Below are 57,671 nucleotides of genomic sequence, written 5' to 3' on the forward strand. Positions count from 1 at the left end.
ATGGACGCTGTTGTGGAAATGGCGAAGGCCGCTGCCGGTACCATGGACCTTGATATCGTGTACAGGGTGGATTACTACTACTTTTGCATGATCGGAATTGCTGCTGATTCAGGCGACAGAGAGCTTGTAGCCGGCATGTTTGACAGGGAGGAGGAGTTCCTTGATGCCTTCGGGATCAGGAAGGCGGCAAGATCAGGCAGGGGCAATCCTCCTCACTTCTTCCCGGTGGATCTAAGATACGATTCTCTTGAAGAGCTGAAGAGGAAAGTTGATGCAAGGACCTGCTGGTCCGAGCTGTTTGTAACTCCCGCTGAACCTGCAGAGATCTTTCCGCTGCAGGAGAATATAGAAGGAGTGTTTGGAGATATAGATGGTAATGCGGTGATATCCTCCTATCAGTGCCCCTTCTGCAGGCTGAGAATGTACAAGATGGTATTTTCGGAGGGTAACGATCCTGATCTCTATCTTGGAAGAGACAGGAAATATATTTTGAATCCCGCCAGGGTTTTCCTGTGCCCGGGAGGACATATGTATGCGGTGAGTAAAGGACACAGACTTACGGATTATCCTGTGTTCATGGCAAGTCCCGTGGTTGATAAGGACAGCCGGCTTGGACGCGGGACTTTTTGACATGTGGTGGAAGTACTTTGATTCCATAGCGGATATAAATGCCCGCAGGAAGGAATAGGGAAAAGAGTCCATAAGGATGATACTTTTAAATGGGGGAGGACAATCGTTGTATGAATGCAGATCAGAAAAAAGATGCGTATTATGAGAGCAGTACAGTCATTTTTCCGCTTCAGATAAATAAAAAGGGTGAAGACCTGTGGAATAATATGGAGGAACTGAATGACGGAATAAAAGAAGCATTATCATCATTTACAATGGACCGGGAGTTTACCTGGAAAAAGAATTGTAGATGATAATGATAAAGCACTTAAGAATTCGAATCACCATGCAATTGCCAGGTCCAATGCGTTTGAAAATAAATTAAATTTAGAATCCTATGACGAGGCTTTTACACCGGAAGTGGTTGATGCGTTTATATAGCAGTAATAATACAGTTTTGCATTATATAGCGCAGTGTGGAGAAACAACTGCTATAGACAGAAATGTATTGGGTATAGCAAAAGTTGGTAACAGGCTGAGAATATTGCCCTGTTCCGGAAAGGAAGAAATTTTATTCGAAGTAAGGAAGATTCGTCTGGCTTGCTACCATTTTTGGCACCTGTTTGATGATACTGGAACTGCATCAAAATAACAGTGAGAAGAATATAGATATAAATGAAGATTATTGGGATATAGGGGCTATATGCGAATCACTGGGTGTTATTAAAATCAAATAAAAAAATGCGCGTGCTGTATCCGACAAAATGTCATTCCTATATGGCCTGGTTTAGTATGGAGAAACGACATTACTACGCCCCTGATGGAAATTCGGGAGAACAAGCATACGAAAAACAGTGCCGCTCTGCAGGCCGGGAAATGATGAATAAAAGATATTGAACGTTTTTTTGGAAAAACATTCGAGTGCTTTTGGATAGGGAATTCTTCAAAAGACAGTGGCAATGTACATTTCTTCATGGGCGGGTTCAAAGAAGGTATCAAAACCGTGAATTTAACAGCGTATATGAGGCTTATGTAACATTTGACAATCAGGTTAATTTCCTGGAGGTTTCATTCAATGCTGAAATTCAGCAGGAATACGAGGCCATAAAGGGCAATATGAGTATTGAAGATACTGTTGAGAAACTGATAAGACAGATAGATGCTCTTCATTCAATTAATTTAAATAAGCAGGATGAAAAGAGAAATATTATTTTGGCATTTATTACAGTGCTGAGTTTGGTCACAGGATGCATGCAAGTTACGGAATCCTTTGGACCCACTCCCAATATTGCAGCCAATATCATTGCGGGCGCCGCTTCATTGATCATAGGATTAGTGCTCTTTTTTCTGTTTTGTGAAATAGAAGAATATGAACAGAAAGGATATAAATTATGGATAAGAATTATTTGTATAAAAAAGCAGGGGAATTCGATTCGGATAATAATAAAACAGAAAGAACTGGCCACATTTTTAAGGATGTATATTAGCGAATTCGCACAGAAGAAATTACCTGTGATTGCCTTAAAACAAAGTATAGAGGGACTGAGCGATTATTTTATCAAAATTGAACTGATGCGTAGGGAAAATGAAAATCCAGATTATTAAGGATTTTGTTTTAATAGAGAAATTCTATTGGTCCATAGATTTGATTCATGAAAAAAGTCCCCGGTATAGATATAGCGCAGCTTGATAGTTATGTTAAGATCCTTGATTGCATGGAAAGTAATCAATTGCTTGAGCGTATTGTCAGATACACAAAGTATGAAAGATATCGCATTTCTTCGGAAATGGATTTGATGAAATACGAGCATTTCTCTGTTCCTAAATACAAGAAAACTGAAGTTGAAGAAGTAAAAACCATTGAGGACATCGTGATGGTGACAATGGCCAAACTTTCCCTGTGCCTATTGGAATATAATAGAAACCCCCGAAAGAAAAGAGGATATAAAAAGGACCACTTTCGAATATGCAGATTTAGTGAATGATCTGCTTCACGAAAAGATATAAAGGCAGTGATTTGAATGAATACCTTGTTGGTGGTTGATAGTGCTGTGCAGAACAGGAAGTATGCTGAAATATCTGCTGTGATATATTCGCCTGAGAGTATCTTTGTGATCATGAATAATTACCGTATGGCGAAGGAAGATGATAAGGATACTGCCAGAACTTTATTGCTGAAAAATCTCATATCTGCAAAGTGAATTTATATTTGGAAAGAAAAGCCGTTCCAATCTGAGTGATACAATTGACGAAGATGATTATTGCGAGGGTATTTGTCAAACCCTGGATAATTATATAGATAGTCTGGGTTCTGAAAGAACGGTAATTCCTGCAATTCCTTTTTATAATCTTAGTTACTTTTGCAAGCAGGGTTGGAAAGGATGACAGAGACGAAGCGAGGCTTATTGTCGGCATAGACCATATCAATGATGTTGCATTGTACGGCAAAAGTGATGCTGGCTTTGATCTGTTCGTTGATGAAGTGCTGGCTTCTGTTGCAGAAAACCGTCTAAATGAAGGGAAGTCAATTAATTCGGAATATGACACAGATGTATATGCGGCTGTTCAACAGATTCTTGGGCTGGAGTTATCCGGATGGTGTTGCACAGTTCATGAATGAATATAGAAACAACGAAGACTCAAGATATGAGGAAATAAGTTGTACGGTGAAATACTATCTTCTGGGAATCTATCTAAGAACACTCTATATGCTTGCAGATTCCATAGAAGGACATGATGGAGCGTACCCGTTTAGAGTATATAGAGATAGAATCCAAAGTTTAATATTTAATAATCGATCCTACGGTAAAGCAAGCAGCATCTTCTCTCGGTACAGCTTTGAAAATATGAATATGGTAGAAGAAAAAGCCTATTCTAATCTTAAGAATGAAATGCTGATGACTTTAGATGCAGCGTTGGAGAATATTGAATCATATGATGAAGTGATCAATCTGGATTTCAAGAGTAGTTTTACTGAATATTTCCTGTGGCTTGGAAGCGATGATTATTTTTTGAACATGGTAGAAACGGTGTATCAAAAAATAAGAAAAAGTATTGAACTGTTTGTCAGACCTGAGCCTCGATATAGGGATTTATTTAATGATCTGATCAAGCAATATGATGACCAAATGAAAAAGGTTGAGATAAAGGTCAATACCTACATGAGAGATGATTCACTGCAGGTTTTGGAGAAAGTCAAAAAATCCATATCCGGTATTGCAACCGGCGAATTCCTGTATCAGCGATATATTGTCAGGGATGATATTCCTCAGATGGATTACAGTTGTATAGCGTTAGAGTATTACACGGCATTGGAACTGCTTGTAAATACTATCTTTTATGCCCCCTATCGCCAGATGGTATTAAAACCAAAATGCGATTCGATCAGTGGGGACAATTTAGATGATGAATTAAGGGGCTATATCGGTAGCTCTAAAGCAGCGTATATTACCGGACGGGGAAAAGAACCAAAAGAGAGCCTGGAACTTGGTACGATTTCAAATCTGTATATTAATCTGTTAAGGAAAAATGGCAGTGTTGATCCTAAAGCTGCTGAACTGGCGTATTATTTAGACGCTTTGGGGCTGGATAAAGTCCTGGTGCGCGAAATATTTAAGGAAATAAACAAGATAAAAGATCTGCGAAATGAGGCTGCACATGGTGGCGAAATACTGCCATATGAAAAAGCAAAAAAGGCTCAAGACGTAGTGTATATCCATTCTCCGAATCCTGATCCGACAATTGATATTGATGCTAAATCTCTGGCAGCAGCATGTCATAATATGGTAGGAAAAATATACAATCTGTTTTAAGAGAAAGAGTTTTTGTAACGTAGTAATCTAGCTTTTAGGGAGTTTTATATCTATGGATTTCAAACTTCACTCAGAATACAAACCTACAGGCGATCAGCCCAAGGCAATACAGGACCTCGTGGAGGGCTTCAAAGCGGGAAACCAGTTTGAGACTCTGCTGGGTGTTACCGGCTCAGGTAAGACCTTTACCATGGCCAATGTAATTCAGGCCCTCAATAAGCCCACCCTGATCATCAGCCACAACAAAACTCTGGCAGGTCAGCTCTACGGAGAGATGAAGGAGTTCTTTCCTGAAAACGCCGTGGAATACTTTGTGTCATATTACGATTACTATCAGCCAGAGGCCTATGTACCCCAGACTGATACCTACATCGCCAAGGATTCGTCCATAAACGATGAGATAGATAAACTCCGGCTTTCAGCCACAGCCTCTTTGGCGGAGCGCAATGATGTCATTGTTGTGGCTTCGGTTTCCTGCATCTACGGTCTGGGCAGCCCGGACGAATTCAAGGGAATGTCCATATCCCTTCGTCCCGGCATGGAGAAGGACAGGGATCAGCTGATAAAAGAGCTGGTGGCTATCCAGTACGACAGAAACGATATGGAGCTTGGCAGATGTAACTTCAGGGTTCGTGGAGACACTGTGGAGGTATTCCCTGCCAACGCAGATGACTACCTCATAAGGGTGGAATTCTTCGGAGATGAGATAGACAGGATAACCCAGATAGAGCCTGTTACAGCCAAGGTTAAATCTGAGCTTACCCATGTAATGATATACCCGGCCTCCCACTATGTTGTTCCACAGGAGAAGATAAATCTTGCCTGCGACAATATAGAAAAAGAGCTGGAGGAGCAGATCAAGTTCTTCAAGGGAGAGGACAGGCTTATAGAGGCCCAGAGGATATCCGAGCGTACCAACTTTGATGTTGAGATGATGAGAGAGACCGGCTTCTGCTCAGGAATTGAGAATTACTCAAGACACCTGAACTTTTCAAAGCCCGGTGAGCCGCCGCTGACTCTTTTGGACTTCTTTGACAGGGATTTCCTTATTATAGTAGACGAGTCCCATATGACCATCCCTCAGATAGGCGCCATGTACCACGGCGACAGGAACAGAAAGCTGACCCTTGTTGACTACGGGTTCAGACTGCCTTCCGCCCTGGACAACAGGCCCCTTAACTTTGAGGAGTTTGAGAATCACATAGATCAGATGCTGTTCTGTTCCGCAACTCCCGGCAAGTACGAGGAGGAGCATGAACTTTTAAGAACAGAGCAGGTTATAAGGCCGACAGGCCTTTTGGATCCGGAAGTGGACGTAAGGCCGGTTGAGGGACAGATCGATGACCTCATTGCTGAGATCCGCAAGGAAGTGGACAAGAAGAACAAGGTTCTTGTCACCACCCTTACCAAGAGGATGGCAGAGGATCTGACCCAGTATCTGGCTGAGTCCGGCATCAGAGTCAAGTACCTTCACTCGGATATTGATACTCTGGAGAGGTCAGAGATCATCAGGGATATGAGACTAGATGTGTTTGACGTGCTGGTTGGTATCAACCTTCTAAGAGAGGGTCTGGACATTCCCGAGATCTCTCTGGTGGCCATTATCGATGCGGACAAGGAGGGCTTCCTTCGTTCCGAGACATCCCTTATCCAGACCATCGGAAGAGCCGCACGAAATGCTGAAGGCCGTGTTATAATGTATGCCGACAATATGACGGATTCCATGAAAAAAGCCATCGATGAGACCAAACGTCGTCGCAGCATTCAGGAGAAGTACAACGAGGAGCACGGCATAACTCCTCAGACCATCAAGAAGGCTGTAAGAGATCTTATTGCGGTGACCAAGGCCATCGCCAAGGAAGAAGTCAAGTTTGAGAAGGATCCTGAGTCCATGAGTGCAGAAGAACTTGAGAAACTCATCGGCCAGGTTCAGAAGAAGATGAAAAGAGCTGCTGCGGAGCTGGATTTCGAGAATGCCGCCATGCTTCGTGACCAGTTGATAGACCTTAAGAAGATATACAATGATTTGACCTCCGGTAAATAAAAATGGCGGGATGGGTGATATTTCTTTTGCCCAAAGGAGAATGAGAATGGCTGATAACAGCAGAATGACCAAGAAGAACACCACCACAAAGAGGATACTTCCTTCTGATATACATGACTATATCAGGGTGCGAGGTGCCAACGAACACAACCTCAAGAATGTTAAGGTGAAGATTCCCAGGGAGACACTTACCGTATTTACCGGTCTGTCCGGCTCCGGCAAATCTTCCCTTGCTTTCGATACCATTTTTGCAGAGGGACAGAGAAGGTATATGGAATCTCTTTCCTCCTATGCAAGAATGTTCCTGGGACAGATGGACAAGCCCAATGTGGAGGCCATTGAGGGACTTTCCCCAACGATCTCCATAGATCAGAAGTTCACCAACAAAAACCCCAGGTCCACAGTGGGAACCGTGACGGAGATCTATGACCACTTCAGGCTTCTTTATGCCAGGATCGGTATTCCTCATTGCCCCAACTGCGGCAGGGAGATCAGAAGACAGACCGTTGACGAGATGTGCGATCAGATCATGGCTCTTGGCGACGGCACCAAGCTGCAGATTCTTGCGCCTGTTGTCCGCGGCAAAAAGGGTGAGCATCAGAAAACCCTGGACAGAGCTAAGCGCGCAGGCTATGTGAGGGCCAGGATTGACGGAAGCCAGTACGAGATCACCGAAGAGGAGATCAAGCTGGACAAGAACATCAAGCACAGCATCGAGATCATCGTAGACAGAATCGTAGTTCGCGACGACAACGAGAACCTCAGGAGAAGACTTACGGATTCCATAGAGAATGCCCTTCAGCTGGCTGATGGCCTGCTCCTTGTTGACGTTGTCGATGGAAAAGAGCTGAGTTTTTCCCAGAACTTCGCCTGCCCCGATTGCGGAATAAGTATCCCTGAGATCGAGCCCAGAAGCTTCTCCTTCAATAACCCCTTCGGAGCCTGCCCGGATTGTCTGGGTCTTGGCTACAAGATGGAGTTTGACGATGAGCTTATGATCCCTGACAGGAGCCTTTCCATAAATGACGGTTGTATCGTGGTTATGGGCTGGCAGTCAGCCAACAAGGACTCGAGCTTCAGTAATGCTGTTTTAAGAGCCCTTGCTAAAGAGTATAAATTCAGCCTGGATACACCCTTTGAGGAACTGCCTCAGAAGGTACAGGATGTTCTTATCCACGGCGCTGACAGAACAGTAAATGTGCATTATAAGGGACAGCGCGGTGAGGGTGACTACCCCATCAAATTTGACGGTCTTATCAAGAACGTTGAGCAGCGCTACCGTGAGACCTTCTCGGAGACAGCCAAGGCCGAGTATGAGGAGTACATGAGGATCACTCCCTGTGCTCTTTGCGGCGGACAGAGGCTTAAGAAGGAATCACTGGCTGTTACCGTAGACAATAAGAATATATATGAGATCACCTCAATGTCCATAGATGAGCTCCAGACCTATCTGGAGAACTTAAAGCTCACTGAGCAGCAGGAGCTTATCGGTGCTCAGGTCCTTAAGGAGATCCGTGCAAGGGTGGGATTCCTTGTGGATGTGGGACTGGATTATCTGTCTCTTTCCCGTGCCACCGGAACTCTGTCGGGCGGCGAGGCTCAGCGAATCAGGCTTGCAACCCAGATCGGTTCAGGCCTTTGCGGAGTGTGCTATATCCTTGATGAGCCCAGTATCGGCCTGCATCAGAGGGACAACGACAAGCTTCTCAATACACTGAAGAACTTAAGAGACCTCGGTAATACTCTTATCGTGGTTGAGCACGACGAGGATACCATGAGGGCTGCGGACTATATCGTTGATGTCGGCCCCGGCGCCGGATCCCACGGCGGCAAGATCGTGGCCTGCGGAACCGCAGAAGACATCATGAAGGTAAAAGAGTCTGTGACAGGGCAGTACCTTTCCGGCAAGCTCAAGATACCGGTACCTGCCACAAGAAGGCAGCCCAAGGGATGGCTTAAGATCCTGGGAGCTCAGGAAAACAACCTCAAGAATATAGATATTGATGTGCCTATCGGAGTTATGACCATTGTCACAGGTGTGTCCGGCTCCGGAAAGAGCTCTTTTGTCAACGAGATACTTTACAAGCATCTGGCAAGAGATCTCAACAGGGCAAGATGCATCCCCGGCAAGCACAAGGGAATTGAGGGACTTGACCAGGTGGATAAGGTAATCGCCATTGACCAGTCACCGATTGGAAGAACACCCCGTTCAAACCCTGCGACTTACACCGGTGTGTTTGACATGATAAGAGACCTGTTTGCGGGAACCCCCGATGCCAAGGCCAGAGGCTACAAGAAGGGCAGATTCTCCTTTAACGTTAAGGGCGGACGCTGTGAAGCCTGCGGCGGTGACGGAATCATCAAGATCGAGATGCACTTCCTGCCCGATGTTTATGTGCCCTGCGAAGTCTGCCACGGTATGCGTTACAATCACGAGACACTGGAAGTCAAGTATAAGGGCAAGAGCATTTACGATGTCCTTGATATGACTGTGGAAGAGGCGCTGAAGTTCTTTGAGAACGTTAAGACCATCAAGCGCAAGATACAGACTCTCTACGATGTGGGCCTAGGCTATGTGAAACTGGGTCAGCCCAGTACAGAGCTCTCCGGCGGTGAGGCGCAGCGTATCAAGCTGGCTACCGAGCTTTCAAAGGTCGGTACCGGACGTACCGTTTACATTCTGGATGAACCCACAACCGGACTTCACTTTGCGGATGTGCAGAAACTGGTTACCATCATGCATTCACTGGTTGACCAGGGCAACACCGTAGTAGTTATTGAGCACAATCTGGACGTTATCAAGACCGGAGATTATATCATCGACATGGGCCCGGAGGGCGGCTCCAAGGGCGGTACCGTAGTGGTGGCCGGAACTCCCGAGGAAGTGGCCAAGTGCAAGAAGTCCTACACCGGAGCCTACATCAAGCGCATGCTGAAATAAAAGGTCATCCGCGGGTGGGGCGGCTACGTGTATGTCCGCCATCTTGGCACGCTTGCGCTCGATGATATCTGGCAGCGGTACTACGCGGCTAAAGGACAGCCGCGAGTGCCGGCCGATATCAACGGCCTGCGAGTGGCGGACATACACTTTGCCGGACCCACCCGCGGATTACACAGTGGCTATATCTCGGTTTAACTGTGCTTAAAAAACGAATCATGGTAAAATGGCATATAGTAATTTAGAAGAGCAGTACGGCTGGGAGGAGCAGTATGTCAAAAAGCAGTTTTGACACAAGGGAAATAGATTTGAGACGTCTGTGGAGGCAGTTTCTACGCAGGTTCTGGATCGTGATTGTGGCCACGGTTGTGGGTGCAGTTGCGGGATTTGGTATATATGTGCTCTACAGTAATGTGAAGAGCGGCAATACTGTGTATCGCATCCGGAACGACTATTATATGACTTTCAATCTGGAGGAGTTTCCTAACGGCGTTGATTATTATAACGCATACACTTGGGATGGAATTCTGAGGGACGATCCTATTGTGAACAAGGCTCTGGAGACGGATTCTTCACTGACCAAGCAGGAGATTTTGGACAGTGTTACCGGGGAGATTCTTGGGGATTACAGGATTCTTACTGTTGTGGTAACAGGAACGGATAAGGAACTGGTGCAGAGAATTTCCGATGCTTACAAGGTGGCTCTGCCTGCCTTTGCTGATATCATCGATATGCTGAAGTCAATTGATTTATGGACTGATGCAGAGATCGAGGTTTACGATGCTTACACGAGAGAGTCCAATGCCGCTTTCCTTGGTGGACTCATAGGTCTTCTTGTGAGTCTTTTTGCTGTGCTTATGTACGGCATCTTTGATGATGCGATCTACACCGAGCGTGACTGGCGCATCAGATATCCTCAGATCCCCTACCTCGGGAAAAGAGATACCGACGAATACAACACCAACAGGTCCCATCTTCTCAGATACGACGGCAACTATATTGAGCTGTCTTCTGATCAGTTCAGATACGACCTGGATGAGTTTGACAAAATGAGAGCCGCCGACGGAGTTATCCTTAAGCTCCGCCCCGGCAGGGATATGACGGAAGCCATGGATAAGGTGGTTTATACCCTGGAGAAGCAGGGCATCAATGTTGTGGGAGTGATGGAGTAAATGATACTGTATTCGCTGATCGCTGCCATTACCATTCTTCTGGCATGCAGGGTGAAGACAAGTGAATATGACAGCGTCCCGGTAAATACTGCAGAAAAAGGCGGCATTCTTATGGGATATACCACAAGGCAGAAGGCGCTAAACGCCCTGTGCCTTGTTTCTGTGTTCATTATTCTTACGCTTCTTGCAGCTCTTCGCCACGAAGTTGGAAATGACTACGGCACCTATGTTGTGACCTGTCATGAGATTTTCCAGAGGGGCTATGTTGTGACGGAACCCGGATATAATCTGGTGGTCCGAATCCTCTATACCCTCTCCGGCAAGGAAGACTATCTGCTGATGTTTGCGGTTTTCGGAGCTGCCATAGTGGCAATCTTCCTGAAGGTACTAAAGGACCAGAGCGACAGCTTCGCAATTGCCTTCTTCGTGTTCATGACCATGGGCTTCTACTTCAGAAGCTTTAACACCGTCAGGTATTACTTTGCTCTGGCTATAGCAACTTTTGCTTTAAGGTATCTCGTTGACCTTAAACCCCAGGGGCTTATCAAGTTCTTTTTCCTGATATTGTTTGCAGCTACCTTCCACAAAAGTGTGCTGGTGGTCATCCCCATGTACTTTATCGCAAGGATTCCCTGGAAGAGATGGGGGCTGATACCCCTTGCTATATTGTCACTGGTGGCGGGACTATTGCACAATCAGATAATGACAATAGCAGTGAAGCTTTATCCTTCCTATGCCAACACCGTTTATCTTGAAGAGACCCACACCATCCTGGAGAATGCCGCACCAATACTGGGCTGCGTCTTTGTAATCGCCCTTTGCGTCATCTGTTATAAGGATGCCATAAAGGATAGGATCGACAACCGCATGTACTTTAACATGAATCTGATGGCAGTGGCTCTATACCTTAGCTGCTATTGGCTCCCTCTGGTGACCCGGTTTGCTTACTATCTGACCACGGCGCAGATACTTCTTTTGCCCAATATAATCTGCAGCATCAAGGATGAGAAAAAGAAACAGTGGGTAACAGCAGCCGTTGTGATATTCTGCATACTGTATTTCCTGTACTTCCTGCGCTCCGCGGATCAGGTGGGAATCAGGGTTCTGCCCTACAAGAGCTGGCTGTTCTACGATCACCGCTGGCTCAACCAGACAGACACCTTCTAAAAGGGGGTCAGTAGAACCGTCCCCGATGACTTACTTGCAGTTAAGCAGGGCAGGGGAGTATACTAAAACGAATGTATTATTCCGATTTTTTCAGGAGGATTTAAAAATATGAAGATGAGATATTGCAAGAGATGCCTTCAGCCTGACACAAGACCCGGCATCGTGTTTGATGATGAGCAGGTTTGCTTTGCCTGCCGCTACGAGGAGTCCAAGGCGACCATCGACTGGGCACAGAGAGAGGCTGAGCTTAAGGCTTTTGCTGATGAGGCCAAAGAGGAAGCCAAAAAGCGCGGCAATATCTATGACTGTATAATCGGCGTTTCCGGCGGCAAGGATTCTACCTTCCAGGCGGTTTATGCCAAGGAGAAGCTGGGACTTAATCCCCTTCTTATCAACTGCATGCCCGACGAGATCACAGAGATCGGCCGCAAGAACATCGAGAACCTGAACAATCTGGGCTTTGATATCATTTCCATCAGACCCAATCCCATAGTTGCCAAGAAGCTGGCAAGGAAGTCCTTCTTCGAGAGAGGCAACATCATCGCTGCTTCCGAGTACTGCCTGTGGGCATCATCCTACATCATGGCAGTTAAGTTCAATATCCCCCTGATCATTCAGGGAGAGAACGCAGCCCTTACCCTTGGCGCAGCCAAGAACCAGGAGGCAAGCGGCAATGCGTTTTCTGTAATGCAGCTGGAGACCATAAGAGGCGCCAGCGTTGACAGCTTCGTTGATCTGTCCAACAACATTACAGAGAAGGATCTTTTCCTGTATAAGATCCCTACCGTTGAGGAGATGCAGGCTCAGGGTATCAAGGCCATCTTCCTTCAGTACTATGTAAAAGAGTGGTCTCAGGTCCACAACGCTGACTTTGCCGTTGCAAGAGGACTTACCGGCAGAACCGACGACCTTCATGACCTTGGAAGATACAGAAGATACACCGCTCTTGACTGCGACCTTCAGATACCCAACCAGATGATCAAGTACTTAAAGTTCGGCTTCGGATATGCGACAGACGAGATCTGCTACGACATCAGAGAGGGCAGGTTCGATCGTGAAAGCGGCAAGTGGTATGTCAAAGAGTACGACGGCCTCTGCGGCGAGCAGTATATCGAGAAGGCCTGCAAATACCTGTCCATTACCAAAGAAGAGTTCTGGGAAGTTGTGGACAGATACGTCAACAAGGACCTCTTTGAGAAAGTAAACGGCAAATGGGTGCCTAAATTCACTGTTGGTGAGGATTATGAATCATAACATCAAGAAAAACTGGTACATGTATTTAACAGGAACACTGCTTCTTATACAAGCGGCAGTGTTCCTTGTATTTCGTGGAGACAGCTATTTTCAGATCCACGACAACCTGGATCTCTTCATGGGACACTACGAGATGCTCAAGAAATGGAATCTGTGGTTTGCCCATGGAGTTGATGCCCCAATTCTTCACGGAGTAAGCAGGGACCTGTTCGGGTCGGAATTTAATCTGTACAACATGTTCTACATCCTGCTGCCCAGCTACTGCGCTTATCTTGCGGGCTATGCAGCCAAGATTGCCATCGGAATTTTCTCTTTCAATCTTCTGGCAAAAGACATTTATAAGGAGCGCTACAATAACTACAAACCGCTGGTCATTGTAATCGCCACGGCTTACGGCCTTATCCCGGTATTCCCTACCTACGGGATTGCCTTCACCTCGGTGCCCCTTATAATCTTCTTCCTTAGGAAACTATATTATGCCAACACCTTTAAGGAGCAGCTGCCCTGGTATCTTGCGGTTTTCTGTTATCCTTTTGTTTCCTATTTCTCCTATCACGGATTCTTTATCCTGTGCTACATGGTTGTGGCAGTGATAATCCTGTGGGTAAAAGACAAGAAGTTTCCTGTGAGCACCTTTGTCTCCATCGTGGTTCTCTCACTGGGATATGTGCTGTTTGAATACAGACTCTTCGGGGCCATGCTGGGAAGCGATACCGTGACCATAAGGACCACCATGGACCACGGCGATCTCACCTTCGGACAGGCCATGAAGACCGCCTTTGATGAATTCGTGAACGCATCCTTCCACTCGGAGGATTCACATACCTATATTGTTCTTGGAGTGGTGCTGGCGGCACTTGTCCTTATAAATGCAAGATACATAAGAGACGGCAAGGCAAAGAGGATACTTACCGATCCCATAAATCTTGTGATGCTGTGGATAATCTTCAACGTTCTTATCTTCGGCCTTTACCAGTTTGCTCCCTTCAGACATCTTTTCGAGATGCTGGTTCCGCCCCTTACAGGCTTTGAGTTTGCCAGGACCGCTTATTTCAACACTTTCCTGTGGTACGCAGAATTGCTACTTGTATGCGTTCGCATGTACGGACTTGGGAAAAAGAAAATGCGGCTCCTTGCCAATGTTATTGCAGTACTGGCGGTTCTTGTTGTGATGTTCGTGCCTCAGGTTTACAACGATTTCTATTACACCTGTTATAACCAGGCCTATAAGATCATCAAGCACAAGGAGACCAGCACTGTTAATTACAACGAGTTCTATTCGGCTGATCTGTTTGAGGATATCAAGGACGAAATTGGCTATAACGGCGAGTGGGCTGCCTCCTACGGCTTCCACCCGGCAGTCCTCAACTACAACGGCATTGCCTCGGTGGACGGATACCTTGGAATGTATGCCCAGGAGTACAAGGATAAATGGCAGAAGGTCATAGAGCCTGCTTTCCCTGGATCACCCTCCCTTGCAGATTACTACATGGGCTGGGGCGCCAGAGTTAACCTTATCTCTGCCAACGACGAGAACACTTATGCACCTCTTCGCGTCATGGACCCGGAGGACAAGCGCCTTATCGCCAACATGGATGAGCTTAGGAGCCTTGACTGCAAGTATATCTTCTCCAGGTTTGGCATCAGCAACGCTTCGGAGATTGGCCTTAATCTTGTTGGCAAATACACCGATGAGAGCAGTCCCTACACTATATTTGTGTACGAACTGTAGGATAAATCTGATAAACCCAAAGACGGCATCGCACCTGCCGTCTTTTTTATTTTGCCCAATTAGAATATAATTGTTCATATGATGGATAAAAGAAATAATGGAAGAATTTACATATGTCACACCTTCTATCACGCATATATCGCCGTGGTAAAAGAGCTGGTGAAAAGACACGACAGTGATGGCAAGGCTGACATCATGCTCAGCACCATGTCCAACGATTTCGGGAAGCTTCCAAAGAGGCTAGAGAAAACCGGAGTTTTCGACCGGATCTACATGTTTGATGAGAAGGAAGATGTGACTTCGGAGGAAGTCATGAGCTACCACAGGGACAGGGGCAATATCCTGCTGAACCTGCTGCAGCGCATCAAATACACCAAACTTCTCGGAAAGCTTCAGGAACCTCACATCCCTACAGATCTTTCGACTTACAAAGATGTGTATGTATTCTGCGATTCGGATCCTATCGGATATTATCTTAATTATAAGAAGATCCCATATCATGCCGTAGAGGATGGTCTTAACTCTGGCAAGCTTGACGATCAGGCCCGGAATGCCAACAAAGGAGCCTGGCCTTTAAAGCGTGCCATGGCAGCCCTAGGACTTATCTTTATCGAGAGTGGCTACAGCAGGTACTGCCTGGACTACGAGGTCAACGACATCAGCGCCAACCACAGCCTTCCCCCGAATGTGGTTGAGGAGCCAAGAGCTGAGCTGAATGACAAACTGACACCGGAGGATCATGAGATCCTTACCAATATATTCCTTGAGGATCCTGAGAGGATAAAGGAAGAACTTCTGGGAGACGGCACGGATCCAAGGCCCAACGTGATGATCCTTACAGAGCCCCTTTGCGAAGATGACGTAAGGAAAAAGCTCTTTGGCGACATCATAGACATGTACAAGAGTGACTACCGGGTCATTATAAAGCCCCATCCAAGGGACCTTCTGGACTATGGGAAGGCTTTCCCGGATACCGCAGTGATTCGGGACAAGTTCCCCATGGAGGTTCTGGGAGACATTGAAGGCTTTAAGGTGGACAAGGTGATTTCCGTCATCACCCAGATGGAGAACACCTATTTTGCAAAAGAGATTGTATACCTGGGACTGGATTTCCTGGATAAATACGAGGATCCCTCCATTCACCGCAAGACCGAAAATCTTGATAAGTAATCCGGAGACATCAATATGAGCATTTATTTAAGAAAAGCTACAATTGAAGATGCAAAGGACCTTCTGGCCTGGCGCAACGACCCAACTACAAGAGAGAACTCTTTTACCAAGGCAGAGATCGATCTTGAGACCCACCTGAAGTGGCTTCAGGGCAAGCTCCTTAACGAGGACCACTGCCTTATGCTGATCCTCATGGAGGACGACGTTAAGCTGGGGCACGTGAGAGTGGACATCACCAATCACATCGGAGAGGTGAGCTACATGATCTCGCCGGTATTTCGTGGCAACGGCTACGGCAAGAAGATTCTCCAATTCATGGAAAAAAAGCTGCCTATGGGAGTCAAGACTCTGGTGGGCTTTACCGTGAAAGAGAACATAGCATCCGGCAAGTGTTTTCTGGCCAATGATTACACGGAATTCGCCGCCGGAGGAGTTAAGTGCTTCATCAAGGAACTGAGAAAGTGAGACAGATATGTTTGCAAAAGAGATAAAAATAGGAAATAAAACCGTTGGCGAGGAAAAACCCTGCATGATAGTTGCGGAGCTTTCCGGCAATCACAACGGTGATTATAACAGAGCGATAGAGATAATCCACGCAGCCAAGGAAGCCGGCGCCGACGCAATCAAGCTCCAGACCTACACCGCGGACACCATAACCATCGACTGCGACAAGCCCTGGTTCATGACTCCCGGAGACGGACTCTGGGCCGGCAGGACTCTCCACAATCTGTACGAGGAGGCCTATACTCCCTGGGAGTGGCACGAGGGTCTTTTTGCCGAGGCTAAAAAGCTTGGCATGGAGGCGTTTTCATCTCCATTCGATCCCACCTCGGTGGACTACCTTGAGAACCTAAATGTTCCCGCCTATAAGATCGCCAGCTTCGAGATCAACGACATTCCTCTTATCAGGAAGATCGCAAAGCTTGGCAAGCCCATTATCTTTGCCACCGGCATTGCCTATGAGGAGGATATCAAACTGGCGCTGGATACCTGCAAAGAAGAGGGCAACGATCAGATAATTCTCCTTAAGTGTGTCAGCGCTTATCCCACTCCCTATAATCTGGTGAACCTGCGTATGATGGAGGACCTTAGGGATAAGTTCGACTGCCTTATCGGCCTCTCCGATCACACTCCGGGAGGAACCATCCCTGTTGGAAGCATCGCCCTTGGCGGACACATGATAGAGAAACATCTTACCCTGAACCGCTCTGCAGGCGGCGTTGACGATGCATTTTCCATGGAACCTGCGGAATTTGCTCAGATGGTAAAAGAGGTCCGTATCATGGAGGAGGCTCTCGGACAGAGGGAGTACAAGCTCACCGACAAGCAGATCAAGGAGCGCAGCCTTTCAAGATCCCTGTTTGTTGTAGAGGACATAAAGGCCGGTGAGGAGATCACGCCGCAGAACGTTCGATCCATCAGGCCTCATGACGGCATGCACACCAAACACTACGAGGAAGTTCTTGGAAAAAGAGCTGTCCGCGACCTTGAAAAGGGAACACCCCTTGCCTGGGATATGTTGGGATAAACGGAGATGAACATGATAGGCATAAGATGCGATGCCAATTCAATAATAGCGTCAGGTCACATGATGCGCTGCCTTACTGTAGCCAAAGAGATAGTAAGGCAGGGTCACTCTGTGGCCTTTTTTGTGGCGGATGAGGAGTCCGAGGGTGCTTTTCGCAACATGGCAGCAGATTCTTTTAAGGATTCTCCCGAAGCTGTCAGCGTTACAGTCCTTGGGACCCGCTGGCAGGATATGGAGGGGGAACTGTCTGCTTTGGGAAAAGAGCTGTCGGCTAAAAATATAAGTGTTCTCCTGGTGGACTCCTATAAGGTGACCGTCACATATTTTGAGAAGCTTAAAGAGCTGTGCAGGGTGGCGTATTTTGACGACCTGAAAGCGGATATCTACCCTGTGGACATCCTTATTAACTACAGCGGGTTTTACGAAAAGCTGGGATATGAAGAAGACTATAAAGCTGTGACAGGCCATGACGGTGAGCCCACAAGACTTCTGATGGGGCTTAACTATGCGCCCCTTCGGGAGCAGTTCTACAGAGCTGACGGAACAGATGTGAACACTTCCGTTTCTAAGCTGAAGGATTCACAGACTGATTCGGAAAAGTCCGCTGCAGGCCTTGCAGAAAAGGAGCCTGAGCGCGTCTCTATCCTTCTTGCCTCAGGTGGAGCAGATGCCTATGGAATGATCCTTGGAACCCTTAAGGCAGCCAAAGAGAACGGCCTTGTGAGAGACGGCAGCAGTGGTATATGCGATCCTGCAGGTACGGAGCCGATGCCCTGTTCAACTGCCATCGACTGGCATGTTGTGGTAGGTGCCCTCTGCAAGGACGCTGAAAAGATAGATGACTTTGCTAAAGCCAATCCCGGAATCCACATTCACAGATCCGTCAGCGACATGGCAGGGCTTATGAGAGTGTGCGACCTGGCAGTCTGCGCAGCTGGTACAATGCTGACGGAATGTGCAGCTGTCGGTCTTCCTGTGATCTTCTATCAGGTGGCGGACAATCAGAAGTACAACGTGGAATTCTTTGGAAACACAGGCGGTATGCTGTTTGCGGGAGATGTCACGGAAGCTGCCGGCGGTGCGGCTGAGGTTGCCCAAAACAGTTGCCGATATATAAAAAGCCTGATGACCGGTAGAAGACTTAAAGATATGCGCTCCGCACTTTCAAACCTTACCGACGGCCGAGGAGCCATCCGCATAGCGAAGGCTCTTTTGAAGGAATACAGAAGTTGACTTAAAAGATGGGCCCGACGTATAATTTGAATATACGGATTCGATTATTCGAATTATGCGGAGGCCTTATGCTTATAAGTGAAAAAATATTTGAGCTGTTAAAGGAACAAAAGGTCAGCCAGAAGGTCTTTTCCCAAAGGACCGGTATTCCGGAGAGCACTATAAGTGACTGGAAGCGCAAGAAACTGAATCCATCTGCAGACAAGCTTCTGGTTATCGGTAAAGTCCTTGGAGTCCCGGTAGAGGAGCTGCTTGGCGCGGATGATAATAGAGCCGGAGAGGTCGATTTTTCTTTTGCCCGGGAGGAGAAGGAGCTTATTGAGGCATTCAGGGATCTTGAGGAATCGGACAAGAGAAGGCTTGTCGCTTATGCTGTGAAACTTCTGGAACTGAAAAGTCGCTCCGAGGGTGGCGATGGGCAGAAGGAACCTGTCGTGATCGCGTTTGAGCCCGGTGAGGCAGAGGGACGAACGGAAGCGGCTGCTTCGGATGCGGATCTCCTTATTAAGAAGCAGCTTACCAGGAAGCTCAGAAGACTGGCCAGACTTTCGAGAATTACCCTTGACGAAAGCGAGCATTCTTCAGGACTCAACAGGCATCTTTTCAGATATCTTGATTATCTCGGAATCGACAAGCTTGAATTTATCAAGGAATACCTCTCTCACCTTCAGCCCTTTATGATAGAAGAGGTCAGGTCACAGGAGAAGTTTGAGAACGCTGTCTGTGTCCTGGATGAGTGGTACAGGATTTCCATATATATAAAGGTTGATGCCACCAGGAATGAAGAGGTTATAGTTTCATTTCATGAGAACAACAAGCGTGGCATAGCCAAGAGAAACTCATTGTATAAAAGGCAGGAATATGTCTACGTATTTGCTGATTCAATAGGGTCGCACCTGGCCGGAACAGACAATTATTCCGTCAATCTCTTTATTATGCGCGGTGTGAAGGTATTTCCCCTGAGCGTGGCCGCAGTGAAATATGATGATGAGGGATTTCTTGTTCGTGTCACCAACATCAGTAATTCCCTTTTGGAGATTTCCAATAGATACCTGGAGGATCTGTATACGTCGGACCTGGATTTTTCGGGAATCGAATTATTCTCATCCCTTCAGCAGCTGTCCTTCACTTCCTACGGCAATGATGTTTTTTCCAATATATCGATCATGATAGACAGTATTATTGTTCAGAAGGATGCAGGCGGAAGGCAGATTGCGGATGCTGCTCTTTGCATCTATTGCAGCAGTCTGAAACTCACGGATGCTGACAGAACAGAACTTCTTGAAACACTGAAACAGCGTTTTTCTGTTAATTCGGTTAAAGTCCTGCCCAGGATACTTGAGCGGGTGGAGCAGAATATATATTAAGAAACAGAGGTAGATATTATGAAGACATTGGCAATGATAACAGCGAGGGGCGGCAGCAAGCGCATCCCCAGAAAGAATATAAAGGATTTTAACGGCAAGCCCATTATGGCCTACTCAATAGAGGCGGCGCTGCAGTCGGGAGTTTACGACGAGGTCATGGTGTCCACTGACGATGAGGAGATTGCAGAGATTGCAAGGAAGTATGGGGCCAAGGTGCCCTTTATGCGAAGCGAGAAGACCGCCAATGACTTTGCCACAACGGTGGATGTCATCGGGGAAGTCATCGAGGAGTATCACAAGCTTGGGCAGGACTTCGATATTTTTACCTGCATTTATCCTACGGCTCCCTTTATCACAGCGGACCGGTTAAAAGAGGCAGTGGAGACCTTGAAGGCATCGGATGCGGACTGCCTTATTCCGGTGGTAAGATTTTCCTATCCTCCCCAGAGAGCCATGGAGGTCCGCGACGGAAGGCTGGTGTTCAGACAGCCTGAGTATCTTAGCAAGAGATCACAGGACCTGACACCACATTACCATGATGCGGGTCAGTTCTACGTGGTCCGCACAGAGAGCTTCCTTAAAAATCATGCCATCATGGTGGGGGATATCCTTCCCATGGAGCTGTCGGAACTGGAAGTTCAGGACATTGATAATGAAGTGGACTGGAAACTGGCAGAGCTCAAGTACAATCTTTTGAAAGAAAATTAAAAAGAAAACACAAGATGTTGTAAAGTTTTTGAACCGGGACGCCGATATATATAAATGATAGGAATCCCCTTTTCTTAAACGGGTCTTTGGGTTATAATGTCAGATGATATTGAGACTATTAACATCCGCATTTATGCGCTTTTATAGCTAATTTGAAAGGGGTAACCGAAGATTATGCAGTTTGCAGATATTGGAATCGATCTTGGAACAGCCTCAGTTCTTGTTTATATCAAGGGCAAGGGAGTTGTTCTGAAAGAGCCATCAGTAGTGGCATACGACAGAGATACAGAGGAGATCAAGGCTATCGGAGAGGACGCAAGACTTATGCTTGGCCGTACTCCCGGCAACATCGTTGCTGTAAGGCCTCTTCGCCAGGGCGTTATCTCCAATTACAAGATTACAGAGCAGATGATGAGATACTTCATCAAGAAGGCCATCGGACGCAGAATGCTCAGAAAGCCTTTCATCGCTGTATGTGTTCCCAGTGGAGCTACAGAGGTTGAGAAGAAGGCCGTTGAGGATGCTACAAGACTTTGCGGAGCAAGGGACGTTAAGACCATTGAGGAGCCCATTGCCGCAGCTATCGGAGCAGGAATTGATATCACAAAGCCCTGCGGAAACATGATCGTCGACATCGGCGGCGGCACCTCCGATATAGCAGTTATATCCCTTGGCGGAACCGTTGTAAGTACCTCCGTTAAGGTTGCAGGCGATGACTTCGATGAGGCCATTGTCCGCTACATGAGAAAGAAACACAACCTCCTTATCGGTGACAGAACCGCTGAGGATATCAAGATTAAGATCGGATCAGCTTATCCCAGAGCTGAGGATGACTATATGGATGTCCGCGGAAGAAACCTTGTAACAGGTCTTCCCAAGACCGTAAGAGTTTCCTCAGAGGAGACCGAGGAAGCTTTGAGAGAGCCCACTTCACAGATCATCGAGGCTATCCACAGCGTTCTTGAGAACACTCCTCCCGAGCTGGCAGCTGATATCGCCGACAGAGGAATTGTCCTTACAGGCGGCGGAGCACTTCTTCGCGGACTTGAGGATCTTATCTATTCCAAGACCGGTATCAACACCATGACAGCTGAGGATCCCATGACAGCAGTTGCCATCGGAACCGGAAGATACGTTGAGTTTATCTCCGGATACAGAGAAGACTGATATTGGTGCACAAACATGCGCTGCTCAGGGAACGAGCAGTAGTATAGGCCAGGACGGCAAGAGGGTTTAATATGGTAAAAGGTCTTTACACTGCTTACACAGGAATGATCAACGAGCAGCACCGAATGGATGTGCTCACCAACAACCTTGCCAATGCCAACACCAACGGATACAAGAAGGAAGGCGCTACTGCGCAGTCCTTCAGTGATCAGCTTGCGCTGAAAATTAAAGACTACACTGACGCCCCGTACACTGCCCGTGGACTGGGCGTTATTACGCCCGGGGTAAAGATCGGTGAAGGCTATGTGGACTGGTCGGAAGGTCCCATGAGAGAAACCGGAAGTACCTTTGATCTGGCAATCGGGGGATATGGCTTCTTTGGTATTGATTACACCAACAAGGCTGTCAATATCGAAAGAGAGCTCCCCGGAATCCAGAACATCATGTACACCAGGGACGGTAATTTCACACTTAATTCAGAGGGCGTTCTTGTAACTCAGGACGGCGACTTTGTTCTTTCCCAGGACGGAGGCCGTATCGAACTTGATCCAAATCTTCCCGTAGAGATCGCAATGAACGGCAATATCATACAGGACGGAGAGGTAGTTTCAACTATCGGAATATTCGACTTCGAGAAGACCACCTATCCCGATGGCAGGATCACCTACAACAACCTGCTTCACTACGGCGAGAATATGTATATTCCCATTGACGGCGTAACCGCTCAGGAGGGAACAGGCTCAGTCTATGCAGGCTTCCTTGAGCAGTCCAATGTCTCTGTGGTAGACGAGATGGTAAACATGATCGCGGTACAGCGTAACTACGATACCAACCAGAGAATGATCACCACTATCGACGAGACTTTGGAGATTGCAGTTCAGCAGCTTGGACGTCTTTCATAAAATTTATAATTTTTTAATAATTTAACCCCCACTGTGTGACGATAAATGATTAGAGAACAATATTATGTCACGGATGACGAATTGTTACAGGGACAGGGATGTGCCCCCAGGATTCTCGGAGGTGACATATGGTCAGAAGTTTATGGTCGGCAGCTACAGGCATGAACGCCCAGCAGACAAACGTTGATACTATTTCCAACAACCTTGCAAACGTTAACACCACAGGTTTCAAGGCACAGGGCGCTCAGTTCAAATCTCTTTTATATCAGGAGTTACAGACAGTAACCACAACTGCAAACGGTGAGCCTAAGCCTACCAATTCACAGGTAGGTCTTGGCGTGCGCACATCGACCATAAATCAGTTCTTCAGTCAGGGATCTTTCCAGAACAGCGATAACCCGGCAGCCCTTGCCCTTTCAGGCGATGGCTTCTTTGCATATCAGGCAGCCGACGGAGAGACCGTCCAGTATACCCGTAACGGAAACTTCACATGGGCTCTTACAGAAGTAGGAGGAACCGACCTTGTGCTCACAACAGCAGAAGGTAATAAAGTATTGGATGTGGGCGGCAATGAGATCGTTGTTCAGGGTAACGCGGTAGCAAGCCGTATCACCATCGGCGGTGATGGCAAGATATATTATCCCGATGGGGACGGTGTTCCTCAGCCTGTTGGAAACCTTCAGATCGGACTTTGGCAGTTCCCCAACAGGGAAGGCCTTGAGAGAGTCGGAAGTGCAGCCTGGGTTCAGAGCGCAGCCAGCGGAGAGCCTATTCTTGAGGATGGCGCTGCAGGCATCAAGCGTACCGAGATCGTTCAGGGATACCTTGAGGGCTCAAACGTAAACGTTGCAACAGAGATGGTTAACCTGATCGTTGCCCAGCGTGCTTATGAAATGAATTCCACTGCAATCCAGACAACGGATGAGATGATGCAGACAGCTAACCAGCTTAAGAGATAACAGATAAACGGGGAGAGAAGTAATGGCAGGACTTGACGTAAAGGGGCTTAACGCCACAGCCATAACCGAATATGCCATGCAGGAGAGCAAGAACGCCGGCGCGGCAGCTCTTTCCCAGAAGGGAAAAGAGATATCGAAGGCCTCTTCCGATGATGAACTCTGGGAAGCCTGTAAGAGCTTTGAGGCTTATTTCCTTGAGCAGATGTTCAAAGAGATGCAAAAGTCAGTAGATGCATTAAAGCCTGAGTCATCAGACAACTCCACCTCCACACTGGTGGACTTCTTCAAGGACCGGACCCTACAGGATATATGCACTACTTCGGCAGAGACACAGAGTAACGGTTTTGCCCAGATGCTCTACGAGAACATGCGAAGAACCTATGGAATCCCCGAAGCTCCGACAGATGAAGCGGCTTCACAGGCCGCCTCGGCAGAGGCTCCCAAAGAAGTCTGACAATATGATCAAATTGTATTTTGGATCGCCGAAATCTTAAGAAAATCTTAAAGATTTCGGCGGTTTTTTCATGTATAATCGGAGCTATGGAAAAGATAAAAGGCTACATTAAAGGTTTTAAATACAAGAATCCCGATAACGGATACGGAGTGATGAACCTGGTGACAGAGGATGATGAGATCGTCTGCACAGGTTCTTTTCGTGATGCGGATATAGGAGACACCGTTGTTCTTGAGGGCGAGTATGTTGACCATCCGGTATACGGCCCTCAGTTCAAGGCAGATAAATGTGAAGTCACGGTTCCTGATGATGCTGCTTCCATGCAGCGCTACCTTGCCTCCGGCGCCATAAAGGGCATCAAGGAAGCCATGGCTGCAAGGATAGTCAAGCACTTCGGAGCGGATACCTTCAGGATAATCGAGGAGGATCCTACCCGCCTTACGGAGATAAAGGGTATCGGCCAGGAGAAGGCCAGAGACATTGCCCTTCAGATGGCTCAGAAGAAAGAGATGCGCCAGGCCATGATGTTCCTTCAGCAGTACGGCATCAGCAACAACCTGTCGGTGAAGATCTACAACACCTACGGGGAGAAGATCTACGATATCTTAAGGAACAACCCCTACCGCCTTTCCGATGACATAAGCGGCGTGGGCTTTAAGACCGCCGACGAGATCGCGGAAAAGGTGGGCATAAGAGTGGACTCCGAGTACCGCATAAGAAGCGGTATCCTCTACACTTTGCTCCAGTCCACCATGGAAGGCAGCACCTATCTTCTCATGGATGACCTGCTAAAAAAGACCATGGATGTGCTTTGCTCAAGACCGGATCAGACCATTGATCCCGAGGATATAAAGGTTCAGATCACAAACCTCATCATGGACCGAAAGCTTATCTGTAAGCACGACAATGAGGTCTATGCCGCCACCTATTACTACGAAGAGCTTAACTGCGCTGTACTTCTTGATAACCTCAACATTTCCGAGACCATGTCCCCCGGGGAGGAAGAGGATATAAGGCAGAGGGTCCTTGACCTTGAAGAGAAAAAAGGCATCGAACTGGATGAACTCCAGAGAGAAGCGGTGATAAAGAGTGCCTCCAACGGCATTGTGATAATAACGGGAGGTCCCGGCACAGGTAAGACCACCACCATCAACACCATTATTGCGTACTATGCCCAGATGGGGCTTGATATAATGCTGGCCGCCCCCACGGGAAGAGCAGCAAAGAGAATGACTGAGGCCACAGGGTACGAAGCCAGGACCATCCACAGGCTCCTTGAAGTGTCAGGCCAGGTCAGTGACGACGATGAAAAGGGCTTTTCCGGAGCCCGCTTTGAAAAGAACAAGGACAACCCGCTGGAGGCGGATGCCATCATCATCGACGAGATGTCCATGGTGGATATACATCTGTTCAGCGCGCTCCTGAAGGCTCTTTTGCCCGGAACCCATCTTATTCTGGTGGGAGACAGCGCGCAGCTTCCCAGCGTGGGTCCCGGCCAGGTATTGAGAGATCTCATTGAGAGCGGGCGGTTTACCACCATCTTCCTCAGGAAGATATTCAGACAGGCGGAGGAGAGCGACATCGTCATGAATGCCCACAGGATCCATGACGGACGGCAGCCGGTACTGGACAACAAGAGCCGGGATTTCTTTTTCCTGGAAAGATCCGACAGCGGCGTCATCTACAAGCATATGATCCAGCTGATAACCCAGAAGCTTCCCGGGTATGTCGGGGCACAGCCCTATGAGATCCAAGTGCTGACTCCCATGAAGAAGGGGCCCCTGGGGGTGCAGCAGCTGAACCTTGTTCTGCAGCAGTACCTTAATCCTCCCGATGATTCCAAGAAGGAATATGCCCACGGAGACAGGATATTCCGGGTTGGGGACAAGGTCATGCAGATAAGGAACAACTATCAGGCCCAGTGGGAGATAGTTGGGCGCTATAATATCGCCATCGACAACGGAACCGGAGTTTTCAACGGCGATATGGGCATCGTAAAGGAGATAAACACTTACTCCCAGGAGCTGGTGGTGGAATTTGACGAGCACAGAAGGGTGAGATACCCGTTCTCGGAACTGGACGAGATCGAGCATTCTTACGCCATAACCATACATAAGTCCCAGGGCAGCGAGTACCCTGCGGTGATAATGCCGCTCCTTGGCGGCCCCAGGATCCTGATGAACAGGAATCTTTTGTACACCGCGGTCACCAGGGCCAGAAATACGGTATGCATCCTGGGCAGCAGGCAGACTCTTCTTGACATGGTAGACAACGAAGAGCAGCTTCGCCGCTTTACGGGACTGAAGGACAGGATATCGGAAGTATTTGATGAATAGAGTAGCAAACAGGGCTTTGGACTTCTTTTTTCCAAGGCGTTGCCCCGTCTGCGACGGAATAGTTCCGGCGCTGGAATTAAAGGACGGGATGATAAAGGCAGGAGGCTATATACACCGCCGCTGCCACAGGAAAATTGAATATATAAAGGGCAGCACCTGCGCCAAATGCGGAAAGCCCCTTTCCGGGGATATATACCGGGAGTACTGCGGGGACTGCATCAGGACAAGCCACGTCTTTGACCTTGGCATGTCCGTGTTCAGATACAGGACCGTGGCGGGCTCCGTCTACAGGTTCAAGTACCTGGGACGCCGTGAATATGCGGACTTCTACGCACAGGCTACAAGGCGCCTTCTTGGGGAAAAGATATTGCGGCTTGGCGTGGAGGCTTTGATACCGGTTCCGATGTACCGGGACAAGGAACGGCTCCGCGGTTACAATCAGGCCTCGGTCTATGCGAAGGCTCTTTCAAAAGAGCTTGATATCCCCGCTTATGAGAACGTCATAAGGCGAGTCAGAAACACCGCTCCCATGAAGGAATTGGACGCTGCAGGGCGCCGCAATAATTTGAAAAAAGCTTTTATTATAGCGGAAAATGATGTAAAATTTAAGTGTATACTTATTATCGATGACATCTACACAACTGGAAGTACTATTGATGAGATCGCCCATGAGTTTCGGGTGGCCGGAGTGGAAAGGATTTACTTTCTGACATTGGCTATCGGGCAAACTACTTAAATATATGGAGGTCAGCTTATGAACTTGCGGAATTGTTCGAGATGCGGAAAGATGTTTAATTACGTCACGGGGCCCACTATCTGTGATCCTTGCAAAAAGGCCATAGAAGAGGACTTTCAGAAGGTAAAACAGTACATACAAGATAATCCCCGGGCCAGCTTGAAGGAGATTGCTGAAGACAACAACGTATCCTCCAAGCAGATCCAGCAGTGGATCAGAGAAGAGAGACTGATGTTCTCCAAGGACTCACCTATTCAGCTTCTCTGTGAGAATTGCGGAGAACCCATACAAACAGGAAGATTCTGCGCTAAGTGTAAGGCCAGCATGGCTAACAACCTTAACAACAGTTTTGCAAAGCCCAAGCCGCAGCTTCAACAGCCCGTCAAGAAAGAGCCCAAGGCAGGCATGCGCTTCCTGGATACTTAAGGAGCAGCAATGTTAAACGAAGAGAAAGTCATTTTGATGACCAAAATGGCTGCGTTCATAGATCGTGAAGGCAAGAAGAACGACGCTATCAACTCATATTTCAAGAGCGATTATGTGGGATTCAATGTGATCAAGGCGGTTATCAGCGCCACCATTGTGTTCGGTATCTGCATTGCGACCTATGTGTTGTGCAACTTTGAAATGGTTTTATCAAATCTATACAATACAGGCAATCTGTTAGCTATCGGCAGGAGGGTGTTGATGTACTACCTCCTGCTTGTTGGCGTGTATTCTCTTGTAGCATATGTCATTTATTCCTATCGGTACAGTAAGATGCGTAAGAGTATGAAGGCATATTATGGAGATTTAAAGAAACTTGCCAGACTATACGAAAAGGAACAGTGACATGACATCATTATTGGAACTCAAACAATACATAAAAAGATTTTACATCAGGTATGAGGCCTACATTTCCTACATATGGAAATTCCTGCTGGCTCTTATCACGATCCTTATGATAAACAGCAAGCTGGGGTACATGGAGGCTCTGACCAATATGGCCATTATCATGATGGCTTCCCTTTTGTGCGCTATTCTGCCTCCGAACTTTATCGTGTTCATGGCAGCTCTTTTCACGGTGGGACACCTGTATTCGCTGGCGATTGAGTGTGCGCTTATAGCATGCATCATCTTCCTTCTGATGTTTCTTCTGTATTTCAGGTTTTCACCTAAGGACACACTGGCAGTGCTTCTGACACCGCTGTTCTTTATGATGCATATTCCTTATGTGATGCCGCTGGCTATGGGACTTCTGGGAAATCCCTTCTCTGTGGTATCGGTATCTTTCGGCCTGGTCATTGCATTCATGCTCAATTACTTCTCGGCAAATGCTACCAGCTTCGGAAGCGAGGGAGTACAGGAGGCAGCCAATGAGTTCCAGAGCATTATCAGCGGGATCATCGGCAACAAGACCATGGTGGTCATGATCGCAGCTTTTGCGGTGGCACTTATAGTTGTGTATATCATCCGCAGAGCATCTGTGGATCACTCCTGGAAGATAGCAATAGCCGCAGGATCCATAGCACTTATGATCGCGCTTCTTGTGGGAAGCCTTGCTGCAGAGACAGACATCTCCATCCCCGGGGTTATCCTGGGAACAGTGATTTCCGCAGCACTTATGCTCGTTGTTGAATTCTTCGCCTTCAACCTTGACTACAACAGGACAGAGAAGGTTCAGTTTGAGGACGACGAGTATTACTACTACGTAAAAGCGGTTCCTAAGGTAACCGTTTCAACACCTGAGAGAAAGGTAAAAAAGATAAATCGCACCAGCAAACAACAGCGGTGATAACATATAAAGGGCAACAATGGGACAGATTGATTTTATTTTTGATTTTAACAGGACCAGCCTGCACATGCCGACGGTCAGATGGCCTGATATACTGGAAATCTTTATTATCGCATTTCTTGTATATCACATCCTCGTGTGGGCCAGGAACACAAGACTATGGTCTCTCTTAAAGGGAGTCATAGTTATTCTTGCGTTCATTCTGTTTTGTGCGCTCTTTAATATGACTACCATCCTGTGGATAGTGGGAAGGGTGTTCAGTATTGCCGTAATCGGTATTGTGGTCATTTTGCAGCCGGAGCTCAGGAAGGCTCTTGAAGAGCTGGGACGAAAGAACTTCATCTCCAACTTCCTGTCCTTTGGCGACGACAAGACCATGGGCAGATTTTCGGACAAGACTCTCGAGGAGATTACCAAGGCCTGCATAGAGATGGGCAAGGTAAGGACCGGAGCTCTTATCGTTATTGAGCAGAACCATCCTCTTACCGAGTATGAGAGAACCGGTATTGATGTGGATGCGATAGTAACAAGTCAGCTGCTCATCAACATCTTTGAGCATAACACCCCTTTACATGACGGCGCAGTTATTATAAGAGGAGACAGGGTTGTATCCGCAACCTGTTATCTGCCGCTGTCCGACAACATGGGAATAGGAAAAGAGCTGGGAACAAGGCACAGAGCCGGTATCGGCGTGTCGGAAGTCACTGATTCCATGACCATCATCGTATCTGAGGAAACAGGTAAGATCAGTGTGGCTTACGGCGGAGAACTGGAGAGAGCGCTGGATAGCGACCGCCTTAGAGAGAGGCTCAGAGAGATACAGGATAAACGGGTTGAGGAGGCTCCCATCAAGTACCTCGCCAGAAAGGCCAAGGTGAGGAAATGAAGAAACTGACGGCCAACTGGGGGCTTAAACTTATTTCGCTTATCTTTGCCGTGATCGTGTGGTTCCTCGTTACCAATATCGATGACCCCATCACCTCGGTAAGATATACCAACATACCCGTAACACTTAAGAATGCAAATCTGATAACCGATCAGGGACAGGTGTACACCATTCTGGACGGCAGTGATACCATCAGTTCGGTAACGCTGTATGCTCCAAGGTCCATCATCGATTCCCTGAGCCAGAACAACGTGATCGCTACCGCCGACATTCAGGAGCTTTCGGGTCTGAACACGGTCAGCATAAAAGTGACCACAAACAAATACAGCGACAAGATAGAGAATATCGTCACCAGCTCTGATGTGGTGAAACTCAGCGTAGAGAGGAAGGCATCCAAATCACTGGTTCTTTCCGCCACTACTTCGGGCTCCATTGCAGACGGGTATATTATCGGCGACGTTACAACAGAGCAGAACATGATCAGGATCACCGGACCGGAGTCCGTGGTCAACAGCGTCGCTTCAGCAAGCGTTGACGTTGATGTGACAGGATTTACCTCCAACATCGGAACAGATGCGGATGTTGAACTGTTTGATGCTGAGGGCAACAATATCGACACCTCACTTGTCAACATGAACATCAAGTCGGTAAGGGTCAATGTAGTAATATATGAGACCAAATATGTGCCCATTACCTATGCGGTAACCGGCGAGGCAGCTGATGGCTATATGTTTACCGGTGAAGTGGAGAGCAGTCCCGAAGAAGTTCTTATCGCGGGGCGCAGCAACGTCCTTGACCCGGTCAGTGAGATCAAGGTCACCGATGAAGGAATGGATGTGACGGGTCTTACGGGTAATATGGCGTACACTTACGATCTGAGCGATTACCTGCCGTCTGGAATTATCTTCGGAGATCGTGATTACAACGGTTCGGTTTCAGTTATCGTTCACGTGGAGCCTATAGCTTTGAGGACATTGGATGTTAATGTCAACAATGTGGCAGTTGAAGGTATAGCTGAGGGCTACAGGGTCAGCGTTGATGACAGTGAGTATAAGACTGTTTCAGTGACGATCCAGGGCCTTAAGGAATCTGTGGACAAAGTCGATCCCGATGATCTTACGGGAACCGTCAACGTAGAGGAACTTATTGAAGCAAGCGGCTCGGATTCCCTTACTGTGGGCAACTACAGTGCAGACGTTAAATGGAGTGTTCCGTCAGGAGTCAGGATCAAAGGTACAGTTAGCGTATATATCAAAGTTGAAAAGGAAGAGTAAAGGATCAGTATGGTTACTAAAAAAGTAGCGATTGTTAATCCCACCGGTTTACACTTAAGACCTGCAGGTAACCTCTGTAAGGTCGCGATGAATTATAAGTCGCATATCAATTTCAGCTATGGGGATAACACAGCCAATGCAAAGAGTGTTCTCAGTGTGCTGGGAGCCTGCATTAAGTGCGGTGATGAAATTGAGCTGAAATGTGACGGACCCGACGAGGAGGAGGCTCTGGCTGCCCTTGTTGAAGCCATTGAGTCCGGACTTGGCGAGTAACTTTATCTGTGTTAGAATCACATAGGTAAAATCTAATGGAGGGAGAATTTGAGGAATGAGAAGATTTAAAGTTGCTGTAGCTGCAGCACTTGCTGCTACTATGTTATTCGGCTGCGGCAAAGCGGCATCTGATGAGGCTGTTGTAGGCCTCAGCGTTGAGAAGCTTGAAGATATTCCTGTGGTTGAAGAGGTTACCACAGAAGAAGTCGTAGAGGAAGAAGTTGTAGATGAAGATACACCTCCCGCAGAGGGAATGGTAAGAAGTTATTTCACCAACGAGTGGGTTGATGAGAGCATCAACACCAACAGACCCCTTGCAGTTATGTATCCCATCAATAAGGAAGCTCAGCCCCAGTACGGACTCAGCAATGTGGCTGTTTTCTATGAGATCATGGAAGAAGGCAGCATGAGCCGTCAGATGGGTATCCTTGAGGATTGGGCAAACCTTGACAGGATCGGAAACATTCGTAGTATTCGTGACTACTTTGTATATGCAGCTCTTGAGTATGATCCGGTTATTGTTCATTACGGCGGACCCGAGCTTTATGTTAAGACAATCCTTACCCGTTCAGATGTAGATAACCTTAACGGTGTAGGCGGTGTTATGGGTTCAGATTACGGCGCTTTCTTCAGAGTCCCTGAAGGAAGTAAGTCAGAGCACACAGCTTTCACAGACGGTTCCCACGTTTCAGCAGGAATCGAGAAGGCCGGTTTCTCACTTACACACAGAGACAGCTTTGAGGGCGAGTCACACTTTAAGTTTACCGGATATTCAGCCCCCAACACTCTTGAGGCTTATCCCGGTGCCGTAGAAGCTACAGAGATCGATATGTCAGGATGCTTCCCTGTTACTAAGTCAGCGCTTAAGTATGATCCCGATAAGGGGGTTTATCTTAAGACTCTTTACGGATCACCTCAGAAGGACGCTACAACAGGCGAGCAGCTTGCATTCTCCAATATAGTTATTCAGAGAACATATCACGAGGTTCGTGATGCCAACGGTTATCTTGCATATCAGATGCATGATTCAACCCGTGACGGTTACTTTATTACCAAGGGCAAGATGATCCACGTAACCTGGGAGAAGACTGATGATTACGGCCCTACAACCTATTACGATGACCAGGGTGAGGAAGTGACCTTTAACACAGGAAAGACAATGATCTTTGTCATTCAGGAAAAGGGCGGCTCATTCTCAACCTTCAAAGTGAATGGTGCCGAGTACGCAAACTGATCATTATTATAATGAACCGAAAGCGGACGGCAGACTATGCCGTCCGTTTATGTTTAGAAGAATCTGCAATAAAGATGAAGGGAACTAACCATGAAGAAGATTATCGTGACAGGATGCAACGGACAGCTGGGCCGTGCCATCAACAAAGAACTCACATCCAATGACGGATATGAGCTTATCAATACAGACGTTTTTCAGGGAGAGGGTATCATTCCCCTGGACATCACGGATGTTGATGCCGTAGTTAAGTTCGTAAAAGAGTCAGGGGCGCAGGCTATCATCAACTGTGCTGCCTACACCGCTGTTGACAAGCAGGAGAGCGATGTAGACCTGTCATACAGGATAAACGCCATCGGTCCCAGAAACCTTGCTATAGCCGCAACAGAGGCAGGAGCTAAGCTTGTCCATGTTTCCACTGACTATGTCTTTGACGGAAATGGCACAAGGCCCTATATCGAGTTTGATAAGACAGGTCCCGTCAGCGTTTACGGCAAGACCAAGCTGGCAGGAGAAGAGATGGTCAAGCAGTTTGCCAAAGACTTTTTTATCATAAGAACCGCATGGCTCTACGGCGATGGTAAGAACTTTGTTAAGACCATGCTTTCTCTTTCAGAGAAGTATGATGAGGTAAGCGTAGTAAAGGATCAGCTGGGTACACCCACCAGCACCAAGGAGCTGGCAAAGGCAATCCATCATCTTGTGGGAACCGAGAACTACGGAGTATTTCACGGAACCTGCGAGGGTGATACCAACTGGGCAGACTTTACAGAAGAGATATTCAGACTTGCCGGCAAGAGCACGAGAGTAAATCATGTTACCACCGCGGAATATACAGCCAGGAATCCTCAGGCTGCGCCCCGCCCCGCTTACAGCATTCTTGAGAACTATATGCTCAAGCTCACCTCAGGCTATATGTTTGCAGATTGGCATGATGCCATTGAAGATTATATCAGGGAGCTCGTATGATGAATTTTATTAACGGCCTTCTAACAAACAGAATACTGCAGGCAGCTTTCTTCGGATGGCTGTCCGCGCAGGTTTTAAAGACGCTGATCTATGTGATCGTAAATAAGGATTTTAATCCTGAGAGACTTGTGGGAGACGGCGGAATGCCAAGCTCACACTCAGCCACGGTTATGGCGCTGGTTACATCCACAGCTTTCTACTACGGGGCCAACACCTTTGAGTTTGCCGTTACGGCGATCCTTGCACTTATCGTAATGCACGACGCCATGGGAGTTCGCCGGGAGACCGGCAAGCAGGCCAAGGCCATCAACAATATGATGGAGTGGCTCATGGATATGAACAACAATATCTCTCCCGAAGAGAAACTCAAGGAGTTTGTGGGACATTCGCCTTCTCAGGTTTTCTTCGGAGCATTGCTGGGAGTACTTATAGGCTTCATTGTGTGTGGAATAAGGTAAAAGAACTTTCGGGGGATCACAGGAGAATATGCTTACAGTCATGCTGATCTGGGTGTATGTCATCATCACCACCTATCTTGTGGGATATGGCTTCCTTACATCCTTTACGGGGTGGCGCGGTATGAGCAGGAAGAAAGCCGGCCACGTCAGCAAAACATATGAGATACGATTCAAAGAGAGCTACCTCATGGCAGGGGTGGTTCTTCTTACTATATTTGCGCAGGTATACAGCCTCTGCTCAGGCGTGGGGCTTGTAGCCAACATTCTGGTGATTATTGCCTGTGCACTTATCGCCATCTATTACCGGGCTGAGATTTTAGACGATATATATGAAATGACCCGGCGCCTTGGTCAGAAAGGCACATGGATAATTTATCTTGCGGTCTTTTGTATCATGGCCTATGGCACATCTCACGGATTCATGCACTATGACTCCGATCTTTATCACGCTCAGGCAATCCATTGGATAGAGGATTACGGAATAGTAAAGGGACTTGGCAACCTTCACGTAAGGCTTGCCTATAACAGTGCGGCCTTTCCCTTGTCAGCTCTTTTCTCCATGAGCTTTTTGGGAAAGCAGTCCTATCACGTTATGGCCGGTTTCTTTGCCCTGCTTCTTGCCTGGCAGTGTGTGGATATCAGAAATGCCTACAGGCGCGGCCACTTTGTGATCTCTGATTTTGCAAGGATCGCCGCCATCTATTATCTGTTCACCATATACGATGAGATGATGGCTCCGGCCTCGGACTATTTCCTGTCCACGCTGGTTTTCTATATCATGATCCACTGGCTGGACATGAACGTCAAACATGAAAAGTCCTATGTGCCTTACATTCTGCTTTCGCTTCTTGGGGTATTTGCCATTACAGTCAAGCTTTCAGCGGCACCTCTTTTGCTCCTTAGCATCATTCCGATCCACAGACTCTTAACAGACAGGACAAAAGAGAAGATGGCTGCTTTCTGGATTTCCGTGGGACTGGCATTTCTCATCGCCCTTCCTTTTCTTATAAGGAACGTGGTGATCTCAGGCTGGCTCCTGTATCCTGTGACCATGCTGGATTTCTTTGGCTTTTCCTGGAAGATACCAAAGGGCGTTGCCCAGTTCGATGCCAAGGAGATACGCACCTTCGGTAAAGGCTACAACGATGTCGCCGCTTACGGTGATGTCTCTTTTGCCCAGTGGGTACCCAGATGGTTCTCACAGATAGGCGGTATCAGCAAGGTGATGCTGATCCTGTCGATCGTTGCCGCTGCGGTGTACATCGCATATCTTCTCTACTTTATCTTTGTCATTGCGGGGCAGAAGGTTCAGGATCTGCAGAAGTCGGAGAAGACCAAGGTTTTTGATATAAGCCATCACAGCATGATGAACATGGCGGATTTCTTCACCATCGGAGGAACGCTTCTCGGGTGCCTTCTTTTCTGGTTCCTCAGCGCGCCCCTTATCCGATACGGCGTGGTATATATCTGGCTTGTTCCGGCGGTGATCCTTGGAAGGATGTTTATCATCGTATTTAACAGATTCGGCGAGAATGTAAAAGCCGTTATCATGAAGACGCTGGCGGCGCTTTTTCTGATGTGGCTGCTGTATAAGGGCGTTAACCTTGTGCTGGAGGATACCGGAAGGTTTGACGTTAAATATCTGGCAGAGCAGCAGGACTACGGCACCTACAGCACCGATACCTTCGAGCTTGAGGGCATAACCTTCTACTATCCCACAGAAGGGGACCAGGTGGGATATTATCCCTTCCCCGCCGCTACCCATGACCTCACCGGAGAGGTGGAGCTTATGGGAAAAGAGCTATCAAGCGGATTTATAACAACTACAAACTGATACCAAAAATGAAACTTCAAACTCCGTAAAGCCGGTAAACATGGGCTTTGCGGAGTTTATTTTTATTTTAGAAAGAAAGGTGTTGACATTTTGTTCTACTTGTTCTATAACATACTTGTAACAAGAAATTAGCAGCCGAGTGATTCGAGTGCTAATAACAAATCTCAAGCGCTACAACAAAAATAAAACATAGAAAAGGAGTGATCAGTATGTTGATGCCTATGTTATGGAGTAATAATGATGTTTTTGATGCAATGGATGACTTTTTCAATGACGGATTCTGGGGATACAATGCACCTGCAGCAAGGAAGCTGGAGAAGAGCGCAGGCCTTATGAAGACCGATGTTATCGAGAAGGAAGATTCTTATCAGCTGGAGGCTGAGCTTCCCGGCTTTAACAAGGAAGATATCAGCATCGATCTTAAGAATGATACCCTCACCATCAGTGCTTCCCACAATGAGAACAAGGATGAGAAGGATGAGAACGGCAAGTACATCCGCCGCGAGCGCAGAAGCACATCCTACGAGAGATCCTTCCATGTTGAGGGCCTTAAGCCTGAGGATATAATTGCCCAGTACAGAAACGGAATCCTCACAGTACATCTTCCCAAGAAGGAAGCAATCCCTCAGAAGGAGGAAGCTGTCAGGATCGAAGTTAAGGACTGACAGACCATTAGCTTTTTGACAATTTCATTTGGATGACATAAGAAAAGCCCCGGTCCCGCGTCATGTAACGCGGAGCCGGGGCGCCTCTTTTTTATTGGATCAATAATTTGTAGCTTTCTTTTTGAAATAAGCCTGAGGGTGATTACATACAGGACATACTTCGGGTGCCTTGGGACCAACAACAACGTGTCCGCAGTTTGAGCACTCCCAGATTGCGTCGCCGTCAGCAGAGAATACGATTCCGTCCTCAATGTTCTTAAGGAGCTTACGATATCTCTCTTCGTGCTCTTTTTCGATGGCAGCTACCTGCTCAAAGAGCTCGGCGATGTCATCAAAGCCTTCTTCACGAGCCTTTTTAGCAAATGAAGGATACATCTCTTTCCACTCATAAGCCTCACCGTCAGCAGCTGCGTTCAGGTTGTCAACGGTTGTTCCGATGCCTGAAAGGATCTTGTACCAGAGCTTAGCATGCTCTTTCTCGTTGGCAGCTGTCTCTTCAAAGATCTGTCCGATCTGTACATAGCCGTCTTTTTTTGCCTTGGAAGCGAAGTAGGTATATTTGTTTCTTGCCTCTGATTCTCCTGCAAAAGCAGCCATGAGATTCTTCTCGGTTTCGGTACCTTTGAGTTCGTTTGTTCTTGTTTCAAGATTAGCCATTAGAAAATCCCCCTTTCGTTGCGTGCGATTATATTGATTATACCATATTTGACACAAAAAAAGAGATAATCTATAGTCTTACATAATGACCATTAAACTTTCGGAAATACGGGAGGTCTTTTCCATGGAAAAGCTTGAATATGAAGGATACACAGGAACAGTAAACTATGACAAAAAAAGCGACTACTACACCGGAGAGGTTGAGATAGACGGAAGGTTTTACACCTATGAAGGTGACAGCCTCGAGGAGCTTAGAGAGGACTTTGAGGACATCATCGATTCAATCATAGCCTTTGATGAGATGGGCGATGATGACGAAGACGAAGATGACTGATAAGACAGGAGTATGTTATACTGTTAATGTTTGTTGCGGGGAGTAGAAATGAATAAAGTATTAGAATTTACGCTTAAATATGTGCTTCCTCTTCTGGTGGCATATGTCATAAATCTTGTATTAAATAAGGTGCTCAAGAAGGAGAGACTTAGGGGTAAACTTTTCCTTATTTTCCTTAAGGGCATCATAATCGCTGTGGTCTGGGCTATTGCCGGACTTACGGTACTTAGCGGAATACCGGCCTTCTCCAAAACCTGGGAGACTGCGGTGGCATCCTCGGGAATTGCAGCGGTTGTAATGGGTCTTGCAGCCCAGTCAACTCTGGCCAATGTCTTTGCTGGAATTGCTCTTTCCGCATCGAGGCCCTTTGATATCGGAGACAGGATCAAGATTGATTCCTACGATCCGGGATTCGTTGAGAATATCACCTTAAGACATACGGTGATCAAGACCTATCAGAACGAGATTATCTATATACCCAACTCCATTGTCGGTTCGTCAACCGTGGTGAATTACACCCAGGAGGATTCCTTCTCCTACCCCATCAGGGTTTCGGTGGCTTACGGGACCGATATGAAGAAGGCTATGGACGTAATGGCTGATGCCATAACAGAACATCCCAAACACCATGGACGCCGTCCTGTGGTTCTTTGCAAGAGCTGCGACGACAGCGGTGTAACTCTTCAGGCGCTGGTGGAGACTAAGGATTTCAGAGAGAATCCGGTTACCTGCTCGGAGTGCCTTGTGGAGGTCATGAAGCGGTTTGCTGCAGAGGGAATCGAAATACCTTACAACAAGCTGGTGCTATTACAGGGGAAGGAATAATTCTATGAACAAGAACAGATCCAGGGCGTTACTTCTGGCACAGGCGGGACTTATAGCGGCGCTGTATGTGGCACTCACCTATCTGTCCGCATACTTTAACCTGTCCAGCGGCGCCATTCAGATAAGGATATCAGAGGCTCTCACGGTGCTTCCGTTCTTTACGGCTGCGGGAATTCCGGGAGTGACGCTGGGATGCTTTTTGGCAAATCTTCTTATTGGAAGCCCCTGGCCCGATGTGGTATTCGGAAGCCTGGCGACCCTTATCGGAGCTCTTGGCTCCTACGCTCTTAGAAAGAACAGGGTACTGGTATCGGTTCCTCCGGTTCTTGCAAATGTCATCATTGTTCCTCTGGTTCTTAAGTATGCCTATGGAGTGGCCGGAGAAGTCTGGTACTTTGCCATTACCGTCGGAATCGGCGAGATCATATGCTGCGTAGTGTTTGGGCAGCTTCTTATTACAGCACTTCTTCCCATAAGACACAGGATCTTCGGGGATGAGAATAACAAATAAATGATATAACGGGGGTTATCATGGGAAAACTTTACTTCAGGTATGGAGCTATGGGGAGCTCCAAGACAGCCAATGCGCTGATGGTTCGCTACAACTATATCGAGAAGGGCCAGAATGCTGTTCTTTTAAAGCCAAAGACCGATGACAGAGACGGTGAGAAGACCGTTGCCTCCAGGATCGGCCTCAGTGCAGAGGGCGAATTTGTGGAGGACTTTCTTGAAGAGGTTAAGGCCAAATGGTTTACAAAAGAGTCTGATGCCTGGAAGAAACTGGACTGCGTGATAGTGGACGAAGCTCAGTTTCTGACGGAGGACCAGGTGGATCTTCTTGCGGAGATCGTGGACAGATACGATCTTCCCGTTATCTGCTACGGCTTAAGGACTGACTTTACCAGCCATCTCTTTAGCGGCTCCAAGAGACTTATGGAGATTGCCAATTACATAGAAGAAGTTCCCACGGTATGCTGGTGCGGAAGAAGAGCGCATTTTAATGCCAGGGTAAGCGGCGGCAAGATCGTAAGGGACGGCGAGCAGATAATGATGGGAGGCAATGAGTCCTACGTATCCCTCTGCAGACGCCATTACTTAAGCGGCGAAGTGAACGGTTCAAGAGAAAGAGATATCAAGAAAGAAGAAACTTAAATTCGAATTTTAACTTCTCTGTGAAATGGAGTTTCAAAAATGCTCAAAAAATCGGATTACGATAAGAAGATGAATGTTAAAGTGGCGGGATAACAACCCCGCCATTTTTGTGTTATACTAAATGGGTATAGTTTTAAGGCAATGTCCAAAATGTTGGGGAAGAGGACTTATCAATGTCGAAGAACAGAGTGAAACTGAAAGGCAGGCTTCGTTCCTACCTTCGCGTCTTTACATATCTTGGGATACTGCTGGTGCTTGTAAATATAGCGGTCTTTACCGTGGATTTTACAGCGGGGCTTATCCTTCTGGCATTCACAGGACTGTATCTGATAGCGGTTCTGTATATGAACTTCTACAGCAAACCCATCATTATGAATGAGCTGGTAAGTTTTGCCACCGAATACGGGCAAATCCAGAAGAAGCTTTTAAGGGAGCTGGATCTTCCTCATGCCGTACTGGATGACAGGGGCATGGTAGTGTGGACCAACCAGGCTTTCGAGAAGGTGGTGCATCAGGAGAAGGGCTACAGAAAGTCCATTTTCTCACTGTTCCAGGGTATTACCATGGACAAGTTCCCTGACGGCCCGGATGAAGTGTCCTACGAGCTTGACTATGAGAACAGCAACTATACCATCAAGATGAAGAGGATCTCCCTTAGGGAGATGGCTGTCAACAGCGACATCATTGACGCTGAGGACTATGAGGGAAGTCTTATCGCTATATATCTTTTCGATGAGACCGCCCTTAAGCTGGCTATCCAGGAAGTAGACAATCAGTCACTGGCAGCAGGCCTTATCTACCTGGACAACTACGAAGAGGCTCTGGACAGTGTAGAGGAAGTAAGACGATCTCTTTTGACCGCTCTTATAGACCGTAAGATCAACAAGTACATCGCATCCTGCAACGGAATAGCCAAGAAGATCGAGAAGGACAAGTACTTCGTGGTAATGCCCAAGAAGTCCTGCGAGATGCTCAAGGAGCACAGGTTTGACCTCTTGGAGGATGTTAAGACAGTTAATATCGGTAACGAGATGGCAGTTACCTTAAGTATAGGAATCGGAACAGACGGACTTTCCTATGCCCAGAACTATGAGTTTGCAAGAAATGCCATTGACCTTGCTCTTGGACGAGGCGGCGATCAGGCGGTTGTTAAGAGCGCCGAGAACATCTCCTATTACGGAGGTAAGAGCCAGCAGATCGAGAAGAGCACAAGGGTTAAGGCCAGAGTTAAGGCTCATGCTTTAAGAGAGATCATCTCCGGCAAGGATACGGTCATCGTAATGGGCCACAGGATCGGCGATGTGGACAGCTTCGGCTCATCCGTCGGTATCTACAGGATCGCCAAGACCCTGGACAGAAAGTGCCACATTGTTCTTAATGATGTGACAACCTCCATGCAGCCTCTGGTGGATCTGTTTAAGAACAATCCCGAGTATGAGGATGACATGATCATAACCAATCAGCAGGCCATAGACATGGCGGGCAATAACACCGTTCTGGTTGTGGTTGACGTAAATAAGCCAAGCATTACGGAGTGCCCCGAGCTTCTTAGATTCTGCAAGACCATCGTGGTTCTGGATCACCACAGACAGGGCGCCGAGGTCATCGAGAACGCGACTCTTTCCTACGTGGAGCCCTATGCTTCATCGGCCTGTGAGATGGTATCCGAGATCCTGCAGTATATCGGCGACAACGTCAAGATCCACATCGAGGAGGCAGACAGCTTATATTCCGGCATGATCGTGGACACCAATAACTTCATGAACAAGACCGGTGTGAGAACCTTTGAGGCAGCTGCTTTCCTTAGGAGAAACGGCGCGGATGTCACAAGAGTGCGCAAGCTCTTCAGGGAAGAGGCCGGCGAATACAAGGCCAAGGCAGATGCAGTCAGCCAGGCTGAGATCTACAGAGGAAGATATGCAATATCTGTTCTCATCAACGATGAGATCCAGAGCCCTACAATTATCGGCGCGCAGGCAGCCAACGAGCTTCTTAACATCAAGGGCGTAAAGGCAAGCTTTGTATGCACCGAGTACCAGAATCAGGTCTATGTCAGCGCCAGATCCATTGATGAAGTCAATGTTCAGGTTGTCATGGAGAAGCTTGGCGGAGGCGGCCACATGAGTTCCGCAGGCTGCCAGATGGAAGGAGTCTCTGTCACAGAGGCAATAGCTACGGTTAAGAGAACACTTGATAATATGATAGAAGAAGGAGAATTGGATTAATGCAGGTTATTTTATTGCAGGACGTTAAGAGCCTTGGTAAAAAAGGCGACATTGTAAAGGTAAGCGACGGCTATGCCAAGAATTATGTGATCCCTCAGAAGCTTGGCGTTGAGGCTACACAGAAGAGCATGAACGAGCTCAAGAATCAGCAGAAGAGAGATTCCATCGTAGCTCAGCAGCAGCTGGATGATGCAAAGGCTTATGCTGAGAAGATAGAAAAAGAGACAGTGCAGGTGACCATGAAAGCCGGTGAAGGCGGAAGAGTTTTCGGTTCTGTTTCTTCAAAAGAAATAGCTACAGCAGCCAAGCAGCAGTTTGGCTTTGACATTGACAAGAAGAAGCTTCAGATGCCCGAACCCATTAAGTCTTTCGGCACCTATGAGATTCCGGTGAAGCTTCACCCTCAGGTTACAGCAACTCTGAAAGTAAGCGTAAAGGAACAGTAATATGCCCGACGAGAGTATTTTGAAAAGAGTGGCGCCAAACAGCCTGGAAGCAGAGCAGTCTGTAGTTGGCGCCATGTTAATAGACAGGGATGCCATCGAGGTTGCCTCAGAGATCATCAATTCCGGGGACTTCTACAACAAGCAGCTGGGCACTTTGTTTGAGACCATGGTGGAACTTAACAAGGAAGGCAGCGCGGTAGACGTTGTTACATTGCAGAACAGGCTTCGTGAGAAGAATGTTCCTCCCCAGGTCAGCAGCGCAGAGTTCATCGCAAGCCTTGTACAGGCGGTTCCCACCTCTGCAAATGTGAAGTATTATGCCAACATAGTTTCTGATAAATCCACCTTAAGAAAGCTCATCCATTTCGGAGAGGATACCATCAACAGCTGTTATACCGAGGCTGATGATGTGACCGCGATCATAGATGGCGTTGAGAAGGGCATTTATCAGATCAACAGAAGGAAGAACCTCAATGACTTTGTGCCCATCGATGAGGTGGTCATGAATGCCCTGAACAGGATAGAACAGGCCAGCCGTATGAAGGGCAATGTAACAGGTTTGTCCTCCGGTTTTACGGATCTTGACTATAAGACAGCAGGTTTTCATAATTCGGATCTGGTGCTTATAGCAGCCCGTCCCGCCATGGGTAAGACGGCTTTTGTTCTTAACATTGCAGAATATATGGCTTTCCGCAGCAATAAGTGCGTTGCCATTTTCTCACTGGAGATGTCCAAGGAGCAGCTTGTAAACCGACTCCTTTCCATGGAATCCCACGTGGATTCACAGCATATAAGAACCGGTAACATGACGGAAATGGACTGGGAAAATCTTATAGAAAGTGCCGGTGTTGTTGGAAGATCAAGGCTGATCATAGATGACACTCCCGGTATCACGATCCAGGAACTCAGGTCCAAGTGCAGGAAGTACAAGATGGAGCACGGCCTTGATATCATCATGATCGACTACCTGCAGCTGATGTCAGGAAGCGGCGGAAAGAGCTCGGAGAGCAGACAGCAGGAGATTTCAGAGATCTCAAGGTCCCTTAAAGCTCTTGCAAGAGAGCTGGATGTTCCCGTTATCGCCCTCTCCCAGCTGTCCCGTGCGGTTGAGTCAAGACCCGATCACAGGCCTATGCTTTCAGACCTTCGTGAGTCCGGAGCTATCGAGCAGGATGCGGATATGGTAATGTTCATCTACAGAGATGATTATTACAACAAGGATACAGAGAAGAAGGGTATCTCGGAGATCATCATAGCCAAGCAGAGAAGCGGTCCCATCGGAACCGTAGAGCTGGTATGGCTTCCCGAGTACACCAAGTTTGCCAATAAAGCATGATGAATGGGGAGCACGTCCCTGTGCACTCGAAAACGCTGCGCGTTTCCTCGTTCATTTGGCTTCGCCAAATGCAAACCCTGCGCACTCGAAAATGCTGCGCATTTTCTCGTTCATTTGGCTTCGCCAAATGCAAAAATAAAAAAGGACGGTCTACCAAGTGAACTTGGAAAACCGTCCTTTTGTTATTTTTCCGCTTGGACTCAACCCTGAGAAATAGCTGATACAGGGCACTGAGCTGCGCAAGAACCGCAGTCGATGCATGTGTTGGGATCGATCTCAAACTGAGTATCTCCCTGAGAAATAGCTGATACAGGGCACTGAGCAGCGCATGATCCGCAGCTGATGCAACCATCACTAATAACGTATGCCATAATATGATCTCCTTCCGTTTGTAAAAAATATAAAGCCAATGTAGCATAACAAAGGGCTTTGCCGCGCCTTATCTTTGTTACTTAATTATCATATAATAAGAAAAATGAATTATCAATAGAAATTATCGAAAAGTTTTATCAAAAAAGCGGCGAAATCCGCTAAAACATTGACATCGGTAGCTTTAAAATGATACTATTGAAGTCGGCAGAATATAGCGAGAATATCCGTCACATCTGTTTTTCTTGGGAGGAAAAATATGTGGGCGGGCTTTTTTGCGCTTTATTTTATTTTTTGTGTACTAGCCAATAGACTCAAATAAAAAAGGTAGGAGGAATTAAAATGGCAAGAAACATGAAAACCATGGACGGTAACGAAGCTGCTGCATATGCTTCATATGCGTTTACAGAAGTTGCCGCCATGTACCCCATCACACCATCATCTGTTATGCCTGAGCATGTAGATGAGTGGGCAACAGCCGGAAAGAAGAATATTTTCGGTCGTACGGTTCAGATCACAGAGATGCAGTCTGAGGCCGGTGCAGCAGGTGCTGTACACGGATCACTGGTAGTAGGTGCTCTTACATCTACATACACAGCTTCTCAGGGACTTCTTCTTATGATCCCCGATATTTACAAGGTTGCTGGTGAGAGACTTCCCGGTGTATTCAATGTATCTGCTCGTTGTGTAGCTTCACACGCTCTGAACATCTTTGGTGATCACTCTGACGTGTATGCTTGCCGCCAGACAGGTGCTGCAATGCTTTGCGATTCAAGTGTACAGGAGGTTATGGACTTAACACCTGTTGCTTATTGTGCAGCAATTGAAGGCAGAATTCCTTTCATTAACTTCTTTGATGGATTCCGTACATCACACGAGATCCAGAAGATTGAGGTTTGGGATTACAAGGACCTTGACGAGATGGTAAACCATGAAGCCATCGATGCTTTCAAGGCAGGCGCTCTCAATCCTAATCATCCTTGTCAGATGGGCTCAGCTCAGAACCCTGACATCTTCTTCCAGACAAGAGAAGCTTGTAACACAGGTTACAATGAGCTTCCTGCAATCGTTCAGAAGTACATGGACAAGGTAAATGCTAAGATCGGTACAGACTACAAGCTCTTCAACTACTACGGCGATCCTAACGCTGAGGTTGTTATCGTAGCTATGGGTTCTGTAAATGATACAATCGAGGAGACAATCGATTACCTCGAGAAGCAGGGCAAGAAGGTTGGTGTTGTAAAGGTTCGTCTTTACAGACCTTTCTCAGCTAAGGCACTTGTTGAGGCTATTCCTGCATCTGTTAAGAGAATCGAAGTTCTCGACAGAACAAAGGAGCCCGGCTCTTACCGTGAGCCTCTTGCTCTTGATGTTATCGCAGCTCTTAAGGGAACACAGTTCGAGTCAGTTCCTGTATTCTGCGGACGTTATGGTCTTGGTTCCAAGGATACAACTCCTGCTCAGATCGTTGCAGTATTCAACAACGATACTAAGGAAGAGTTCACAATCGGTATCGAAGACGATGTAACAAACCTTTCACTTGATGCAGGTGCTCCTCTCGTAACAACTCCCGAGGGAACAACAAACTGCAAGTTCTGGGGACTTGGTGCTGACGGTACCGTTGGTGCTAACAAGAACTCCATCAAGATCATCGGTGATAACACAGACATGTATGCTCAGGCATACTTCGATTATGACTCCAAGAAGTCCGGCGGTGTTACAATGTCTCACCTCAGATTTGGTAAGAAGCCCATCAAGTCTACTTACCTCATCAAGAAGGCTGACTTCGTAGCTTGTCATAATCCTTCATATATCCGTAAGTTCAACATGGTTCAGGAGCTGGTTGATGGTGGTTCATTCCTCCTTAACTGCCCTTGGACAGTAGATCAGCTTGAGACTGAGATTCCCGGTCAGGTTAAGAAGTTCATGTATGATCACAAGATCAACTTCTACATCATGAACGGTTCCAAGATCGGTGTTGAAGTTGGAATGGGACCTACAAGGATCAACACAATCCTTCAGTCAGCATTCTTCAACATCACAAAGATCATTCCTGAAGAGGATGCCATCAAGTTCATGAAGGACGCTGCTCAGAAGACCTATGGTCGTAAGGGTGAAGATGTTGTTAAGAAGAACTGGGATGCTATCGATGCAGGTGCAGATCCCAAGAACCTTATCAAGGTTGAGATTCCTGAGTCTTGGGCAAACGCTGAGGACGAGGGTCTTGAGTTCAAGAAGGCCGAGGGCTCAAGAAAGGATGTTATCGACTTCGTTAACAACATCCAGTCCAAGGTTAACGCTCAGGAAGGTAACACTCTTAAGGTTTCAGAGGTACTTCCTTATGTTGCAGGTGATACACCTTCAGGTTCTGCTGCATATGAGAAGAGAGGTATCGCAGTAAACGTTCCTGCATGGGATGCTTCCACATGTATCGGATGCGGATTCTGCTCACTTGTATGTCCTCATGCAGCTATCCGTACAATCGCTATGACAGACGATGAGATCGCTAAGGCTCCTGAGGGACTTCAGACCAAGCCTCTTATGGGAATGGATGGATACAAGTACTCAGTTGTTATTTCAGCTCTCGACTGTACAGGTTGCGGATCCTGCGCAAATGTATGTCCCGGCAATAACAAGGGCGAGACCCTTAAGATGGGTGCTATTGCAGCCAACAAGGATGAGCAGAAGTACTTCGACTATGCAGTTACTCTTCCTATCAAGGATGATGTTGTTGCTAAGTTCGGCGAGACTTCAATCAAGGGCTCACAGTTCAAGCAGCCCCTCCTTGAGTTCTCAGGCGCATGCGCAGGCTGCGGTGAGACACCTTATGTTAAACTTGTTACTCAGCTCTTTGGTGAGAGAATGTACGTTGCAAACGCTACAGGATGTACATCAATCTGGGGTAACTCATCACCTTCAACACCTTACACAGTAAATGCCAAGGGACAGGGCCCTGCATGGGATAACTCACTGTTCGAGGATAATGCTGAGTTCGGTATGGGTATGGTACTTGCACAGAACGCTCTGCGTGATGCCATCAAGGAGAAGGTAGAAGAGATCGTTGCTGCCGGCGGCGCTGCTAAGGATGCTGCTCAGAAGTGGCTCGATACATTCTCAAACGGCGCTGAGAACTTCGCTGCTACAGATGCTCTCGTTGAGGCTCTTGCAGGCGACAGCTCAGATGCAGCTAAGTATGTTCTTAAGAACAAAGATTTCGCAGCTAAGAAGTCACAGTGGATCTTCGGCGGTGACGGATGGGCATTCGATATCGGATTCGGTGGTCTCGATCACGTACTTGCTTCCGGCAAGGATGTTAACGTTCTCGTTGTAAACACTGAGGTTTACTCAAATACAGGCGGACAGTCATCTAAGGCTACACCTACAGGTGCTGTTGCACAGTTCGCTGCAGGCGGAAAAGAGATCAAGCAGAAGGATCTTGCTTCTATCGCAATGAGCTATGGTTATGTATATGTAGCACAGATCGCTATGGGTGCTAACATGCAGCAGACCATCAATGCAATTAAAGAGGCTGAGGCTTATCCCGGACCTTCACTCATCATCGCATATGCTCCTTGTATCAACCAGGGTCTTAAGGCCGGCATGAACAAGGTTATGGATGAGGAGAAGAAGGCTGTAGCTACAGGATACTGGGATATGTTCAGATTCAATCCTCAGGCAGAGAACAAGTTCACTCTTGATTCCAAGCCTGCTACAGAAGACTTCCAGAGCTTCCTTGACGGTGAGGTTAGATACCTTTCACTTAAGCTCAAGAATCCTGAGAGAGCTGCTAAGCTCAACGCAGCTGCTGCAGAGCATGCTAAGGAGCACAGAGCTTATCTCGAGAAGCTGGTTACTCTCTACGGTAAGGACTGATCTTCGCAGAACCTGCTGTAAAGGCTGATATTTAAAAGCATAGTACCGCCCGGATGGTTCATTCATCCGGGCGGTATTTTTGCCTGTAAATATATATTTGTTTTTTTCAAATATTATTGTATGATGTGGTGAAAAGAAAACGGAAAGGCGGAATCTTATTTTGATACAGGATATACAGCCATACTTTTTGGACAACCATTTTGATCCCAAGGCAGCTCTTTTGCCCGGCAGCAGGATCATCATCATAAGAGACGATAACTATTTGTTAAAAGAAAAATCACTTGAGGAAGGCATTGTTGAGTTCCCGCAGGCCTCTGACTTTGCGGCCGGGCTTTCGGATGCGGATTTTGCCTATATCTTCACCATAGGAGAGGACAGCTTCTTTTTATACGTTTCCGATGAGGACAAGGACTTTGAGATTCCGGGATACAGCTACACCCGGCTTAATGTTATAAGGGGAAAAGAGCTGTCTCCCAAGCACATGGTATATGCTGCATTTACTGCATATCACCTCAATGCCTGGTATTCCACCTCGGTATACTGCGGAAAGTGCGGAACCAGAAATGAAATTGACAGAAAAGAGCGCGCCATGCGCTGTCCCTGCTGCGGTAACGTGACCTATCCAAGGATCAACCCCGCAGTCATCATAGGCGTCACAGACAAAGAAAACAATAAGCTCATCCTTACCAAATACAACAGAGGCTATGCAAACTTTGCTCTGGTCGCAGGCTTTACCGAGATCGGCGAGACCATGGAGGAAACTGTAGAGCGTGAGGTAATGGAAGAAGTCGGGCTCAAGGTCAGGAACATCAGATACTACAAGTCCCAGCCCTGGGGCATTGCCAGTGATATACTGTTGGGATACTTTTGCGATGTGGACGGGGATACCACGATCCACATGGACAACCTGGAGCTCAAGCTTGCGGGATGGTTTTCTCCGGAGGAGATCGAGCTTCAGCCAACGCCCTACAGTCTTACAAATGAGATGATGGGACTGTTCAAGGAAAAGGGATACGAAGGGACAATTTAAGAGCGCTAAGAGAAGAGAACTTCTTAAGGCATATGATACGAAGATCAAATAAAAATGCTCCGGAGGCACATGTGCTCCGGAGCGTTTTTTGTTATTAAACTGATCTTAGATACGGGATAATGTCTGTACCGCACTGGAATCAATCACAATGCTGTAGTGCTCTGCCAGATAATGCTCATCAGCTGTGCTTCCGATCTCGGTCTGGCCGTACTCGGTAAGCAGTGAGCAGATGTTGTCAAACAGTGTTCTGTCCAGGTCGCCCTGGTGAAGGATGAGATAATATTTGCCTCTTGCCTCGTCCTTGTAAAGAGTGTTGACTCCGTTGAACTTCCTGCTGACTATGGCTGCGAACTTGGTAACCTCATGTAATGAATCAAAGGAGAAGATCCTTGAGCCTTTGCGGCTTGGAACATCACTCTTGCGGCTTCCGCCGGTTTTCTCCTTGACCTTTCTGGAATCCTGTGAGGGGCTCATGGATGAATCTGTGAAATCGGGCATGTTGCTGTGCTGCAGTCTCTTGAAGAGGCCCATCACATCTTCCTCATCCTCCTCGTCATATTCCTCATAATCCTCATCGTAATCTTCATCTTCCTCATCTTCCTCGTGTACGGAAGGGGCGAAGTTGGAAAATCTTGTATCCAGCTCGTCCGGATCCTCCACCTTGGTGATGATAAGAACAATGCATTCCGAATTGATGGGGATTGCTTCGATCATCAACGGAGTGTCCTCCGCATCAAATCCATATTCTAAATTTGCCTGCTGCATCATGTCCTGGAAAAGCTCTTTGGCTTTGTCAGTTCCATAAGCAAGCTCGGAAATCTTGAGGTCACGCTTCGCAAGGTCATCTCTGGTAAGTGTACATCTGATCTGGTGATCGTTTACTTTCTCAATCTTCATGATGCATACCTCCTGACTTTGGAATACATAGATACTAGATGAAACAGTATTCTATGTCAATAGATATATCGTCATTAATTATGAAAAAACTTTGTAAAAAATCTAATTCTTAAGAAATCTTAAGAAATTTCGATGGTATTTCTTAAGAATTATCTGCTAAGATAATTCTTGTGAGATGCCTCATCCCCATTCTTAAGTCCGGAGAGGAGGCTGATACGGGAAAATTTATACGTCTTTTTACTATTCAATTTTCTTACCCGCAAGGGTAGGATGTCTTACTTATAATAGTTTCGGATATTAAATTCCCCAATTTACAATACATAAACAATAGAAACAACATAAAACAAAATTTAGTTTTTTCCCAATTCAATTATACCATATTTTGTGCCGGGATTGGCGGATATGGGAGGATTTTGGGGGTTGGCATCTCAGAATATTAATATATGTCAAAAGAGATTTGAACCGGTCGGATGGAATTTATCACAGCTAAAGACCTTTTGGCGGACCGGAACAATTCACGGAAAGGAAATAATCCATAATAACAATCAATAATGAAAAAGAAAGTCGGGGACCCCACCATGACTGATTCTCCTTGCTTGGTTATTCAAGTGGATTTGAGGACTTTCATAATGACGTAAACTTAATAGTCTGTTATAATATAGGGCGATTGTAAAGGAGCTAGAACATGAAGAAAAAGGTGATTCCGGCGATTATTATAATCGTCCTTATTTTTATTTTTGCGGGAATTTTTGCCGCACAGCAGTTTTTGAAGCGCTATTCCTACAGCACAGAGAAGGCTGATCTTGATAGCTATTTCGGAGTTACAAGCGAAGTAGATGTTCCCATCATTCTTGGAAATGAGTTTATTGAAGAACACGCACTTCTTCTGGACGGAACCTACTATATGGATTTTGACTCCATCCAGAAGTACATCAATGACAGATTCTACTACGGAGAAAAAGAGGGGATCCTTATTTACACCACCCCCACAACCATCATTACTACCGAGGCCAATTCCAACACCTGGACTGACTCTGACGGTGGTTCCACCCAGGAGCCTTACACCATATCAAGGCTTGAGAGTGGCGGACTTTACGTTGCCCTTGAGTATGTCAGGAAGTTTTCAAATTTCTATTACGAGGGATTCACAGAGCCCAATCATATGCAGCTGACCACCTCCTGGGAGGATGAGACTGTTGCCACCATATCCAAGGATACGCAGCTTCGTGTAAGGGGCGGCGTTAAAAGTGATGTGCTCCAGGAACTTGCTAAGGGAGACACAGTGGTCATCCTTGAGGAACTTGAGAACTGGTCCAAGGTAAAGAGCTCGACATCCTTCATCGGATATGTGGAGAACAAGAGGCTTACGGACATAACCACCAGAAGCCCCATTCCCGTCAATGATTACGTTGAGCCTGAATATTCCAATCTTTTAAGGGACCACAAGATAAACCTCGGCTTCCACAATATTGGAGGCCCCGCAGGTAACGATACATTTTCATCTGTCACGGCATCAATTAAGAGCCTTAACGTTATCTGCCCTACCTGGTTTGCGCTCTCCTCCAATGACGGAGATGTAAGAAGCTTTGCTTCCGCTTCCTATGTAGATGCAGCTCACAAAATGGGCCTTGAGGTATGGGGCCTTCTTGATAACTTCACCGGAGGCGCTGATGTATCAACCTCAGAGGTTCTGAATAGCTCTGCAAACAGGGCAAATGCCATTGCACAGACCATCGGCTATGCCAAAGAGTTTGACCTTGACGGTATCAACCTTGATTTTGAGAGTGTGCCTTCCGAGGATGGACAGTCCTTTGTGGAATTCGTAAGGGAATTGTCCATAGCCTGCAGGAAGGAAGGACTTGTCTTTTCCATAGATAACTATGTGCCCATGAACTTCAACGACTACTATGATCTTGAAGAGCAGGGCGTTGTGGCTGATTACGTGATCATAATGGGTTACGATGAGCATTATGCGGGCTCCAAGGAGGCCGGATCTGTTGCCTCACTTAAATATGTAGAGACCGGAATCATCAATACCCTTAAGGAGGTTGATGCCTCCAAGGTCATCAATGCCGTGCCTTTCTACACAAGAATCTGGCACAACTCCAACGGAACCATCACCAGTGAGGCGGTGGGCATGAAGACTGCTCAGGATTACATCACTAACCACTCCATCGAGCTTTCATGGGATGCAAACTGCGGCCAGAACTATGGCGAATATACGGGAAATGACGGTGTTCTTCATCAGATCTGGATGGAGGATGCTACTTCCATCGGCCAGAAGATAGACTCAATGAAGGCCAATAATATAGCGGGCATCGCAGAATGGAGCCTGGGAATGGAGACTCCCGACGTCTGGGATGTTATCGCTTCTTATATCGAGGGATGACAATTGGAAACGCAGATAGTACAGATAGACGAACAGAATATAGATGACAGGGCAAAAGAGATCCTGGCAAGAGCCGGAAGTATCATCAAACAGGGAGGCCTTGTTGCTTTCCCCACCGAGACGGTGTACGGCCTTGGAGGAGACGGCTTAAACCCTGAGTCCTCAAAGAAGATCTATGCGGCCAAGGGCCGCCCTTCAGACAATCCGCTTATCGTCCATGTTGCAGACATGGAGGCAGTGGAGAAGATTGTGGAAGAAGTGCCCGAGGCAGCTTACAAACTGGCTAAGGCCTTCTGGCCCGGCCCCCTTACTCTTATAATGAAGAAGAACGGCAAGGTCCCTTACGAGACTACAGGCGGCCTTGATACAGTGGCCATAAGGATGCCCTCCAACAGGATTGCCATGGAACTTATAAAGCAGTCCGGCGGCTACATTGCAGCGCCCAGCGCCAACACCTCCGGAAGGCCCAGCCCCACACTGGCTTCTCACTGCATAGAGGACCTCTCCGGTAAGATAGAGATGATAATCGACGGCGGTGCAGTGGGCATCGGCCTTGAGTCCACCATCATCGACCTGACCTCGGATACACCCATGATACTTCGCCCGGGTTACATAACCCCTAAGATGCTTTCGGATGTCCTTGGCAGCGTTGATATCGACAGGACCATCATAGACAGCACTTCAACCCAGAAGCCCAAGGCTCCCGGCATGAAATACCGCCACTACGCGCCAAAGGGGCAGCTCACCATAGTAGAGGGCAGCCAGGATGCGGTAATAGCCTACATCAATGCCCGGTCAAAAGAGGCAGCGGCTAAAGGTCAAAGGGTTGGAATAATCGGAACAGATGCCACCAAGGGCCTGTACAACGCCGATGTTATAAAGAGCGTAGGAAAGAGAGAAGACGAGGAGACCATAGCCCATGAGCTTTTCAAGGTCCTTCGTGAATTTGACGAGGAGAACGTGGATGTGATGTTTTCCGAGTCTTTTGACGACAGCGGCCTGGGCCAGGCCATAATGAACCGCCTTCTGAAAGCGGCGGGCCACAATAAAGTTGTAGTATAATGGAGGAAGCAGAAATGATAGCACTTGGAAGTGACCACGGCGGATTTGATCTCAAGGAAGCCGTAAAAAGACATCTCGACGAGAGGAAGATAGAGTACAAGGATTTTGGTACCTATGACAAGAATTCCTGTGATTATCCTGACTTCGGAAGGGCTGCTGCAGAGGCTGTAGCCTCAGGAGAATGCGAGAAGGGAATTGTTATCTGCACCACAGGTATCGGAATTTCCATCGTAGCCAACAAGGTAAAGGGCGTAAGATGTGCACTTTGCTCAGAGACAACCACAGCAAGACTTACCAGAGAGCACAACGACGCCAACATGCTGGCCATGGGCGGAGGAATGGTAGGAGAGCTTTTGGGATGCGAGATCGTGGACGTATTTCTTGATACACCGTTCTCCGGACTTGAGAAACACAGTCGCAGGATTGCCAAGCTGGAGAACTGCTAATAAGGAGGGAAAAAGGATAATGGGAAAAGTAGTTATTATGGATCACCCGCTGATCCAGCACAAGATTGGAATGATCAGAAAGACATCAACAGGAACCAAGGACTTCAGACAGACCATCAGCGAGATCGCTATGCTGATCTGCTATGAGGCCACAAGGGACCTTCAGCTTCAGGATGTTGAGATAGAGACACCTATCTGCAAGACCACAGTTAAGCAGCTCAAGGGCAGAAAGCTCTGCGTTGTACCGATCCTCAGGGCAGGCCTTGGAATGGTTGACGGAATGCTCACACTGATCCCTGCAGCAAAGGTTGGACATATCGGTCTTTACAGAGATCCTGAGACATTAAAGCCCGTTGAGTATTATTGCAAGATGCCCGCAGACGTTTCAGAAAGAGAGATCTTCGTTGTAGATCCCATGCTTGCTACAGGCGGATCTTCCGTTGCGGCAATTCAGATGCTCAAGGACAGAGGATGCCATAACATTCACTTTATGTGCATCATCGCAGCTCCCGAGGGACTTAAGGCAATGCAGGAGGCACATCCTGACGTTGATATCTATGTAGGTTCTCTTGACGATCACCTCAACGAGCACGGCTACATCGTACCCGGTCTTGGAGATGCGGGAGACAGAATTTTCGGAACCAAGTGAGCGATACGGATTGCACATACATAGGGGGAGAAACGTATGAAGCGAGAAGACTACATATCCTGGGATGAGTATTTTATGGGCGTTGCCATGCTGGCAGGGATGAGATCCAAGGATCCCAACACCCAGGTAGGCAGCTGTATTGTCAGCGAGGACAACAATATCCTCTCCATGGGCTACAACGGCTTTCCAAAAGGGTGCTCCGATGAGGATTTTCCCTGGGAGAGAGACGGCGAGGACGAGCTTTCCACCAAGTACCCTTTTGTAACCCATAGTGAGCTCAACGCTATCCTTAACTACAGGGGCGGAAGCCTTGTTGGCGCCAAGATTTATGTATCTCTTTTCCCCTGCAATGAATGTGCAAAGGCTATTATTCAGTCTGGAATAAAAACCGTTGTCTACGACAGCGACAAATACAGCTCCTCAGCTTCCACAAGAGCATCCAAGAAGATGTTTGATGCGGCGGGAGTAAGGTACTACCAGTATCAGAGGAGCGGAAGGAATATACAGATCACCATTTGATGTCATGAGAATTTTGCGGACACCGAAAACAACCAAAAACTTAATAGACAGGGTCAGATATAGATTACCGGTTCTTTGTCTGGCTGCGATGGTGGCCGCTGTTTCTTTTCCCGTGACAAGCTATGCTACCGAGAATACCAAGAAGCAGCTGGAGGAAGCCAAGGAGAAGAAGGAGCAGTCCGAGAGCGAACTTGAGAACACCAAGGACGACATCGCAGAGATGAATGAGGAGAAATCCTCACTCCAGGGACAGCTCAACAACTTAAACCAGCAGCTTAATGAAGTTTCCGATAACCTGGAAGAGCTGGAGGAGCAGATCGATACCAAGGAAACGGAGATCGAGAATACCCTGGCGGAACTGGCCGTAGCTAAAGTCAAAGAGGAAGAGCAGTATGCTTCCATGAAGAAGCGTATCCAGTTCATTTACGAGAAGCAGAATTTCGTTGTGATGGGAATGTTCCTTGGAGCCACGAATTTTGCGGACTTTTTGAATCAGAACAATTATATCGAGCAGCTGTCTGCTTACGATAGAAAGATGTTCAACCAGTATGTGGAGACCAGACATCTCATCGAGGAAAAAGAGGCAACTCTGGAGCAGGAGAAGGACCAGCTCCAGGAATATCAGGTCAAGCAGCAGGCTGAGCAGAGCAGAGTTTCCGGGCTGGTGAGTCAGACCTCCGGAACCATCAAGCAGTACTCCAACGACATCTCGGATGCGGAGGAGAAGGCAAAGGCCCTGGAGGATCAGATCAAAGCCCAGGAGCAGGACATCAAGAAGCTGGAAGCCAAGCTGGCGGAGGAGATAAGACTCTCCAAGCTGGCAGCGAACTCCACCTGGAGGAATATCTCAGAGGTGACTTTTGCGGAGGGCGACAGAGCGCTTCTTGCAAACATCATCTATTGCGAAGCCGGGTCAGAGCCCTATGCGGGCAAACTGGCAGTGGGTTCGGTAGTAATAAACAGAGTTTTGAGTTCGGTTTATCCGGATACGGTTGTGGGAGTTATTTACCAGAACAAGCAGTTCTCACCGGTGGCCAGCGGAAGACTTGCACTGGCTCTTGCAGACGACAAAGCAAACGCTGACTGTTACAGGGCGGCGGATGAGGCTATGAAAGGCTATTCCAATGTTGGGAACTGTGTGTATTTCAGGACTCCGGTTCCGGGACTTACCGGAACGCAGATAGGAGGCCACATTTTCTACTGATCAGGGGGTGTCGTCTTTGGCGACTTCCTGTATCGGAGCAGTCAGTGACTCAATACCATCTGAATAGATTTCACCAAGGAGCCTGTTCAGGGAGAGCAGGCTCTTTTTAAGAAGAGTCTCATCGATGAGGCGCTTCTCAAAGGCCTCGGACAGCTCGTCCAGGTCAACAACCCTGATCTTGCCGTCGGGAAAGATGACCACGTCGGCCAGAAGGTCGATTATGGTCAGCGAATTTTTGTCAGGATCGGATTCATAGGTTATAATGTCACAATACCAGCAGTAAAGTGAGCCATCGCTTTTAAGGAATTTACTAATCCTATAACCTCTGTCAAGATAATAGCAGGTGAATCCGTGGGAAAAATCGTTCCGCGCTTTGAGAACCTTCCATTTGGTCAGAATTACAGAGTCGGTGCGCTTTAGAATGATATCATCTTTTAGTTCGATGCATTCATCGGGGATGAAACGTTTACGAAATAAAGTTAGATTATTCATACAAAAATAATACTCTTACGGAAATTGAAAGTCAATTATGCGGGAATCATCCATAAGATTAAGGCTTATCAAAATTGCATATTTTATTCTTGTTCTGCTTATAGGCATTTTTGTGGCTGGTAAGCTTACAAACGGCGAGAACACTGAGATGTCCGCACCCATGCCGGATGCGTCGCTTCCGGTGGTGACACTGTCTACGGACAAGATTTCGGTAAACCCGCTAAGGGGCTATACATCAGAGATCGACATAGGGCATCTTAGGGGGAATATCATTCCCGTCGGGGCCGGAAGGACCCTTAGCTACAGGATAGATACCTTTGGCGGCAAGGTCAGTGATCTTCAGTTTGAGATGAGGAGCATAGACGGCAAGAGCCTTGTGGAGAACACTCCTCTTACGGATTACAAGGAAAGTGACAATGTCATCGAAGGCTCTTTTCAGCTAAAGGATCTTATAAGCGCTCAGAAAGAGTACATGCTTGTAATGATCATGGACACTGATATAGGAAAGGCCAGGTACTACAGCAGGGTTGTGTGGACGGAGGATGACAGCCTCTATCACCTTAAGGATGAGGTGGATTTTGTCAGGGCCTTTTCCGATGCCACCTTCAGCAAGGAGGCGGCTCAGGAATACTCAAGGTATCTGGAGTCCAATTCCGAGGGTGACAATACAACCTTCAGCAGGGTCAATATCCACAGCAGTTTCAGCCAGGTGACCTGGGGAGACCTTAATGTTTCAAGGTACTCGGATCCGGTGGTCTATGTGACGGACCTTCACGGACAGACAGGTAGCTACGAGCTTAAGTACAGGGTGATGGTCAAAGAAGGAACCCTTGGCAGGATCTACAATGTGACCGAGGACTTCAGGGTGAGGTACACCACTGACAGAATGTACCTTCTTAATTATGAGAGACGGATGAACTATGTGTTTGACTCCGGCTCCTATGCAGTTGGCAACAACACCATCGGCCTTAGCATTTCCGAACCCGATGTACAGCTTCTTGAGAGCAGCAGCGGCAGTGCCTTTGCTTTCGTTAGCGAGAGGCGCCTTTACATGTTCAACAATTCAGAGAATAAGCTGGCGTATCTCTTTGGCTTTTACGATTCGGCCCACGAT

The 57,671-nt window shown here is 47.3% G+C and carries 54 protein-coding genes (1 of these 54 running past the window's edge); 50 read left to right on the top strand and 4 right to left on the bottom strand.

Features of this window, described 5'->3' with window-relative positions:
- The 34 genes from T456_RS22740 to T456_RS0106350 all read left to right on the top strand — a co-directional run.
- Positions 1 to 630 (top strand): hypothetical protein (locus tag T456_RS22740; RefSeq protein WP_035801448.1); only part of this gene is annotated, 630 nt, incomplete at its 5' end.
- A 110-nt stretch (positions 631 to 740) separates the two neighbouring features.
- A complete protein-coding gene (locus T456_RS0106185) occupies positions 741 to 923 on the top strand; it encodes a hypothetical protein (protein ID WP_024865402.1) in 183 nt (60 codons plus the stop codon).
- Positions 924 to 1,536: 613 nt separating this feature from the next.
- Positions 1,537 to 2,214: a hypothetical protein gene (locus T456_RS0106190; RefSeq protein WP_207640361.1), complete on the top strand. Its 678-nt coding sequence runs from the start codon at positions 1,537 to 1,539 to the stop codon at positions 2,212 to 2,214.
- 416 nt (positions 2,215 to 2,630) lie between these two features.
- Entirely contained in the window at positions 2,631 to 2,810 is a 180-nt protein-coding gene (locus T456_RS0106200; protein ID WP_024865405.1) for a hypothetical protein, read from the top strand.
- Positions 2,811 to 3,122: 312 nt separating this feature from the next.
- Positions 3,123 to 4,421: a hypothetical protein gene (locus T456_RS0106205; protein WP_024865406.1), complete on the top strand. Its 1,299-nt coding sequence runs from the start codon at positions 3,123 to 3,125 to the stop codon at positions 4,419 to 4,421.
- Between the two features lie 52 nt (positions 4,422 to 4,473).
- Positions 4,474 to 6,465, top strand: coding sequence for an excinuclease ABC subunit UvrB (gene uvrB / locus T456_RS0106210; RefSeq protein WP_024865407.1), 1,992 nt, complete (start codon positions 4,474 to 4,476; stop codon positions 6,463 to 6,465).
- Positions 6,466 to 6,529: 64 nt separating this feature from the next.
- Positions 6,530 to 9,406 (top strand): excinuclease ABC subunit UvrA, encoded by a 2,877-nt coding sequence (uvrA, locus tag T456_RS0106215; RefSeq protein ID WP_051464997.1) that lies wholly within the window; start codon positions 6,530 to 6,532, stop codon positions 9,404 to 9,406.
- A 269-nt stretch (positions 9,407 to 9,675) separates the two neighbouring features.
- Complete coding sequence (locus tag T456_RS0106220) at positions 9,676 to 10,575, top strand: hypothetical protein (RefSeq protein ID WP_024865409.1); 900 nt, start codon at positions 9,676 to 9,678, stop codon at positions 10,573 to 10,575.
- Positions 10,576 to 11,742, top strand: a complete 1,167-nt coding sequence (locus T456_RS0106225; protein WP_024865410.1) for an EpsG family protein — start codon at positions 10,576 to 10,578, stop codon at positions 11,740 to 11,742.
- 108 nt (positions 11,743 to 11,850) lie between these two features.
- Complete coding sequence (locus T456_RS0106230; protein WP_081749007.1) at positions 11,851 to 12,996, top strand: N-acetyl sugar amidotransferase; 1,146 nt, start codon at positions 11,851 to 11,853, stop codon at positions 12,994 to 12,996.
- Positions 12,986 to 14,728 carry a DUF6044 family protein gene (locus tag T456_RS0106235; protein WP_024865412.1) on the top strand — a complete coding sequence of 581 codons (1,743 nt, stop codon included), beginning with the start codon at positions 12,986 to 12,988 and terminating at the stop codon, positions 14,726 to 14,728. The genes T456_RS0106230 and T456_RS0106235 overlap by 11 nt, the downstream gene beginning before the upstream one ends.
- 78 nt (positions 14,729 to 14,806) lie before the next feature.
- Positions 14,807 to 15,898, top strand: a complete 1,092-nt coding sequence (locus T456_RS0106240) for a glycosyltransferase family 52 (RefSeq protein WP_024865413.1) — start codon at positions 14,807 to 14,809, stop codon at positions 15,896 to 15,898.
- Positions 15,899 to 15,913: 15 nt separating this feature from the next.
- Positions 15,914 to 16,363 carry a GNAT family N-acetyltransferase gene (locus T456_RS19345; RefSeq protein WP_024865414.1) on the top strand — a complete coding sequence of 150 codons (450 nt, stop codon included), beginning with the start codon at positions 15,914 to 15,916 and terminating at the stop codon, positions 16,361 to 16,363.
- A 7-nt stretch (positions 16,364 to 16,370) separates the two neighbouring features.
- Positions 16,371 to 17,426, top strand: a complete 1,056-nt coding sequence (pseI, locus tag T456_RS0106250) for a pseudaminic acid synthase (RefSeq protein ID WP_024865415.1) — start codon at positions 16,371 to 16,373, stop codon at positions 17,424 to 17,426.
- Positions 17,427 to 17,438: 12 nt separating this feature from the next.
- On the top strand, positions 17,439 to 18,659 hold the full coding sequence (locus T456_RS0106255) for a PseG/SpsG family protein (RefSeq protein WP_024865416.1): 1,221 nt from the start codon (positions 17,439 to 17,441) through the stop codon (positions 18,657 to 18,659).
- Between the two features lie 68 nt (positions 18,660 to 18,727).
- Complete coding sequence (locus T456_RS21125; RefSeq protein ID WP_024865417.1) at positions 18,728 to 20,026, top strand: helix-turn-helix domain-containing protein; 1,299 nt, start codon at positions 18,728 to 18,730, stop codon at positions 20,024 to 20,026.
- Between the two features lie 18 nt (positions 20,027 to 20,044).
- Complete coding sequence (gene pseF / locus T456_RS0106265; RefSeq protein ID WP_024865418.1) at positions 20,045 to 20,734, top strand: pseudaminic acid cytidylyltransferase; 690 nt, start codon at positions 20,045 to 20,047, stop codon at positions 20,732 to 20,734.
- A gap of 174 nt (positions 20,735 to 20,908) precedes the next feature.
- Entirely contained in the window at positions 20,909 to 21,901 is a 993-nt protein-coding gene (locus tag T456_RS0106270; RefSeq protein WP_024865419.1) for a rod shape-determining protein, read from the top strand.
- Positions 21,902 to 21,972: 71 nt separating this feature from the next.
- Entirely contained in the window at positions 21,973 to 22,803 is an 831-nt protein-coding gene (locus T456_RS0106275; protein WP_024865420.1) for a flagellar hook-basal body protein, read from the top strand.
- Positions 22,804 to 22,931: 128 nt separating this feature from the next.
- Positions 22,932 to 23,762, top strand: coding sequence for a flagellar hook-basal body protein (locus T456_RS0106280; RefSeq protein WP_024865421.1), 831 nt, complete (start codon positions 22,932 to 22,934; stop codon positions 23,760 to 23,762).
- Between the two features lie 22 nt (positions 23,763 to 23,784).
- Positions 23,785 to 24,216, top strand: coding sequence for a hypothetical protein (locus T456_RS0106285; protein WP_024865422.1), 432 nt, complete (start codon positions 23,785 to 23,787; stop codon positions 24,214 to 24,216).
- A gap of 86 nt (positions 24,217 to 24,302) precedes the next feature.
- On the top strand, positions 24,303 to 26,552 hold the full coding sequence (gene recD2 / locus T456_RS0106290; RefSeq protein WP_024865423.1) for an SF1B family DNA helicase RecD2: 2,250 nt from the start codon (positions 24,303 to 24,305) through the stop codon (positions 26,550 to 26,552).
- On the top strand, positions 26,545 to 27,288 hold the full coding sequence (locus T456_RS0106295) for a ComF family protein (RefSeq protein WP_024865424.1): 744 nt from the start codon (positions 26,545 to 26,547) through the stop codon (positions 27,286 to 27,288). The genes recD2 and T456_RS0106295 overlap by 8 nt, the downstream gene beginning before the upstream one ends.
- 18 nt (positions 27,289 to 27,306) lie before the next feature.
- Positions 27,307 to 27,714: a class I tRNA ligase family protein gene (locus tag T456_RS0106300; RefSeq protein ID WP_024865425.1), complete on the top strand. Its 408-nt coding sequence runs from the start codon at positions 27,307 to 27,309 to the stop codon at positions 27,712 to 27,714.
- A 9-nt stretch (positions 27,715 to 27,723) separates the two neighbouring features.
- Positions 27,724 to 28,119, top strand: coding sequence for a hypothetical protein (locus T456_RS0106305; RefSeq protein ID WP_024865426.1), 396 nt, complete (start codon positions 27,724 to 27,726; stop codon positions 28,117 to 28,119).
- Between the two features lies 1 nt (position 28,120).
- Complete coding sequence (locus T456_RS0106310) at positions 28,121 to 29,062, top strand: hypothetical protein (protein ID WP_024865427.1); 942 nt, start codon at positions 28,121 to 28,123, stop codon at positions 29,060 to 29,062.
- A 19-nt stretch (positions 29,063 to 29,081) separates the two neighbouring features.
- Positions 29,082 to 29,948, top strand: a complete 867-nt coding sequence (gene cdaA, locus T456_RS0106315) for a diadenylate cyclase CdaA (protein WP_024865428.1) — start codon at positions 29,082 to 29,084, stop codon at positions 29,946 to 29,948.
- Complete coding sequence (locus T456_RS0106320; protein ID WP_024865429.1) at positions 29,945 to 31,222, top strand: CdaR family protein; 1,278 nt, start codon at positions 29,945 to 29,947, stop codon at positions 31,220 to 31,222. Before cdaA ends, T456_RS0106320 begins: the two co-directional genes overlap by 4 nt.
- Before the next feature lie 9 nt (positions 31,223 to 31,231).
- Positions 31,232 to 31,495 carry an HPr family phosphocarrier protein gene (locus T456_RS0106325; protein ID WP_024865430.1) on the top strand — a complete coding sequence of 88 codons (264 nt, stop codon included), beginning with the start codon at positions 31,232 to 31,234 and terminating at the stop codon, positions 31,493 to 31,495.
- Positions 31,496 to 31,550: 55 nt separating this feature from the next.
- A complete protein-coding gene (locus T456_RS0106330) occupies positions 31,551 to 32,729 on the top strand; it encodes a DUF3048 domain-containing protein (protein ID WP_024865431.1) in 1,179 nt (392 codons plus the stop codon).
- A 90-nt stretch (positions 32,730 to 32,819) separates the two neighbouring features.
- Complete coding sequence (rfbD, locus tag T456_RS0106335) at positions 32,820 to 33,695, top strand: dTDP-4-dehydrorhamnose reductase (protein ID WP_024865432.1); 876 nt, start codon at positions 32,820 to 32,822, stop codon at positions 33,693 to 33,695.
- Positions 33,695 to 34,153 carry a divergent PAP2 family protein gene (locus T456_RS0106340; RefSeq protein ID WP_024865433.1) on the top strand — a complete coding sequence of 153 codons (459 nt, stop codon included), beginning with the start codon at positions 33,695 to 33,697 and terminating at the stop codon, positions 34,151 to 34,153. Before rfbD ends, T456_RS0106340 begins: the two co-directional genes overlap by 1 nt.
- Before the next feature lie 28 nt (positions 34,154 to 34,181).
- Positions 34,182 to 35,987, top strand: a complete 1,806-nt coding sequence (locus tag T456_RS0106345; protein ID WP_024865434.1) for an LIC_10190 family membrane protein — start codon at positions 34,182 to 34,184, stop codon at positions 35,985 to 35,987.
- A gap of 209 nt (positions 35,988 to 36,196) precedes the next feature.
- Complete coding sequence (locus T456_RS0106350; RefSeq protein ID WP_024865435.1) at positions 36,197 to 36,652, top strand: Hsp20/alpha crystallin family protein; 456 nt, start codon at positions 36,197 to 36,199, stop codon at positions 36,650 to 36,652.
- Positions 36,653 to 36,751: 99 nt separating this feature from the next.
- Here the strand turns inward: T456_RS0106350 and rbr are convergent, their stop codons facing one another.
- Complete coding sequence (rbr, locus tag T456_RS0106355; RefSeq protein WP_024865436.1) at positions 36,752 to 37,309, bottom strand: rubrerythrin; 558 nt, start codon at positions 37,307 to 37,309, stop codon at positions 36,752 to 36,754.
- 124 nt (positions 37,310 to 37,433) lie between these two features.
- Here rbr and T456_RS0106360 point away from each other — a divergent pair, with 124 nt between their 5' ends.
- From T456_RS0106360 to dnaB, 7 genes are all read left to right on the top strand, one after another.
- Complete coding sequence (locus T456_RS0106360) at positions 37,434 to 37,643, top strand: hypothetical protein (RefSeq protein ID WP_024865437.1); 210 nt, start codon at positions 37,434 to 37,436, stop codon at positions 37,641 to 37,643.
- Between the two features lie 48 nt (positions 37,644 to 37,691).
- Positions 37,692 to 38,468: a mechanosensitive ion channel family protein gene (locus T456_RS0106365; RefSeq protein WP_024865438.1), complete on the top strand. Its 777-nt coding sequence runs from the start codon at positions 37,692 to 37,694 to the stop codon at positions 38,466 to 38,468.
- 4 nt (positions 38,469 to 38,472) lie between these two features.
- A complete protein-coding gene (locus T456_RS0106370) occupies positions 38,473 to 38,979 on the top strand; it encodes a QueT transporter family protein (protein WP_024865439.1) in 507 nt (168 codons plus the stop codon).
- A 20-nt stretch (positions 38,980 to 38,999) separates the two neighbouring features.
- The gene (locus T456_RS0106375; RefSeq protein ID WP_024865440.1) at positions 39,000 to 39,620 is read left to right on the top strand and encodes a thymidine kinase; all 621 of its coding nucleotides are present in this window, start codon (positions 39,000 to 39,002) and stop codon (positions 39,618 to 39,620) included.
- Between the two features lie 173 nt (positions 39,621 to 39,793).
- Positions 39,794 to 41,845: a DHH family phosphoesterase gene (locus tag T456_RS0106380; protein ID WP_024865441.1), complete on the top strand. Its 2,052-nt coding sequence runs from the start codon at positions 39,794 to 39,796 to the stop codon at positions 41,843 to 41,845.
- Positions 41,845 to 42,291 carry a 50S ribosomal protein L9 gene (gene rplI / locus T456_RS0106385; RefSeq protein WP_024865442.1) on the top strand — a complete coding sequence of 149 codons (447 nt, stop codon included), beginning with the start codon at positions 41,845 to 41,847 and terminating at the stop codon, positions 42,289 to 42,291. The genes T456_RS0106380 and rplI overlap by 1 nt, the downstream gene beginning before the upstream one ends.
- Position 42,292: 1 nt before the next feature.
- The gene (gene dnaB, locus T456_RS0106390) at positions 42,293 to 43,627 is read left to right on the top strand and encodes a replicative DNA helicase (RefSeq protein ID WP_024865443.1); all 1,335 of its coding nucleotides are present in this window, start codon (positions 42,293 to 42,295) and stop codon (positions 43,625 to 43,627) included.
- A 200-nt stretch (positions 43,628 to 43,827) separates the two neighbouring features.
- On the opposite strand, the gene T456_RS0106395 is transcribed toward dnaB, so the two are convergent.
- Positions 43,828 to 43,998, bottom strand: coding sequence for a DUF362 domain-containing protein (locus T456_RS0106395; RefSeq protein ID WP_024865444.1), 171 nt, complete (start codon positions 43,996 to 43,998; stop codon positions 43,828 to 43,830).
- Positions 43,999 to 44,338: 340 nt separating this feature from the next.
- On the opposite strand from T456_RS0106395, the gene nifJ reads away from it, so the two are divergent.
- Positions 44,339 to 47,869, top strand: a complete 3,531-nt coding sequence (gene nifJ, locus T456_RS0106400; RefSeq protein WP_024865445.1) for a pyruvate:ferredoxin (flavodoxin) oxidoreductase — start codon at positions 44,339 to 44,341, stop codon at positions 47,867 to 47,869.
- Between the two features lie 160 nt (positions 47,870 to 48,029).
- A complete protein-coding gene (gene nudC / locus T456_RS0106405; protein ID WP_024865446.1) occupies positions 48,030 to 48,899 on the top strand; it encodes an NAD(+) diphosphatase in 870 nt (289 codons plus the stop codon).
- 105 nt (positions 48,900 to 49,004) lie between these two features.
- On the opposite strand, the gene T456_RS0106410 is transcribed toward nudC, so the two are convergent.
- Positions 49,005 to 49,796, bottom strand: a complete 792-nt coding sequence (locus tag T456_RS0106410; protein ID WP_024865447.1) for an adaptor protein MecA — start codon at positions 49,794 to 49,796, stop codon at positions 49,005 to 49,007.
- 685 nt (positions 49,797 to 50,481) lie between these two features.
- Here T456_RS0106410 and T456_RS0106415 point away from each other — a divergent pair.
- The 6 genes from T456_RS0106415 to T456_RS0106440 are packed head-to-tail and all read left to right on the top strand — an operon-like array spanning position 50,482 to position 56,065.
- Positions 50,482 to 52,185: a glycosyl hydrolase family 18 protein gene (locus T456_RS0106415; RefSeq protein ID WP_024865448.1), complete on the top strand. Its 1,704-nt coding sequence runs from the start codon at positions 50,482 to 50,484 to the stop codon at positions 52,183 to 52,185.
- A gap of 3 nt (positions 52,186 to 52,188) precedes the next feature.
- A complete protein-coding gene (locus T456_RS0106420; protein WP_024865449.1) occupies positions 52,189 to 53,247 on the top strand; it encodes an L-threonylcarbamoyladenylate synthase in 1,059 nt (352 codons plus the stop codon).
- A 14-nt stretch (positions 53,248 to 53,261) separates the two neighbouring features.
- Positions 53,262 to 53,693, top strand: a complete 432-nt coding sequence (gene rpiB / locus T456_RS0106425; protein WP_024865450.1) for a ribose 5-phosphate isomerase B — start codon at positions 53,262 to 53,264, stop codon at positions 53,691 to 53,693.
- A 19-nt stretch (positions 53,694 to 53,712) separates the two neighbouring features.
- Positions 53,713 to 54,342 (top strand): uracil phosphoribosyltransferase, encoded by a 630-nt coding sequence (gene upp, locus T456_RS0106430; protein ID WP_024865451.1) that lies wholly within the window; start codon positions 53,713 to 53,715, stop codon positions 54,340 to 54,342.
- A gap of 36 nt (positions 54,343 to 54,378) precedes the next feature.
- Positions 54,379 to 54,861, top strand: coding sequence for a deoxycytidylate deaminase (locus tag T456_RS0106435; RefSeq protein WP_024865452.1), 483 nt, complete (start codon positions 54,379 to 54,381; stop codon positions 54,859 to 54,861).
- Positions 54,862 to 54,874: 13 nt separating this feature from the next.
- Positions 54,875 to 56,065: a cell wall hydrolase gene (locus T456_RS0106440; protein ID WP_242835884.1), complete on the top strand. Its 1,191-nt coding sequence runs from the start codon at positions 54,875 to 54,877 to the stop codon at positions 56,063 to 56,065.
- Here T456_RS0106440 and T456_RS0106445 read toward each other — a convergent pair whose 3' ends face one another.
- Positions 56,066 to 56,557: a DUF402 domain-containing protein gene (locus T456_RS0106445; protein ID WP_024865454.1), complete on the bottom strand. Its 492-nt coding sequence runs from the start codon at positions 56,555 to 56,557 to the stop codon at positions 56,066 to 56,068.
- Between the two features lie 37 nt (positions 56,558 to 56,594).
- Between T456_RS0106445 and T456_RS0106450 the strand changes: the two genes are divergently transcribed.
- Positions 56,595 to 57,671 carry the 5' portion of a hypothetical protein gene (locus tag T456_RS0106450; RefSeq protein ID WP_024865455.1) on the top strand. 1,485 nt of this gene lie beyond the right edge of the window, so the window shows 1,077 of its 2,562 coding nt (coding positions 1–1,077); its start codon is at positions 56,595 to 56,597; its stop codon lies beyond the right edge, outside the window.

Source organism: Butyrivibrio sp. FCS014 (assembly GCF_000526935.1).
Taxonomy (GTDB): Bacteria; Bacillota; Clostridia; order Lachnospirales; family Lachnospiraceae; genus Butyrivibrio.

Coding starts and splice junctions, on each gene's coding strand:
- cdaA (WP_024865428.1), top strand. CDS start 29,082: ATGGGACAGATTGATTTTATTTTTGATTTTAACAGGACCAGCCTGCAC.
- T456_RS0106300 (WP_024865425.1), top strand. CDS start 27,307: ATGAACTTGCGGAATTGTTCGAGATGCGGAAAGATGTTTAATTACGTC.
- T456_RS0106240 (WP_024865413.1), top strand. CDS start 14,807: ATGATGGATAAAAGAAATAATGGAAGAATTTACATATGTCACACCTTC.
- rpiB (WP_024865450.1), top strand. CDS start 53,262: ATGATAGCACTTGGAAGTGACCACGGCGGATTTGATCTCAAGGAAGCC.
- T456_RS0106325 (WP_024865430.1), top strand. CDS start 31,232: ATGGTTACTAAAAAAGTAGCGATTGTTAATCCCACCGGTTTACACTTA.
- T456_RS0106270 (WP_024865419.1), top strand. CDS start 20,909: ATGCAGTTTGCAGATATTGGAATCGATCTTGGAACAGCCTCAGTTCTT.
- T456_RS0106205 (WP_024865406.1), top strand. CDS start 3,123: ATGAAGGGAAGTCAATTAATTCGGAATATGACACAGATGTATATGCGG.
- T456_RS21125 (WP_024865417.1), top strand. CDS start 18,728: ATGCTTATAAGTGAAAAAATATTTGAGCTGTTAAAGGAACAAAAGGTC.
- T456_RS0106435 (WP_024865452.1), top strand. CDS start 54,379: ATGAAGCGAGAAGACTACATATCCTGGGATGAGTATTTTATGGGCGTT.
- T456_RS0106220 (WP_024865409.1), top strand. CDS start 9,676: ATGTCAAAAAGCAGTTTTGACACAAGGGAAATAGATTTGAGACGTCTG.
- T456_RS0106345 (WP_024865434.1), top strand. CDS start 34,182: ATGCTTACAGTCATGCTGATCTGGGTGTATGTCATCATCACCACCTAT.
- pseI (WP_024865415.1), top strand. CDS start 16,371: ATGTTTGCAAAAGAGATAAAAATAGGAAATAAAACCGTTGGCGAGGAA.
- T456_RS0106235 (WP_024865412.1), top strand. CDS start 12,986: ATGAATCATAACATCAAGAAAAACTGGTACATGTATTTAACAGGAACA.
- T456_RS0106395 (WP_024865444.1), bottom strand. CDS start 43,998: ATGGCATACGTTATTAGTGATGGTTGCATCAGCTGCGGATCATGCGCT.
- T456_RS0106295 (WP_024865424.1), top strand. CDS start 26,545: ATGAATAGAGTAGCAAACAGGGCTTTGGACTTCTTTTTTCCAAGGCGT.
- T456_RS0106285 (WP_024865422.1), top strand. CDS start 23,785: ATGGCAGGACTTGACGTAAAGGGGCTTAACGCCACAGCCATAACCGAA.
- T456_RS0106415 (WP_024865448.1), top strand. CDS start 50,482: ATGAAGAAAAAGGTGATTCCGGCGATTATTATAATCGTCCTTATTTTT.
- T456_RS0106380 (WP_024865441.1), top strand. CDS start 39,794: ATGTCGAAGAACAGAGTGAAACTGAAAGGCAGGCTTCGTTCCTACCTT.
- rfbD (WP_024865432.1), top strand. CDS start 32,820: ATGAAGAAGATTATCGTGACAGGATGCAACGGACAGCTGGGCCGTGCC.
- recD2 (WP_024865423.1), top strand. CDS start 24,303: ATGGAAAAGATAAAAGGCTACATTAAAGGTTTTAAATACAAGAATCCC.
- uvrA (WP_051464997.1), top strand. CDS start 6,530: ATGACCAAGAAGAACACCACCACAAAGAGGATACTTCCTTCTGATATA.
- T456_RS0106230 (WP_081749007.1), top strand. CDS start 11,851: ATGAAGATGAGATATTGCAAGAGATGCCTTCAGCCTGACACAAGACCC.
- T456_RS0106360 (WP_024865437.1), top strand. CDS start 37,434: ATGGAAAAGCTTGAATATGAAGGATACACAGGAACAGTAAACTATGAC.
- T456_RS0106185 (WP_024865402.1), top strand. CDS start 741: ATGAATGCAGATCAGAAAAAAGATGCGTATTATGAGAGCAGTACAGTC.
- T456_RS0106370 (WP_024865439.1), top strand. CDS start 38,473: ATGAACAAGAACAGATCCAGGGCGTTACTTCTGGCACAGGCGGGACTT.
- nifJ (WP_024865445.1), top strand. CDS start 44,339: ATGGCAAGAAACATGAAAACCATGGACGGTAACGAAGCTGCTGCATAT.
- T456_RS0106330 (WP_024865431.1), top strand. CDS start 31,551: ATGAGAAGATTTAAAGTTGCTGTAGCTGCAGCACTTGCTGCTACTATG.
- T456_RS19345 (WP_024865414.1), top strand. CDS start 15,914: ATGAGCATTTATTTAAGAAAAGCTACAATTGAAGATGCAAAGGACCTT.
- T456_RS0106310 (WP_024865427.1), top strand. CDS start 28,121: ATGACATCATTATTGGAACTCAAACAATACATAAAAAGATTTTACATC.
- T456_RS0106200 (WP_024865405.1), top strand. CDS start 2,631: ATGAATACCTTGTTGGTGGTTGATAGTGCTGTGCAGAACAGGAAGTAT.
- T456_RS0106365 (WP_024865438.1), top strand. CDS start 37,692: ATGAATAAAGTATTAGAATTTACGCTTAAATATGTGCTTCCTCTTCTG.
- dnaB (WP_024865443.1), top strand. CDS start 42,293: ATGCCCGACGAGAGTATTTTGAAAAGAGTGGCGCCAAACAGCCTGGAA.
- T456_RS0106320 (WP_024865429.1), top strand. CDS start 29,945: ATGAAGAAACTGACGGCCAACTGGGGGCTTAAACTTATTTCGCTTATC.
- T456_RS0106410 (WP_024865447.1), bottom strand. CDS start 49,796: ATGAAGATTGAGAAAGTAAACGATCACCAGATCAGATGTACACTTACC.
- rplI (WP_024865442.1), top strand. CDS start 41,845: ATGCAGGTTATTTTATTGCAGGACGTTAAGAGCCTTGGTAAAAAAGGC.
- upp (WP_024865451.1), top strand. CDS start 53,713: ATGGGAAAAGTAGTTATTATGGATCACCCGCTGATCCAGCACAAGATT.
- T456_RS0106275 (WP_024865420.1), top strand. CDS start 21,973: ATGGTAAAAGGTCTTTACACTGCTTACACAGGAATGATCAACGAGCAG.
- T456_RS0106350 (WP_024865435.1), top strand. CDS start 36,197: ATGTTGATGCCTATGTTATGGAGTAATAATGATGTTTTTGATGCAATG.
- uvrB (WP_024865407.1), top strand. CDS start 4,474: ATGGATTTCAAACTTCACTCAGAATACAAACCTACAGGCGATCAGCCC.
- T456_RS0106225 (WP_024865410.1), top strand. CDS start 10,576: ATGATACTGTATTCGCTGATCGCTGCCATTACCATTCTTCTGGCATGC.
- T456_RS0106280 (WP_024865421.1), top strand. CDS start 22,932: ATGGTCAGAAGTTTATGGTCGGCAGCTACAGGCATGAACGCCCAGCAG.
- T456_RS0106305 (WP_024865426.1), top strand. CDS start 27,724: ATGTTAAACGAAGAGAAAGTCATTTTGATGACCAAAATGGCTGCGTTC.
- T456_RS0106340 (WP_024865433.1), top strand. CDS start 33,695: ATGAATTTTATTAACGGCCTTCTAACAAACAGAATACTGCAGGCAGCT.
- T456_RS0106375 (WP_024865440.1), top strand. CDS start 39,000: ATGGGAAAACTTTACTTCAGGTATGGAGCTATGGGGAGCTCCAAGACA.
- pseF (WP_024865418.1), top strand. CDS start 20,045: ATGAAGACATTGGCAATGATAACAGCGAGGGGCGGCAGCAAGCGCATC.
- T456_RS0106445 (WP_024865454.1), bottom strand. CDS start 56,557: ATGAATAATCTAACTTTATTTCGTAAACGTTTCATCCCCGATGAATGC.
- T456_RS0106255 (WP_024865416.1), top strand. CDS start 17,439: ATGATAGGCATAAGATGCGATGCCAATTCAATAATAGCGTCAGGTCAC.
- rbr (WP_024865436.1), bottom strand. CDS start 37,309: ATGGCTAATCTTGAAACAAGAACAAACGAACTCAAAGGTACCGAAACC.